A 57,671-nucleotide genomic window follows, 5' to 3' on the forward strand; every position below is an offset into this window, starting at 1 on the left:
TGCCCGAGGTTTGGAGATCGAAGCTCCCGTTGAAGATAAAGATTCATGCGACATTCCATCTGACAAACAATCTTGTCTTTCCCTTTATCGTGTTGGCGGGAATTCTGAACGTTCCGCTCGTGCATATCAAGCATGCCGGGTTGCACGATCAGTATTTTGTATTTATGTCGGTGTTCGTGTTTGCCTTCATCGGGTCGTTTCTGTTCTACCTTTTCTCGCAAAAAGATGTGTACCCCGATTGGCAACGACGGTTGTTCTTGTTCCCGGTGTTTATGGCAGGCAGCATGGGCTTCGCCGTGAACAACAGCCGGGCTGTGATCGAAGGGTTATTCAAAAAGAAAAGCGAGTTTGTTCGCACACCGAAGTACAACATCAAGGACAAGAAGGATTCCTGGACAGACAAAAAGTATGTTCCCGTGAAGATCAGCTCGACGGTTTTGATTGAGATTGTGCTTGCGGTGTACTGCTTGTTTGGCGTGCTTTCTTCGTTGTATTTCCTTGAGCTTGCGGCGGTTCCGTTCCAGTTGTTGTTCTTGCTCGGGTTTTCGTTCACCGCTACACTGTCCATTAAACACGCGGTTGTGGGCCGCCACCTGAGATAAAAACACTCCTATGCCGGGTCCGATCAATATCTCTGCATCCTTTGCGCGTGAAGCGGCAAATCTTCTGCAGAACAACGAAGTGCAGCATGCAATGGAGTTGTGCATGGCCGGCATACGGGTATTCCCGGCCTACGCGACAGGCTACCTTGTTCTTGGCAAGTGTTACGAAGCGATCGGGAAAAAGCGGGATGCCTCCGCTCAGTATCAGGAGGCACTGAAGCGCCTCCCCGACAACCCCACGTTGCTCTCTTTTGTGAAGAAGTTGGATGAGGCGTTGCAGAAAGAACTGCAAAGGCAAATGGAAGAGCAGCGCCGGACCGAAGCAACCGGACCGCAATCGCCGCCTCCACCGCAACCGGAAGAAGTAAACGAAGAAACTGCGTTCGACATTCTCACCAAGAAGCTCCGGAACGTCAAGAGAATTCAATCCGACGCCTCGTCACCACCCCCTCCCCCGCCGACTCCGAACAATGTCACGTTCGCTACGTCGACAATGGCCGAGATTTTTGTCAAGCAGGGAAACTATGCCGAGGCAATCGCGGCATACAAGGAGTTGGCTTCCAGAACACCCGACGAACACTACACTCAACGGATTGCTGAACTGGAAAAGCTGTTGGAACTCAAAAAGAAGGAGTGACACGGAAGCGCCGGAAACACGAGAGCCTCGCAACAGCGGGGCTCTTCTTGTTTGCGGCGTGTTTGTGAGCGTTACTTCTTGGCGCTGACAAATTTGGTCAGTTTTGATTTCTGGTTTGCTGCATTGTTCTTATGGATGACGCCCTTTGCTGCAAGCTGGTCGAGCAGCTTCACGGTCTTCTTCAGTTCGGCGGCGGCTTCCGTCTTGTCCTTCGTTCCGCGCAGTTTTTTTATTGCCGAACGCATTCTGGATTTCGCCGATGCATTACGTTCAGCTCTGCGTTTCGATGAGCGAGCCCGTTTTTCTGCTGATGGATGATTTGCCATTCTGCTTCCTTAGGTGAACTACAACTGGTGAAAAATTGTGAGTCAACTTACGCAAAAAACGCGTGAGAGTCAATTGTCTTTCTTCTCGCCTTTCAGTATATTGAGCATTGCAATATCCGTTCTCCCCGAATTCCATCCCAATTCACCCAACATACCCTGGAGGATTGATGAAGATTGTTGTTTGTGTAAATCATGTTCCCGATACGGAAACGAAAATCAAAGTTGGCGCGGACAGCAGAAGCATCGACAAGACGGGCGTCAATTTCATGCTCAGCCCCTACGATGAGTTCGCTGTTGAAGAAGGATTGCGGCTGAAGGAAAAATTCGGCGGCGAGATTACTGTGATCAGTCTCGGAAGTGACGCACACAAGGAAACTCTTCGCAAAGCGCTTGCTATGGGGGTCGAGAAGGCCATTCTCCTGAAAGATGATGCTGTGCGCGATTCCTTCGGGGTGGCAAAGGGACTCGCGGAAGAGCTCAAAGCCATGTCTCCCGACATTATTCTTTTCGGAAAACAATCCATCGATTATGATGATGCTCAGGTGGGAACAATGGTCGCAGAACTTCTCGGGATCTCGTCCGTCTCCGTTGTTGTCAAACTGACGATCGACAACGGAAAGGTTGTCTGCGAGCGGGAAATCGAAGGCGGACATGAGACTGTGGAAACGTCGCTTCCGTGCGTCATTCAAGCCCAGCGCGGCTTGAACGAACCGCGGTACCCGTCCCTGAAAGGGATAATGTCGGCCAAGACGAAACCCATCCAGGAGAAACCTGCTGCAGCCGGAGAGCTTCGCGTCGAGTCGATTGCACTTCGTAAACCTGAAGCAAAAGCCGCCGGAAAGATCGTCGGCACGGACAAATCCGCAGTTCCCGAACTCGTACGTCTCCTGCACGAGGAAGCAAAAGTCATCTAACCACTCAAATTGGAAACGGAAGAGAAATGAAAATCTTAGCATTTGCCGAACAACGGGATGGTAAGTTCAGAAAATCGACATTTGAAACAGTTCAAACAGCGAAGAAGATTGCAGGCGAGCTGAACGGCGAATTGGTTGCCCTTGTTATCGGAAGCGGTGTTGAGGGTATTGCCGGTGAGTTAGGAAACTATGGCGCGGGAAAAGTGATTGTTGCAGAGGATCCTGCTCTTGCACAACATTCCAACGGTGCCTATGCAAAGGTCATTGCCGATGTCGCAAAAACCATCGGGGCAGATATCGTTTTCTTGGCCGCCAGCCAGATGGGTAAAGATATTGCCCCGCGCATTGCGGTAAAACTCGGGGCAGGGCTTGCCTCCGATTGCGTTGCACTCAAGGTGGAGGGCGCTGATGTTATTGCCACGCGACCTGTGTACGCAGGCAAGGCGTTGCTCGATGTGAAAGTGACTACACCGGTGAAGATGTTCTCACTGCGGCCGAATGTGTTCACGGCAACGCCCTCGCAGGGCTCGGCAACCATTGAGAAAGTCAGTGTGTCGCTGCAGCCCGATGATTTGAAGACTGTGGCAAAAGAAGTGAAAGTTGCAGCAGGCCGCCCCGATGTAACGGAAGCGGATATTATTGTCTCAGGAGGCCGCGGGCTCAAAGGGCCTGAACACTGGCATCTGATAGAAAATCTCGCCGACGTGTTGAACGCCGCTGTGGGAGCGTCGCGTGCAGTAGTCGATGCGGGATGGCGGCCCCACGATGAACAGGTCGGTCAAACAGGAAAGACGGTCGCCCCGTCGTTGTATATTGCCTGCGCCATCTCGGGGGCTGTGCAGCATCTCGCGGGGATGTCGTCATCAAAGTGCATTGTTGCAATCAACAAGGACAAGGATGCCCCGATTTTTCAGATTGCCGACTACGGAATTGTCGGCGATGTGTTCGAGATTCTGCCGGAATTGACCGCCGAGTTCAAGAGAGCATTGGGCGCGTAGGTTACGGTAACGGTTCATCTTGATTGTTACTGGGTTTTTCTCTATATGGAACGTAGAACCTGAACGATTGAATGGAGATTGGTAGTGGACAAGGTGCAAGTTGACATACTCGGTCTTTCGACAAATCCTGCCAGCGGCGGAGCGTACGCCCTCATCCTGAAGGAGGTTCACGGAAACCGGCGGCTGCCGATCATCATCGGCGCGTCGGAGGCGCAATCCATCGCTTTGGAAATGGAGGGCATCAAACCACCGCGCCCCCTGACACATGACTTGATGAAGAACATTATTTCATCCTTCGGCGCGGAGCTTTCCGATGTTGTCATTGATGAATTGCGTGATGGCACCTTCTACGCAAAGCTCAACATCGACAGCCAACTGATCGACTCGCGACCGAGCGATGCGATTGCTCTTGCCGTCCGCTACGGCGTACAAATATTTGTGGCCGCTCCGGTTATGGAGGAGGCCGCGTTTATACCGGAAGAAGAGGAAGAGGAGGGATTGCCGCATGCACGTCAGCCGCGATCAAAATCCGCTTCGCCGCCCACGAAAATGACGAAGCTTGAACAGCTCAACCTGCAGCTCAAAGAAGCCATCGAGAAAGAGAACTACGAGAAGGCGGCAACCCTCCGGGACGAGATACGAAAACTGGAATTGCGTGATTAACGCATGTCGATCCCGGACGTAAAAAAGCTCTCACAGGAGGGCTTTTTGATTTGCACGCAAGACTTTACTGAACCAACCTTCGCATTTCCTGTACTGCCCGCTCAATCCCGACAAAAACGGCGCGGGATATCACTGCATGACCGATGCTTACCTCGTCTATTTCCCCGATTGACCGGAAGGGAATGATATTTGTATAGTTCAGTCCATGCCCCGCATTAACCGCAAGTCCCAACTCCTTGCCGAGTTGGGCCGCCTTTTTCACAACGTCAAGCAACTCGCGCTGTTCCTTCTCCGTTCTGGCGTTTGCAAACTCACCGGTATGAATCTCGATCATATCCGACCCGATTTCATGTGCGGCGCCGATCTGTTCGGCAATCGGATCGACGAACACACTCACTTCGATGTCGTGTTTATGGAATTCTTCGATGACGTCTCTCAGGTAGTTCTTGTTCCCGCGAACGTCCAACCCTCCTTCAGTTGTCAACTCCTGACGCTTCTCCGGAACGAGCGTCACAAGCTCCGGTAACGTTTCAATCGCGATGCCGATGATCTCTTCTGTTGCGGCCATTTCGAGATCGAGTTTTGTCTTTATCGTTTCGCGCAGCACACGAACATCGCGGTCGTTGATGTGTCTTCGATCCTCGCGGAGATGGCAGACGATCCCGTCGGCCCCGGCCAATTCGCAGATTGCCGCGGCCGTTACCGGATCGGGCTCCACTCCGCCTCGTGCTTCCCGAATTGTTGCAACATGATCGATATTGATCGTCAATCTCATGGCATGGGTTCCTTTAGACTCTGGTTATTACTTCTTTCGTACAACATACTTCATACGTTCGGGCGATTTCTTCACTACACGCATATCCGGAGGTAGCGTGACGACCGGGTCGAGAACGCCGCTGGTATCGGCAAGGATTTCGCGATAATCAATGGTCACCCGAATGTTGTTCTGGCGGAGCGCCGCAAGCTGGTCTATTGCCCCTCTCACCACGATATCAATACGGGGAGTTTCGAGAATCACTTCCCTGTTCTGTGGCAGGGACAGCACTTCGACCGGAAGGCCTGGAAACGTCTTCTCCGCAAACTGCCGCACATCAATACGCAGTTGAACGCGATCTGGGTGGAATACGAGCGATGGAATCGAATCGGATATCGGAACGGTTACCTCGATATCCTGCCTGAGTTGATCAAATGTTCTTGAGGCCGTCGGCCATGACCGCATGTGTTGGAGCAAACGCGATGCGCCCGTTATAGTCACACTTTCCGGAGAAACCGCCGTCTGTCCAACCTGTGCAAATCCTTCGCGGAATGTTGCACTATACCGCGCATGAACTGCTACACGGGTCGTTGTAATCGTGTCCAGCGAAACAAGCAAGGTCTCGGGAAACATCGAGATGGGCAACACGCCGAGACGTCCGCTGATTTGGTCGCCAAAATCGCGCAGTGTCAACGCGTGTTGCCTGAGCGGCATGGCATCCAGATCTATGACCCACTCCACTCCCGTTCCCCATGCGACTTTCGCCAGCCGCCATCCGTAGTCGTTGAAGGTCAGCCGGACGGACCGGGGCAACGGATTGCTGATTGCTTTGCCGGCAGGAATGCCCCGAACAACAAGCGGAGCGGTAACCTGAATCTGGTATTGGTCAGTCATGCTGACGGAAAACCAGAGGAGCAGGGCAAACAATGTTGTGGCAAGAATAATATGAACGCTTCGGGATTTCATGGTCAGGAATGGAAAAACTCCACCGGGAGTGTCCGATGGAGTTAGTCAATGCAAGGCGGTACTATGCGCCCTTTCGTTTCTTCATCAACTCAACAATCAGGAGCTTCTTGTTGGCCTTTGAGATTTGCCGTCCCGCGATACCCAGTCCGCCAACCTCACGCGCAAGAGTCCGGAGCTGGTGAACAGTCATTGCGTCCAGTTGTTCTTTGTACTCATCGTCATCGCTGCTTGCCACAAACATGTCGATTGTTTCAACGACGGAACGTTTGGGTTCGGGTGCCGGATTCGTTGCCGGAGCGGTTGCTTTGGGGGACGAGCCTCGCAGGATGGATTCAATCTCCTCGGCCGGACGCGGAATGACATGCGTTGCAATGAGATGGCCAACCCGCTGAGCTGCCGCTGCCGCGGCATCGACAGCCGCCTTTACTGCCGCGACCTCGCCGATACATTTCACGGTTACGAAACCGTTCCGAATGTACTCGGAGTCGAGGATTCGCACGTTGGCCGTCTTCACCATAACATCGGCTGCCTCAATCGATCCGACAAGCCCGCGTGTTTCAACCATGCCTAATGCGTATTCAAGCATCATCATTGCCCATGACTAAGACGCCAGCCCTGATTGCTCAAGACTGGCGCAGAAACATCCACTTCGGGATTACTTTGTTGCGGGCCGCTTCGGGAGAATCATCTCTACGTCAGAATGCGGACGCGGAATCACGTGAACGGAAACGAGCTCGCCCACACGCTGCGCTGCCGCTGCTCCGGCATCGGTGGCCGCCTTCACGGCGCCGACGTCGCCACGCACCATCACGGTAACATACCCGCCCCCGATAACTTCTTTACCGATCAGTGTTACGCGGGCGGCTTTTACCATTGCGTCAGCCGCCTCAATCGAGCCGACGAGACCCTTGGTTTCAACCATCCCAAGCGCGTCTAATGACAGGTCTGACATGTGTGATTCTCTCCTTGTGGTGATGGAAAATCATGTATCCGAAAGACTTCTTCGGAGAAAAGCCAATGCGAAGCACATGCAATATAGAGAAGCGGGAGCATAGAATCAACTTTGAGCTTTTGCCTGCTCCTTATGATCTCTCCCGAAACGGGCACGAATGGAGGGATTTCTCAATAATCCGAAAACAACGCAAAGAACAGCAACACCCCATGCTGCATTTGAGAGCGTCCAGCCAAGCTGGTATACCGTCGGTTCAAACTTGAACACAACCTCGTGCTCCCCGGCCGGCACGATCACGGAGCGCAGAATAGAATTCGTCCGATGGATCTCGGTTTGAACTCCGTCGATGTATGCGTTCCATCCGGCTGGATAGTAAATCTCACTCAATACCATCAATGATTGCGATGCGTTCTTCGTCTTCAGAACAATGTTCCGCGACTTGAAATCAACGATCTGAACACTTGCAGAACTGTCAGGCGGATGAATGTCTTTATTGAGAGGGGCCTGAAGAATGCCCGTCGATGCCGGATTAAATTCTCCCGAGTTCAACAACCGGAAAACTTCGCTGTCATCGTTTGCAACAACAGCGTTCTTCACGAAGAATGCTCGCGGCAGCGCATCACGATTTTCGTAGGTCAACACTCCGCGCCCCGCATCGGTGTGTACAAGAGCAAATCCATCCGGCAACTGTCCTTTTGCAACAAGATATCGGGCACTCAACATGTTCACCACATTCATGTTTACGGGAAAGGCCGGATCCCACCCGTTGTACAAACACGAATCAACAACCGTTTGATAAATTTTCAACTTGGCCGGACTGTAGCCACCGACAGAATGAAGGCCGTGATATTGATATGACGTTTCCTGGTACAATTCACCCAATGGAAATACCCTGAACCATTCGTTCTGCCGTCTCAATCTCTCATTTTCTTGCGAGAGAAACACAACTGTCTGGCTCGGCTGGAAACTTCCTTCAAGATTTGCCTGCGGCTGCGGGTCTATGAACTTCGCATCGATGATAAACAAATCTACCAACAAAATACCGATGATCAATGCCGCAAACAATCCTTCTCTGATTGCTTTGTTGATGTAGAGGATGATGCTCCCGATTGCCGCGCCGGCAAGCAAAACGAATTTTACATAGTCGTTCCACAGCAACTCAAAGCGGATTCTCTTGAACTCTCCGATAATCTGGGCTGTTTGTGCTCCGTAGCTTTCACCCTCCCGCGTGAACGTGAAACCGAACAGTTCAAAGAATGAGGCTTTCATCGTGAGTGCGGCAAGAAACACAACGCCGAGCACACCGAGCGTGTAGTACAATCCCCTTTTGAACTTCTCTCTGTTGAAGTCCTTTGAAATCTCCTCCAACAAATAGTGGAACCCGAACGCGCCGAGAACAGCAAACGTGAACGCGATGAGATGCAAGATCATTGCGGGCGCACGGAATTTGTTGAAGAACGGCAACATATTGAACAGCAACTCATAGAAAATCCCGAAATGTTTCCCGAACGACATGAGTAACACGAGTACTGTCAGGAGAGCAAAAAAGAGAGTCTTTGTATTCCGCTTGTACACCAACGTGATGACAGCGAGAAGAATCGGGACAATGCCGACATACACCGTCGAGGTATTGAATGGCATCGTTCCCCAGTACAGCGGCAGCCCCATTTGCTGTCCTTGCCAGTTGTGCACATACGTGCTGGAAAAGCCGAAGAACGACGGAACAAGAAGTGTCAACAACTCAGCCGGATTGAACGACCAGTTGGTTGCGTACTCCCACGTAAGTCCTCCGGTAGCGCCCTTTGTTCCGCCGCCGCGTATCGAATACTGGGCGTACTCATACACCGAGAGGTAGATGTACGATGAAATGCACAACCCGACAACCATTGCCCCTGCGAAGAGAGCCGTCTTCTTGGGAATCAGCAGCTTGTTCTCTTTGAAATCCCTGATGATGTGATAGAGGAGATAGAATCCCAACACCATCAAAACGTAGTAGACAATCTGCAAGTGATTGGTAAGCAACAACGTTCCGATGCCGACGCACAACAAACCGAAACTGAGAAGATCGCGCCGCTCAAAAACTTGGTGCGTCAACAGAAACACGAGCGGCAGATAACTTAACGCCATCAGTTTCGAGCCGTGACCTTCAGCCGCGAGAGCTATACCGTAGGGGCTGAGCATGAATGCAATTGCCCCGAGCAGGGCTGCAACGCGGGAGAGTTTCCATACGCGCAGCAACATGAACATGAACACGCCGCAGAAGAAGTAGTACACGGCAAACCAACTCCACTTTCTGTTCATGTACAGGAGGTCGAGAATCTCAACAACGATTTTCTGGGCATAGCTGACATCGTGCGGCAGGTAATGCACATTGCCGAACGTTGGCATCCCGCTGAAGAAATGAGGCATCCATAGCGGGTCAACGCCTTCTGTCTCTGCAATCGTGTTCCCGACTTTTTCATACGTCAGGGCATTTGCCGTATCGCCGCCGGTTGAGAACGCGCCATCATCAAACACGATTCCTCTGAACAAGACAAGCGTAATCAGATACAGGAACGCAACACAAAGGAGATCCTGCTTCACGGGTGAGAGCGATGAGAAGATTGAGCGTTGCGGCTGTTCGCGGAGGGGCGAGGTCTTCTTTGCTTTTGCCATGCTATCCTTGCATTCAGTTGGTGCATTTACAGTGAGAGTGGAGCAACGCAGGGCAGATTCTCAACGACGAAGCTACGGTTCCAGAATGGCGAGAAGTTTCCGCACAAACCGGTCTTTTCCGAAGTCTCTAAATCGTTCTCTCACATGGGTTTGCATGGAGGAGAGAAGCGGCTGGTCGGCGATGAGGCTGAGACTATGCTCCACAAGTTCGTCCACACTGCTCCAAAGATAGCCAGTTTTGCCGTGCGAAACAATTTCTTTTTGCCCGCCGCGGTTGACGACGACAGGAACACAACCCGCCGACATGGCCTCAATGGTGGACATGCCGAAATGTTCCGCACGCTCAGGATGCCTCTGCTCGTCAACGCCGAATCCGGCTGCATGCCAGAAAATCGTTGCCTCGTTGTAGTGTCGCTTCAGATCTTCGTATGGAGTATTGACGTGAAAATAGATGGGAAGCCCGTCTGCCGCGGCACGCAATTCGTCAAGATACCTCTGCGACGCTTCATCTGATCCGCAACTGCCGACAAGCCGGTATTGCCAGGTAGTGTTCGGCAATTGCTTGTATAATTGCTTAAATGTTTCGATGAGAATATCGTACCGCTTGTCGTTGTACAAACCGCGGAAGAACCTGCCGACGCTGAGGATGACGCGTTCCTTCGGGGTTCCCTCGACGAGGAAATCATCAATTGCCGGTTCGAGAATTGTTGAGGGAATGTCGTGAATGATGTTGAGCGAGTAACTGACGAACTTTGAATAGACAAGAACAGCTTGTGTTTCGTGCAAGCGTTTCAGAAGATCGCGACGAAGGAAGTCTTTTGCCGCCTCTTTCAAATCCCCCTTCAACATCCTCACTAGAATTGTGACGCGCGAAATGTGTCCGTAAGGGATTTGCAGCACGGCAAACGTCTGATGCGCGCGGGAACGGAAAAAGCGGTAGTTGGTGATATAGAAACAAACATCAAAACCGCCCGACATTTCCTCCGCGTGTTGCCGCAGCATGTTCAAATCGCCATCAACAAGATGGACGCGTGCAGCTTCGATATCGATCTTGAAATAACGGGAAACGGCATCCTTGTCGAAGGATGCCGTTTGCGCGATGAGTGTAACTTCGTAGCCGGCGCGAAGCAGCGTCTCACCAATTGCCAGCATGTACTTCTCGCCGCCGCCACGAGTTGACCAGTATTCTGAATAGATGAGAACGCGCTTCGTGACGGACATGCGGTAATGCTATTTGAGAAAAACGAGTTTCTTGTTCACCGACAATCCGCCGGCCTGCATCCGGTAAACATACATGCCTGATGCAACATGAGCAGCGTTCCATGAGACCTGATGCCGTCCTGCAAGACGCATTTCATCAACGAGAACGGCAACCTCTCTCCCCAACATGTCGTACACCGCAATTCTTACCAACGAAGGCTCCGGAACATCGTACTTGATTGTCGTTGACGGATTGAACGGATTCGGAAAATTTTGATACAATGCAAACTCAGTCGGAAGCGGTTGTCCGCCGCCGGCACCCGTTAATATCACCGAAACCTCACCTGAAGATACACTTTCATTCCCTGAAGAGTCAAATGCCGTGACTCGATAGTACCAGCGATTGCTGCCGGAGACATTCAGGTCTACAAACGCGTTGCCCGTTGCAGTTCCAATTCTGTTTGACGCCGCAGGAATGAAGTTTGCTGCTGCCGAACGATACACCCAATAGCCCATCACATCGGGTTCCGGTGATTGATCCCATCCGACATTCACCTGCCCAACTCCGGCAACTGCAAACGGATTCGCCGGCGGCGCCGGAGAGATGTTATCCACCGAATAGCCGCTGTCAGGATCCGAGAAGAAGACGTGCACATTGTTCACCGAGTGTGCTGATACGCGAAATACCGACCAATGCATTCCTCCAAAGCGAGTCGAATCATACAAGGTTGGTGCAACAAACGAATATTGTTCGAACCTGACCGCGGGAATCGTTGCAACAAAATCCCAAAGACCCGGGCTCCCGGCAACTCTTCTCCATACTCCGTACTGCACCACCTGTATCGAGTCCCCGATGCGATCATGAATGCTCGGATGCCAAATGATCCTGACTTGTTTTCCTTGATCGGCGGGAACGTCACGGATGGTCATGATCACGGGTGCATCGCCGGCAGCAAACGCTTGACCTCTGAGCGCGATTCGAACAACCGGCCGGTTCGGGTCGTTGCTGTGAATCGAAAGCGTTCCAGTGTCTGTCTGTGCTGCAATCGGAGTGTAGGTCACAGGAACGATACGCGAAGTTCCGGGCGGTACCGGGAACGTGACCGGTATAATGGCCTCGAAGACATTGTTGTTTGTTTCTGTTCCAAAATGCAAAGTATCTTGCAGGCCGGTATTTCGGACAACAAGGTTGATCGTTGAGTACGAACCAAGCAGTATTCGACCGAAGTCAATGGAAGTGTGCGATACTTCGATCGTTGGAACGAAGGGATTGGAAGGATGCAAGGCGCCCTTCATGATCCTCACTTCATCGATCACGCCCCGGAAAAATGTCGGCTGAACGAAATTCTCCCAACTACCCATTGTCAATGGCCGTGCATTCGTCAACGGAAACGTCACAGGATCATTCAACGGAGTTGCAGCATGTAACCCGTCAACATACAGGAAGAGTCTCCCGAGAGACCGGTCGCGAATCAATGTTGCCTTGTGCCATTGATTATCGTTAAATGACTCCGTGCTGGTGATGCGCAATAGCGTGTCGGGAAATGGAGTATCATCACGATTGCCGATGATACCTTGAACTTTCCCGTTCAGAATGCGCAAAGCGAATCCCGGAAGCGGAGCCAACCCTCTTCGGATGATCTCACCCGTATCCTGCTGGGTAGTTTTGAACCATGCCTCTACCGTGAAGCTCTGCGAAGTGTCAAAGTTCATTCCTACCGGATTCTGAACGAACACGTAGTTGTATGAACCGCTGAACGACCGCGCATTGCCGCTGACGCCGGCTACGATTGTCGTCCCGTATGCATTGCCGTCGTTGCCGTACGGACCGGAGTCGGCGACGAGAGATCCGGTGAACTCATCATAATGCCAGAGAGCAACCGTGTCGCTTACAACCGGCGGAGCGGAGCGTGCAACATTCGAAATGCGGGCCTCGTCTATCACTCCGTTGAAGTACTGCGGCTGAACGTTGTTTTCCCACTTACCGAATGTTAATGGCCGATCGCTTGATAACGGGAATATTATCGGATCGTTGATGGGTGATGTTGCAAGCACTCCGTCGACATATAGTCGGATTTCTCCCGCTCGATGATCACGTTCCAGAGTCGCGAGATGCCATTGACCATCGTTCACAAGTTGCTGGCTTCGGATTTTGACGAGCGTATCCGGAAAGAAGCTATCCTCCCTGTTGCCGAGCTCGCCCTGCAAATATCCGTCCTTGATAACGAGTCCGTAGCCGGCTGTGGGCGACAACCCTTTCCGGATCAGCCAACCCAATTGCGTTGTGGTTTTAAACCAGACATCAATCGTAAAGCTCTTGTTGGCTCCGAATCCCAACGAACCGTTCGACGGATTGTTCACATGAACAAAATCCGACGTGCCGTTGAACGAACGCGCATTGCCGAAACGTCCGTTCGTAACCGTAGTCCCGTATGCTGTTCCGTGATTTCCAAACAACGAAGTATCCCGCACGAAAGAACCGCCGGTTTCATTGTAATGCCATAACGCCACGGTGTGCTCATCAAGGACAAACGGCGCGGGCGTTTGGGCGATGAGGGCCAATGGAGAGATGAAGAGCATGAGAAAAATGATGATTGATTTCATAGAGCCTCCCTGTGCCAGATTGTCGAGAATTGGAAATAGATGGCGCTACATATCAGAATACAAGGTCTGGATTTCCTGCTGCGACAGAGCCCGACTGTACAATCGAACATCGTCGATTGCTCCGTTGAACATGTGGCTCGGAGGATCGTTGAGTCTACCGAGAATTCCACTGATCGCGGTCCGCGTGTTGGGGGAGCGCGCAATGCTGTTTGCAAAGCCGGTTGCAACTTGCTCTCCGTTCTTGTAAAGGCGCATCGTCAAGCCGTCCCACGTCGCAGCGACATGGATCCAACTGCCTGCTACGGAAAGTGATGCAGCATCAAGAATAGAAACAGCCCCGGCATCTGTGCCATCGCGAGAAATAGTAAAGCGAAGCCTGTTTGTGGGGTGAATCCCGACGGCGTAGGTTCTCCCGTCCACTCCATCAACTACATCCCATCTCGTCACAATGTGCCTATAGTCGAACCCGCCGTTATACTTGATCCAAACAGAGATCGTTAGTGCATTTCGCGGATTCAGGGCTGTATCGCGACCCGCATCAATGTATGCCGAGAAGCCGTTGAACGAGTAGGCCCTGTTCGGATTCCCAAATCGATCGGCGACCAAGGTCGCGTTGTTGACAACTCCGTGATGATTGTTGCCACTCTCATCATTCGCGTTGCCGTTGAACGGATAATACAGCAAAAGGGATGGATCCTGCGTTGGTGTGCCCCACGTGACAACAATAACAATGCGCCCCGTTGTGGGCATCAATTGTAGGGCAATGCTCGACGTTGCTCCCGGGTAAACGTCTACGTCGGTCTCACCGGAGTATCGAACGATCCCCGAGGTATCTTTAGCATCGATGCGAAGATGCCAACGCCCGACAGGAACATCATCAAAACTGCCGGTCGCACTGGAGTCCGATATTGCCATACTCAACGTACGATCAGCATATCCCGCTCTGGAGAGTGTGGCAACCACAGTGGTAATTCCCGGAGGCGGACTGGCAAACCGCAGCACCATATTACCGGCAGGCTGATTCTGATTTGAAAGATCCGGCATCGTGCCGCTGTCATTGCAGGCCAAGGAAAAGAACAACACAAAGAACAGGGAGAACATGACTTCGCGTTTCATGGTTACCTCCTTCGACAGATTCATGAAATGAAGTTGCGCGGTAACTGTTGCGTTGCATGATCAAGCCCCATGAGACGAGATGGAGCGCAAAGAACAGACCACGGGACGCTTAGGTAAGAACGGTGTCTAACATCCATCTTCAAGCCTCCGTTGAGAGGAATGCGGGGAGCAAACTAGACAGGAGACAATGAAATGTAGGGAAAAGCAGATGCCAATGTCAAGTGGAGTTTGTGCGTCTGCAGGGCGGATTGACGATGGTCAAGTAACAAGGGTGGTGCCCGAAGAAGCTGGTGAATAGTGACCTATCTCTCTTTCTGAATCAACGCAACGGCAAGTCCGGAAGCGCCTGCATTTTGATGATCGGAATAGCCGGTGTTGTATAATTCGTCAGGGTTTGCGGGCCTCCACCCGGATTCATCCGAGTACGTGAAATACAATTCGTTAATGTGGGATGAGTTGCGGGCAACGGCAAGCAGTTCTTGCCAATGAAGTGAATCATAATTGCGCAGCCAGCCATGATCCTCGAACTTGCCGAAAGGAACACTTATGTAAATCATTCCGCCGACACGAATTATGCGCATCATTTCCTTTAACGCCGCCTTGTCCATCTCCTTGTCCAAGGTGAAGTCACTTGTGTAGATGGAGTTGTCCATCCCGAAATGCTCGAGGGCGGAGATACACCATATGAGGTCAAATGACTCGTCCTGAAAATCCGTCTTGGCAATGTTTGCAACAACCGAGTTGGTGTAGAGCAGGCGTACCTCATCGCCCGCAGGAACAATGTCAACTCCGGTAATATCTACCGGGCTCGGCAGAGATTTCAACATACGGGCGTGGGCGTTCATGATATTGGCATGACCGACATCCAACACTCTTTTTCCGGCCCGATATGTCAGTTGCGCGACAAGCAATTCAACAACACGCTCCGTCATCCCTCTGCCATAATTCCTCGGAAGAGAAACTGATTGCGGAAAATTCTGTTGAGAAAGGGACAGCGCTCGTTTGATTTCCCGATCGATTTTCGGCGGAATTAACGCATGATAGGCGCTCAATACCAATTCGATCAGACTACTTTTCATTCTATCTCCTTTTGATGAAGTCGCTGTTACTTCTCCAACGTATCATAGACTTTCAAAATAGCATCAACGGCGTTTTCGACCGAGAATCGTTTGGCGCGAGCGAGTCCCTTCAATGCAAGCTCACGACGCAGTTCCTCGTTGCGGTGGAGAAGTTGTATAGCGTTGCCGATCTCAGCGGTACTCTCCGCATCGACAAGTAACGCAGCTCCTTCCCCGATCTCTTTGAGGGAAGAATTGTTGGCCGTGATTACCGGGGTGCCCGATGCCATGGCTTCCACAACCGGATAGCCGTGCCCTTCATAAAGAGAGGGAAAGACAAACATCATCGCCATGCGGTACAGCGCAGCAAGATCCTCGTCGGCAACATAATTCAACAGGTGAATCCTGTCCCGCACGGAAGATGTGTTGACCGCCGCGAGAATATCTTCATACATCCATCCTCGTCTGCCGACGATAACAAGGGACACGGTGTCACTGATTGACTTCTGAAACAGCTCGAATGCTTTCACCAACCGCGGGATGTTCTTCCGCGGTTCAAGTGTCCCGACAAACAATATGAAGGGAGTCGTCAGATGGAACTTCTCACGTACCCGATTTTCATCAAGCGGGGATCGGATATTTGTAAACACCGGATCAGTTGGAGGACGGACGACGTGAACCTTCTCTGCGGGCATGTCCATCATTTCTATCAGATCGGCCCGGGTGTTCCCGGAGAGAACTGTTACCGCGTCTGCTCTCCGAAGTGAGCGGCGGTAGAGATAGTTCCACTTTCTTGCTGTAGCTTTGTTGTAGAAATGGGGGAACTTGTAATACGCGCTATCGTTGAACGAAATGATTGCCTTTCCTTTTCCAATCGGAGGCAACAGCGGCTCGGCACCGTGAAAAACATCAAAGCGACCGAGGAAAGTCTGAATGGGCGGCACGCGCAGGTAATTCCAATACATGCGTTTCACGATTCCCGGAATTTTCGCAATCGAAAGGCGGGCGTTGGGCGTGACGAGTGACTCGATCATCTCCACATCCAAATCCGGAGCCCACCCATGAAGCAGATACGTATGTTGACGATCGGCGGCAAGCAGCCCCTGTAACTGCATCACCGCCAAACGGCCGATGCCGGCACGCTGTTGTCGAAAATGGCTGACGTCGTATGCGATGATCATGCAGGTTACTCAGACGTTAAGCTTTGTTCGGATAAACGCCTTGATATCGCGTGTTCTGCCCCCCACTTCCCTCAATGTCACGGGAACGAATTTGTTCATCTGTACAATTGTCATCCATGCAAGCACAAGAGTTGAGAGCACATACCCAATAGTCGCACCGAGCGGACCGAGCCAGGGAATGAAGACCATGTAAATCACCACCGACGCGACAAGAAGCGCCAACCCGATGTAGAATCCGAGGCGGGCGTGGCCGAGTCCCAACAATGTGTTGGAACCGACAGCGCTCGCCGGGATAATAAACGACAACACAGCGAAAATCTGCAGCATTGGTACTGCCTCAGCATAGCGGCCCTGATACACGATCCCGACAAGCAACGGCGCGAAAAACAGGAACAACACAAACACAGGAACCATGCCCACCGTGGAAAAGTTCAGCGCTTTTTCCACGAACGCTTTGAGCGACTTCGTTTCTCCTTTCGAGGCAAGGAGGGATGTTGCCGGAAGAACAAACATCTGCAATACCTGCGCCACCATGTCGAAGATGCGCGTGAAGATCTTGACCGAATTATATACCGCCACTTGCACCGGCCCGCCGAACGCGGAGAGGATAAATGAATCCGCCTTGGTGTACACCATGTAGCTGATCAAACCGCCGAGCGTGTATTTGCCATAGTCCCACACCTTGACCAGTTCTTCCTTCCCCGGCCGCCACTGCAAGCGAATCAACGAACGGGAGACCCACAACCCCAGCAACGACGACGCGGAAAGCGACAGGATGTTGATCATAATCAGATCAAGGGCCGTATCGAACAGATTCATTTTTGAGTAGGCGTAAATCAAGGCCGGCGCGCCGATGAAATGGATAAAATCCACCCAAAACACCTGTTTGATGAGAAACCGGCTCTGCAATAGGACGAGCGTGAAGTTGCGCACGAACGACGCGGCAAACATCACCGGAAGATACAACATCAGAGGCGCAAGCTTCGGGGATCTGAGCAACTCACTGAATGGATCGGCAACAACCACGATGACAAGCGAGAACGCGAGGATGAACACAATATTTAACAATAGCGCAGCACTCAAGATGCTCTTCTGATCGGCATTCTCCTCGGCGGCGAACTTCAGCAACGGCTGCAATGCGAACGCCATGGCAAGCCCGGTGACAATCAGAAAAATTTCCTGAATCAGGACAAAGTTTCCGAACTCCTCCTCCGGCAGAACGCGGATGACGAGCACAACATACGCCACACCGTACACAACGGGCAGCGCCTTGTCTGCCAACCCCCAAATGCCTTTGCTGAGATGTTTTCCGAGTTCCACTGCTACTGCCGCGCTGTAAGAAGATACCGGACTCCTGCCCAACCGTTCACCAGCAGGTTCATCCACGGGAAGACGAGCTTTTGCGGCAATGTCGAGTAGCGGAGAAAGAACCGGAAGTTGCTGATGAATTTATTCTTCATTTTAAAGAACGAAAGATGGCCGCCGCTGGCAACCGAGAGCTTGTGCCAGACTCTCGCCTTCGGCTCGAAGTAGACGGAATAGCCGGCCCGCCGTGCGCGCGTGCACCAATCCGCATCCTCCCCGTACATGAAATACAATTCGTCCAGCATACCGATCTTCTCAACAACCTCCCGTTTTGTTAGAATACAGCAGCCTGAAGCGTAGTCAATTTCACGCGTTGTATCATACTGTCCGCTGTCAATTTCACGAATGCCGGTATGCTTCATCGTCCCTGTCCACATCGAGATTTCTCCTCCGGCAAACCAGATGCGCGCCGGATCGTCGTGGTAGTATATTTTCGGGGCAACCATTCCGATCTTCGCCTCCGATTGAATGCGAAAGACAAGATGGTTCAGGAAATCCTTGTCAACCGTCGTATCGTTGTTCAGCAGACACACCAGGTCAGCCTGTTGCTCAAGGGCGTACTTGATTCCGACATTATTCCCGCCCGCGAAACGGAGGTTTTCTTTCTGTTCAAGAAGAACAACATGCGGGTGATGCTTCCTGAACTCATCCGCAGAGCCGTCGGTTGACGCGTTATCGACAACAACGATCTCGACATCCGGATACGTGAGTTGCGCAAGCGAATCGAGGCATTCGAGAGTTACGGCTTTGCCGTTCCAGTTAACGAGAATAATCAGCACACGCGCGTACGGAGCGGTAGTCACTTCACGGGCCTCTGTACGTCACAGATCATTTTCACCTCTGCGGCAGAAAGTGCCTTGTTGAAGATCATCACATTCCCGAGGCTTCCGTGAAAGCACCCGCCCCAAGTTTGTGCGTGACCGACATGCAGCTGCACTGCGTTAGTCATATCTCCGACGCTCACGGAGGCATATAATGTGTCCGGATTGCCGTTTTTATACCACCGAACCATACGCTTCTCGGCGTCGTATGTAACTGCCCAATGCTGCATTCTCCCTGCATCCACGTCGGCGTGAGAGTGGAGCATAGTGGCGGAACCCGCATCTCCCTCGATGCGTAAATTCAGTTTACGTGGAAGATACCCGTCGTTGTAAACAACGTAGCCGGGTGTGCGATCGGATTGCTTTTTGCTCACGATGCCATTGCTCTTCCCTGTTCCCCATGACGCCGGACTCATCCAGAAAAGAATCGACATCCCCGCTGGCATGTTCAGACCGGGAGAGTCGGGGGACTCAATGTACCCGTCAGTACCGCTGAACTCGAAGAAGCCGGGAAGATCAGCCCGGGTTATGCCGGAGCCGCGCATGAAGGCGTCGTGTCCGCTGCTGCTTTTGTCGGGGACACGATCGCCGGAAACGCCTTCGAACGAATAATGCGCTACAAGACCTTGATGAATGTTTGCGGGGCTGACTACAATTGATGCAATATGTTCGAACCGGATGGTCAGTTTCCCGAGAATAGTCTCGATGTCAAGTGATCGGGCGGTGAACTCGCCTTGCAGCACATCGCCGTTTGTGAGCCGGACACGTGCAAACTTTCCCGCTGTATCCATCTCAATCTGCTCAAGCATTTCAAGTTCAAGGTCGAACATCGCATACAATGTTTTGAAATGCAATTTCGTCACAATCGCGGTACCGGCAAGTTGTGATCCATCAACAAGGCGTACCGTCAGCGCCACTGCATCTCCCCCTTGAGAGGCACTAACGCGTGAAAGGGAGGCCACTAAAGCAAGAAAGACAATTCCGCCTGCTATCCGGTACAATGTCCGCATAAAATCTACTCCTGTGTCTTGGATAACAAATAGACAACTCCGGTACAGACCACTTCGCCTATCACGGGAATCTCCGCAACTTGACCTGCGGGAATGGGCTTCAACCCGAACCGGATGTGATTCGGGCTGATAAGATACGCCTGCTTGCCGGATACCGTTAATCCGTTGCGTTCAACGATTGCTTCGAACTTCTTCATACCCATCTTGAGTCTGCCGAGTTTCCTGACCTCATCCAGAAAATACTGTTCCTCGCCTTTCAAACGGGGGATAACCTGCGTCATGGCAAACGGAAGAAGATGGAAGAACGGCAACTTCGCCCACGAGGTGTTCAGCAGTTGCTGATGCGCGCCGTACGCCGAATAGTACGGCGGAAACGTGATCATGATGTTGCCCGTCGGTTTTGAGTATGCTGCAAGCTTCTTCATCACCTGATCCTTGTTGTCGAGATGCTCGAACACGTCGTGCAGGATAACAAGGTCGTACTGAAATGTACTGAACGGCAGCTCATCCTCGTACAGGTTACCGATGGCAAGGGGAATGTTGCGATGTTCTTTTAGCTCGTTGGCCGCATCTATACGTCCGACCTCAACATCGAAGCCGCAACAGGGAACGGCGCCAGCGTCGTACATTGCGCAAAGTCCGCCTCCTTCGCCGCAACCAACGTCAATAACGGAGGCCCCCTTCACCGGCGAACCCCAGTGTTCGAGCAGCGGAATCATGTACTTCGCCGCTACATCATATTCGTACTGCCAGTATTTTCGGGTTTGTTCGTGCATGCAAATCTCTCACCGCAGAGACGCGGAGGAAGCAGAAGGTTCTCGCACCAGTTCCTCAATCGCCACCGCCATCGCCTCCCAACTATACTTCTTCTTTTCGATTTCGACGTTTGCTGTGAATTCTTTCTCACGCCCTTCCTTGAAAAAGCGGAGAACGGCATGTGCCAATGCCTCGGGATCCTTCGGCAGAACGACAAAACCTGTCACGCCGTCACGCACTACTTCTCCGAGTCCGCCCACGTTTGACGCGATCACCGGCTTGTTGAAGTTGTATGCGATTTGTGCAATGCCGCTTTGCGTTGCAGACGTGTAAGGAAGCATAGCCACATCGGCAGCGGAAAAATATAACGCTACCGTCTCGTTTGCAACATAGTCCGACACAACGGTAACGTGGTCCCGCAATTCGTAATCCGACATCAGTTGTTCATACGGCTCACGTTTGTCGTAAAACTCGCCGACAACGAGAAGTCGAACATTCATCTCTTTCAGAATCATCGGCATTGCTTCCAACATCGTGAGCAGGCCTTTGTACGCACGAACGTAGCCGAAACACAACAATACCCGTTCATCGGTAATGCCTAATTTCCTGCGGGCGAATTCCTTCTCCACCGGTGATCCGAAAATGTTGTACACCGGATGCGGAATCTTCCTGTACGCAGCTTGCGGAAAGAACTTCTTCAGATCAAGCTCGACGGCATCGGATTGAACAATGAAATGATCTGCCGCTTTCAACGCGTATTTCGTAAACACAACATCGCCAGGCCGTCGTTCGTGCGGCACAATGTTGTGGCAGAGAAAGAGAACCTTCGTATTCGTTCCGCGAGTTGCAACGCGGGCAATGGTCCCGTAGCAAGGCCCGAAGAACGGGAGCGAGTATGTGAAAATGAGAAGATCGGGCTTGCGTTTTCTGATTTCCCGACCCGTACTTATCCACGTCAGCGGATTGACGGAGTCGATGCGCTGTTCTGTCGGGATGCGAATCATCTCATCCACTTCGTTCTGCGTTTTTCCCGGAAACAGGAACGCCGGATACTGACGCTTGAACGTAATCACCTGTACGGTATGTCGCTTGCTCAACTCCTGAAACAGCAGCGCCGTATGATGCGCAATACCACCGCGCCAGGGAGATGCCGCGCCGACGATAATGATGTTCATGATGCGGACTCAACAGTATCGTCACGACGCTTACGGCGAGAGAAAAGAATTCCTGCAATACACAGCAACAGCGTTCCTCCCGAAATCCACGCGCCGTTTGAGAATGTTGACGGCTCAAACCGTATCTCGACAACGTGGTTGCCCGCTTCGACAAACACGCTCCGCAGATGATAATTTGTTCTGTAGATTTCCGTTTCAACGCCGTCAACGTACGCTTTCCAGCCGGGATAGTAAATCTCGCTTAACACTAAAATTCCGGGATGACTTGTCCTGGCGCTGATCGAAATTCTGTTATTCGAGTAATCCGTAATGCGCGCCTCCGACTCCGGCTGGACGTGAAGCTCGCTCAAAGGCCTGCTTGGTTCTTTCTCAAGAACCGCTGTTGTGCGATGGTTGAACTCAGGGCTCTTGATGGAGGCCAGAACGTCTTGATCTGTTCGTGCAACATGAACCTCGTACACGAAGAACGTCCGCGGCAGGCGCGTCGTGTGTTCGACAAGAGTCTGTTGCCCGCTTTGTTCATCGAACACGGTTTTGTATTTCACGTTCAGCAAGTCAAGACTTTGTTCAGCAGAGCCGTATGGTGCATACTTGCGTTCAAGCGCAAGAGGCGTGTAGCCCTCCATCATAAAAATCCGATCCATCATGCCCTGATTGCGATCCCACCCGGGAAGCATTCCTCGCGCATTGCGGGTATTCACGCGGAACAGTTCTTTCTCCCCCTCTTTCTTGAAGAACAGAGCAAGATCACTTCGCCGGTTGAAATACTCGGCAGGATTCATCGCGCCGTTGTTTTGGCTTCCGCCGAAGACAAACATATCAACAAAAAGCAATCCGGTGAGCAACAAAGCCGCAAAGCGCGTCAGGTTTCCTTTCATCACTATTCCAAAAAGTATGCCGGCACTTGTCAGCAGAAGAAGGATCGATGGGGTGACACCTTGTGAAATCAAGGATGCTACTTGCTGATACGACGCGCCGGCGATGGAGCCGGAAAAGCTGCCGGAGGTAATCAGGAAGTAAAGAAGAATCCCGAGCCCGCTCGCGACCAGCAATGCATTGCGAAGAAGTTTCCTCTCCCGGTCGCTTTTTGACTGATAGAGGAGATATTGAAGTGAGAATGCGGAAAGCAATGCCGCCGAAAGGGTCAGCAGAATGCCCATACGGGCGGGAATTCTGAACGTTGAGAAACCCGGAATGAATTCGTGGAAGATCTTGTACAGGAAGAAATTATCGCCGAGTGCGAAGAGAATTGAAAAGACTGAGAGGCCTAACAAGAACGCGACATGTTTGTTTTTTCTCAATATGAATGAGACAACGGCAAGAAGCAGCGGCAGAATACCGAGATAGATGCATGTCTCCCAATAGTAGAAATACTGTCCCGGCCCGAAATACTCGTAGCCCGATGCCCCCGCAACCCCGAACATTTTCGGGAAAAAGAGTGTCGCCAGTTGCGACCACGCAAGCGAGCCTTCGGCTGATTTCTCGAATGTAATTTGCGCCCTGTCTGAAAGATCCGACAATTCAAACGTCGGCAACAGTTGAATCATTGCAATCGCAACGGATATCGCGACAATGCTTGCCGCCTTCGCCGACATGACAAGCGCAGGTCGTGACAACAACTGATTTCCTTTGAATGTTGTCAGCAATTCCAGCAGCAAGTACAATCCAAGAAACATGTAGAGATAGAGTGACAATTGTGGATACCCTGCGAGTATCGAATGGCCCAACACCAATCCACACACAAACACATATAGCCAGCGTTGTTCGCTCAGCGCTTTACGGAATAGAAGAACGACAAGCGGGTACCATGCAACAAGCGTGACGTTCTGCTGATGAATCGCGTGGACAATCATGTAGCCGGAAAGCATATACGCAACAGCGGCAAACAACGCGGGAATGTTGTTCAGTTTGAACGATTTGGCGAGATAAAACATGCCGACTCCCGCCAGCACAAAATGGAGAATGATCATCAACTCCAGCCAGTAGTAATTCAGCGAGCCGTTACTGACAAACAGTGTGAGCAGCAGACAAGGAATATACAGCACAGTCGTTTGAATATCGGCAAGGAAGGGCATGCCGTTGAATGTGTAAGGATTCCACAACGGCAACTCGCCCGATGCGAGAGACGTGGCCGCGAAGGTGCGGAAGGGATAATTCTGATAGATGAAATCCTCCCAGAAGTATGCCTGACCGAGAATGATTTTGTGGAAAAACACGAAGACAAGCGCGGAGAGAATCAACACACACTGCATGTTCGTGGGTTCGAACTGGCGAACCGGAGCCGGAGCGCGTGAAGGCGTGGATTTCTTTTCAGCTTTTGACATGAGGCATTTCGAGGATTCCGATTACTGAGGCAAGGCAGAAGCGCGGAGCCGCTATTTGATATAGTCGCGGATAGCGTACTCGTCGGTTGTGCGCTTCGACTTGCTGATCATCTCTCCCAACAATCCGATGGAGATGAACTGAATCCCGACAATGATAAGCAGAATGCCGCCGAGAAACAGCGGACGATTGCTGAGGGCCGTTCTTCCCAAATACCATTCCACCGCCAGCCACCCATCGATGACAAGCCCCGCACAGACGGCAACCATTCCCCAGAACCCGAAGAGATGCAGCGGACGCCGGAAGTAGCGCGTGGTAAACAATACGGTAAGCAGGTCGAGAAATCCTTTCCAGAATCTGCCGATGCCGAACTTGGTTTTGCCAAATTTGCGCGGGCGGTGCTGCACCACCATCTCGCCCACCTTGAATCCCTCGTTATGCGCCAGCACGGGCACGTACCTGTGCAACTCGCCATACACTTGCACGGACTTCACTACTTCGTTCCGGTACGCCTTCAATCCGCAGTTGAAATCATGAATCTTGATGCCCGACATCACTCTCGTTACGAAGTTGAAGAACCTTGACGGGATTGTTTTGGTGATCGGGTCTTTGCGGACCTTCTTCCAGCCGGAAACAAGATCGTACCCTTCTTCCAACTTTCGAATAAGGCTCGGAATTTCCGCCGGATCGTCTTGCAGGTCGGCATCCATGGTAATCACATATTCGCCCTGCGCCTTCTCAAAACCGACAGCAAGTGCGGCACTCTTTCCGAAGTTGCGCCTGAAGCGAATGATCTTGACGCGCCCGTCAATCCGTTTCAAATCACGCAGTACCTGAAACGACTTGTCGGTGCTGCCGTCATCAACAAAGATCAACTCGTACCGTGAGTTGGCACGTTGCAGCGTTGAGCGAAGTTGGCTGTGCAATTCTCTCAGCGAGCCCTCCTCATTGTAGAGGGGAATCACAACGCTCACGCCAAGGCGGTTCGTGTGCTGGTGAAACTGCGGCCTCCGCTCCTGCTGTGCACGCTGAATCTGTTGGTTTTGTTGAGGGCGGCTTGCTGCCTTTTCGGACTGAACTGTTTCAACGGGTTTCTCGGCTTCCTGCCGCCTTTGCCGGTAATAATTGCGTCCGCGTTGCGGGCGGCTTTGACGTTCGGGCGGTTGACCCTGTTGGCCGGAGGAATCGGTGGTTTGGTCAGGCATGTGGCTGCTCATTGAAAACACTGATCCCGACATCGTCGGGACTGAAACTGTGATTCAAAGTAACCAAAAGGCCACGGAAAATCAACGAAACCTCTAAATCCCGAGCCCTCACCCGAGGATAGCAGATTCGTGGGGCGATTCTGCACTACGGGATTCGACCTTCCCAAATGATAGATTTTCGGACATGGCGTGTAGGGAAGATCGGAGTCCGTTGTCAGGAATTTCGAAGTAATTTTCAGGATTCTCCTGACAGACAATCAGTCTTCCAGGAGTTACATTTCATATGTGTACGTTGATATGTGAGGAACCCATGCTGAATCCGAAACTTGTCGAGAGCCGATTCCAGGACGTTCTGGAAACGATCAATGCCCAATCCAGCAAACGGATTCAGATGTTGAGGATTGTCGAGTTCTTTGAAGTTCTTCTGGAAACAAAGAGCAACCAGTTGATACTTGAGTACGCTCCGGTACTTATCGTTCGACTTTCACGGATTGTCAACAGCATCGAATTCACAGAGGAGAATATCGGAATCGCAGACCGGCTTAGCCCAATCCTCTGGTCATTTGCAGTTGAATACAACCAGGTGGGCAATACAGGGATTTGCCTCGCTATGCTTCGTAAACTGGCCGAAGCGCGCATGCAACTCCAATCCGCCGCCTGATTCAGCACCCGAATCCTCGCACACCAATTCGTCGCTCTTCCTCATTCAGATTCGCAGCACGTCCCTTAAACTCTCTCGCCGACTCCTAAGCGGGCGCGCCGCATGTCCGTCTGAAGTCTTGCCCTGACCCAGTTTAGAGGAAGAGAATAACCCACCATGTGTGTAAACCCTGGCACATGGTGGGTTGACTTTTTTTACTCCCCACTCCGGCCCGCAGCTTACCAGCTTCCGACCCCTCTTCGTTGAAATTCCCTCGCAACATTTATATATTCTTTCACGTCAAAATTGAGAAATCTGTGCTATTTAAGGACACTCGGAGGATGAATGTCGTACGACATCAAGGCAATTAACGAAAAGATTCAGCGCGAAAGCGGATTCATTGACCTTATGCAGATGGAAATCGGGAAGGTTATTGTAGGGCAGAAGTACATGGTCGAGCGGCTCCTCGTCGGCCTGCTGGCAAACGGGCATGTTCTGTTGGAGGGTGTTCCGGGTTTGGCCAAAACGCTTTCCATTCGAACGCTTGCCGATGCCATTGCCGCAAAGTTCCAGCGAATCCAGTTTACCCCTGACCTGCTTCCCGCCGACCTGGTCGGTACGATGATCTACAACCAGAAGGAAAGCACGTTTCAGGTAAAGAAGGGGCCTGTGTTTGCAAACTTCATCCTTGCCGACGAAATCAACCGCTCACCGGCAAAAGTGCAAAGCGCGTTGTTGGAGGCAATGCAGGAACGGCAGGTAACAATCGGCGAGCAAACGTTCAAGCTCCCGGAGCCGTTTCTGGTTCTCGCAACGCAGAATCCCATCGAGCAGGAAGGAACGTACCCCCTTCCCGAAGCACAGGTTGATCGCTTTATGCTCAAGGTGAAGATTGATTATCCTTTGAAGGATGAAGAACTGCAAATCATGCGGGCAAACGTGAACGGCACACAGAAATCCGCCAACAACGTTATTGATCCCGCCAGCATTATTAAGGCACGGAACGTCGTAAACGAGATTTATATGGATGAGAAGATCGAGCGGTACATTCTCGATATCGTGTTCGCAACCCGTTCTCCGAAAGACTACAATCTCGCCAAACTCTCGTCGTTAATCAGCTATGGTGCATCGCCGCGAGCCACCATCAATCTCGCGCTTGGCGCCAAAGCGTACGCGTTTATCAAGCGGCGCGGGTATGTGATTCCGGAGGATGTCCGCGCTATCTCGCTCGATGTTCTGCGCCACAGAGTTGCCGTTACTTACGAGGCCGAGGCGGAGGAAGTAACATCCGAACAGGTTGTACAGGAAGTGTTGAACAAGATAGAAGTGCCGTAAGCCGGACTCGTCAGACGAATGGAAACGCGAGAACTTCTTAAAAAAGTCCGACAGATTGAAATCAAGACCCGCGGCCTGGTGAACCAGGTGTTTTCGGGCGAGTATCATTCCGTCTTCAAAGGCCGGGGAATGGAGTTCTCCGAGGTGCGCGAGTATCAATTCGGCGACGATATTCGATCCATTGATTGGAACGTGTCTGCCCGCTTCAATCATCCCTTTGTGAAGATTTTTGAAGAAGAGCGTGAGCTGACGGTAATGCTGCTTGTTGATTTCAGCAAGTCGGGAAGTTTCGGATCTGTTACACACATGAAGAACGAGATTGCCGCCGAGATTTGCGCCGTGCTTTCCTTTTCGGCAATCAAAAACAACGACAAGGTGGGATTGATTCTCTTCACGGATGCGATTGAAAAGTTCGTGCCGCCGAAGAAAGGGCGGGCTCACATTCTCCGCATCATCAGGGAGTTGATTTCGTTTACGCCAACCGGAACCGGAACAAACATCAAACAAGCGCTCGAATATTTCAATCACGTCAACAAGAAGCGAACGATTGCCTTTCTGATCTCCGACTTCATTGATGAGGGATATGACCAAATCCTTCGTATCGTGAGCAAGAAACACGATGTGATTGCCATCGAACTTTCCGATCCGCGTGAGGAACAGATGCCGGATGCGGGGTTGATCAAGATGCGCGATGCCGAGACAAACACGGAGCGCTGGATCGATACGGGCGACCGGCGGGTACGGGCACACATCGAGCAATTCTGGAAACAACGCAACGAGGCGCGGAAGCAGCTGTTTCTCCGCAGCCGGGTGGATGCCATTCCGGTTCGCATCGACCGGCCGTATATCAAGCCGATTGTGGATTTCTTCAGATTAAGGGAAAAGCGATTGTGATGAGGAAGCGGGCTGTTCTCGTTCTTTCAACGATGGTGATTGTATGTTTGTCCGGATTGCTGCAAGCACAAACGCCGGCTGCGCGGGCGTGGGCCGATTCGACATCGTTTCTGATCGGTGACCCGATTACTATTCATGTCGAGATTACACACCAGGGCAAGGAGGTGTTTACGTCCCTCGTCGGCGACACGTTAGGCGCGTTTCATATTCTCGGCCGCAGCAACGTGAGGAAATCCTCCTCGACTGTTTCACGGACAATATTCACCGTTGCCGCGTACGATTCCGGCACAGCAATTCTGCCGCCTTTGCAGTTCGCTTTCACAGCTCCGCACGACTCTTCCACGCAACTCATCGCTACAAATCCTCTCATCTTCAAGATTCATCTTGTTGAAGTTGACACATCGCAAGATATCAAGGATTTGAAACCGCCGCTCTCTATCCCGATCACTCTGGCGGAACTTTCCCTCATCGCCGGTACGATTGTCGGATTGGCGTTGATTGTCTATTCACTCTACCAATACAGAAAGCGAAAGCAAGGACAGGTTGTTGAAGAAGAATACATACCGCCGCCCAAATTGGCTCATGTGCAGGCATTGGAAGAGCTTGCCGCACTGAAGGAGAAACGACTCTGGCAGCAAGGACTCATCAAGCCGTTCTATTCCGAAGTGACTGAAGTGATGCGCCGGTATTTCGAGCACCGGTTCGGGTTTATGTCATTGGAGCAGACAACGGATGAAACGATGGACAGCCTGCGCCGCTTTGCCGTTGCGCATCCTGTTCTGGAGCAGGCCGATCGAATGCTGCGTAGCGCAGATCTTGTGAAGTTTGCCAAGTACCAGCCGGCAATTCCCGAGCATGAGGAAATGCTTTCGCTCGCATTTGAGATTGTCGACAGAACGAAGGTTCTTGACCTTCCGACGGAACAACAACAGGAAACGCGGGAGGCCGCGCATGTTTGATCCGAACATCACATTCGCCAATCCTCAGTATCTCTACGGACTTGCAATTGTTCCGCTGCTGGTGGCGTGGTACATCATGCGCAACAGCCGTCACACAAGTGACCTTCAGTACTCCAGTCTCCGGCCGTTTGCCGGCATCAAGCCGACAATGAAAGAACGTCTGCGCCATCTTCCGTTCATTCTTCGTATGCTTGTCATTACGATGCTCCTTGTCGGCGTGGCACGTCCCCGGACTACGTCGAGCGGCGAGAATGTGTACACGGAAGGGATCGACATCGTATTGCTGTTCGATATCTCCGGCAGTATGCTCGCCGAGGATCTGCGGCCAAACCGGATTGAAGCTGCACGGCAGGTTATGATGGATTTTGTTGACGGGCGCACGAATGACAGGATCGGGCTTGTGATTTTCGCGGGGGAGAGTTTTACACAATGTCCTATGACGCTTGACTATCGCGTTCTGAAAAATCAGCTCAGGACAGTGAAGCAGGGCGTGATCGAAGACGGAACGGCAATCGGTATGGCAATTGCCCAGGGCGTCAACCGCTTGAAGGAGAGCAAGTCCGCCAGCAAGGTGATTATCCTGCTCACGGACGGGATCAACAACCGCGGCGAAATCGACCCGGTTACCGCTACGCAGATTGCGCAGACGTTCGGCATCAGAATGTACACCATCGGCGTCGGAACGAGCGCCGGACAGGCGCCCTTCCCTGTTCAGACTCCATTCGGCACCCGCTATCAGAATATGACGGTGGATGTGGATGAAAAGACGCTCACGAAGATCGCCGAAATGACGGGCGGGCAATATTTCCGGGCAACCGACAACCGCTCGTTGAAGTGGATCTACCAGGAGATTGATGAAATGGAGAAGACACGCATAGAAGTCCGTTCGTACCGTTCCTACACAGAATTGTTCTACGGCTGGGCCTGGATCGGACTGTTTGCGATGGTGATGGAAATGGGGCTGGGTCTCACGTATTTACGAAAGCTGCCGTAGCTATGATTCGTTTTGCGCATCCCGAACACCTGCAACTGCTGTTTGCGATTCCCGTACTTCTGATTGGATACTGGTACGCCGCGCGCCTTCGGAAAGCGCGGTTTCGCCGGTTTGGAGACATTCCCATTCTTCAGCGGCTGTCTGAATCAGCGAGCGGGAAGAAACGCTTTGCAAAGTTTCTCCTCTTCCTCATCGCGTTTGCAACTCTTGTCGTGGGATTGGCAAATCCTCAAATCGGAACGCGGCTGCAGGAGGTGAAACAAGAGGGCGTTGACATATTCGTAGCGCTCGATGTATCATTGAGCATGAAGGCCGAGGATATCAAACCAAACCGTCTCGAGAAGGCAAAACTCGAAATACGCAATCTCATCGACAGGCTCGGTGGCGACCGTATCGGGCTTGTGGTTTTTGCGGGCGAGGCTTATACACAGTTCCCTCTCACAACAGATTACAGCGGTGCGAAGCTGTTTCTTGATGTTGTTGATGTGGATGCAGTGCCCATACCTGGAACGTCCATCGGCGCGGCGATTCAGCGGGCAGTCGAGTCGTTTGACTTTGAAGAACCGACAACCAAGGTAATCGTCATTATTACTGACGGGGAGAATACCGAAGGAGACGCATTCCCGGCGGCGGAAGAGGCGGCAAAGAAGGGAATTCTTCTCTATACTGTCGGTCTCGGTTCGCCGGGCGGAACGCCGATTCCCATCTACAGCGCGTCGGGCCAGCAGGTTGATTTCAAGCGTGACAGGCAAGGCACTATCGTAATGACAAAACTTGATGAGGTGTCGTTGGAGCGAATCGCAGCCATCGGCAAAGGCGCGTACTATCGCGGCACCAACACGCAGGATGAGTTGAACGAAATCTACAAAGCCATTAATGCCTTACAAAAGCATGAATTCGGCACGAAGCAATTTACCGACTATGAATCACGATTCCAGTTCTTTTTGGCCGCGGGAATTCTTCTCCTGCTCGCGGAGTTATTACTCTCAGAACGGAAGATTGCGTGGCTTGCCAGATGGAACCCCTTGAAACAAGAGATGGAGGTATGAGGATGAGATACGCGTTCATTGTCTGCAGTCTCTGCATCGGTATGTTGTCAGTGCATGCGCAATCGGTTCGCTCGCTCGTCAATGGCGGCAACGACAAGTACTCCGGAAAGAACTATGCCGAAGCCGAAGTGGATTACAGAAAGGCCTTGGAGAAGGATATCACCACGGTTCCCGGCCACTTCAATCTCGGCAACTCGTTGTACAGGCAGGACAAGTACGACGAGTCCATCAAATCCTTCGAGGACGCAATTCAGAAGAGCGAAACAAAATCCGCGAAGGCAAAGGCGTACTACAATCTCGGCGATGCGTACGTGAAATCCGAAAAATACGAGGAGGCGGTAAAGGCATTTACAGAATCCCTCAAGCTCAATCCGACGGATTTTGATGCGAAGTACAATCTCTCATATTCCCTGAACAAACTTCGCGACCAGCAACAACAGCAGCAGAATCAGAAGAACGACAAGAATCAGGAGAAGAACAAAGACAAGCAAGATCAAAACAAGCAGGACCAACAGAATCAGGATCAGAACAAGCAAGACCAGGAGAAGAAGGATCAAGATCAGCAGAATCAAGACAATCAGGATCAACAGCAGCAAAACCGGCAACAACAACAGCCCCAACAACAGGAACGACAGATGTCGAAGGCGGATGCCGAACGCATTTTAGAAGTTCTGAAAAACAATGAGAAGGAAGTCCAGAAGAAATTGCGACCGCGCGCTGCAAGCCGGCCCAGAACGGAGAAGGATTGGTAGGATGATAATGGTCAGGTTGATTTCGTCGTTCCTGCTTTTCTTCAGCGCACTGGTTCTGGTTCCGCGGACATTTGCGCAGGATCCGACATTCGAGGCAAGTGTGGACAAGAATCCGGTTGCCGTTGGCGACCAGTTCACGCTTTCGTTTGTTCTTCGTAACGCCGGAATGGGCGGGGGCAAGAACATCAAGCTGCCGAATCTGGATCGGTTTCACATTATGATGGGGCCGAGTACCTCAACGAGCATGCAAATCATCAACGGCGCGGTCTCATCATCCGCAACGTACAGCTATGTGCTGCAACCGAAGGATGCGGGAACATTCACAATCGGGGCCGCAAGCATAGAAGTCGGGAACAAGACGTACTCGTCCAACAGCTTCACCATCGAAGTCGTCAAAGGCACACCCCAGCAGCAAAAGCAACCGAAGGCACAACAGGGAACATCGGGCGACGTTGATTCGCAGCTTTCGCAAAACATCTTCTTGCGGGCATCTGTCGAGCGTACCCGCGTGTTGCAGGGGGAACAGGTTAACCTCGTGTACAAACTGTACACGCGCGTCCCCGTTCAGAACTACAATCTGACCAAGGCGCCGACAATGACGGGCTTCTGGAGCGAGGATGCTGATATGCCGAAGCAGATTCAGTTGACGACCGAAACAGTAAATGGCATCCAGTATCAGGTGGGCGTCATCAAGAAAACGGCACTTTTCCCGACGCAATCCGGCACACTGGAAATCGGCCCGATGGAAATCACCACCATTGTGACTGTACGCGATAGACGTTCGTGGGACCCGTTTGATTCGTTCTTCAATGATCCGTTTGGAAGGCAGATTGAGTATGTCGTGAAGGGAGAGCCGGTTCGAATCAAAGTTGATCCGTTGCCTCCGGGCGCGCCCGCGAGTTTCAAAGGAGCCGTCGGCAAGTTCACAATGAATGCCAAGATCGACAAACAGGAAACATCGGCCAACGAGCCGATCAGCCTGAAAGTAACAATCAACGGAACCGGGAATATCAAAGTTCTTGAGTCGCCCGCTGTGGAATTTCCCGCCGACTTTGAACAGTACACCCCGAAAGTTTCGGATAATGTGAATCGCCGCGAGGCCAGAATTTCCGGTTCGAAAACATTCGAGTATGTTCTGATTCCGCGCTATCCCGGCAGAAAAATAATCAAACCGGTGGAGTTCAGCTATTTTGACTTAGGGAAGAAAGACTACGTCACACTCAAGTCTTCCGAAATCGAATTGAATGTTGAGAAAGGTACTGCCTCTCCGACACCGTTTATTTCAACGGGGCGCCGTGAGGATGTACAATTACTCAGCGAGGATATCCGCTTCATCAAAGTGTCGCGCCCCTCCTTCACGAAACAGGGGGAGTACCTGCACTCCAGCGGGACCTTCATTGCGTTGATGCTTCTTCCGTTGGCGGGACTCGCCGGTGCGTTCGCCTACACACGACAACGGCAGGCCGTCATGAGCGATCTGGTCACCTACCGGAACAGGCAGGCAATCAAAGTGGCCCGCAAGGGATTGAAGAACGCCGAAGTTCTTCTCAAGGACATTACGGCAGGAAAGGAATCTTCTTCAGAAAAGAAACTGCAGTTCTATTCTGAAATTGCCCGCTCCATCTGGAAATATTTGGGAGACAAATTGAATATCCAGCAAGCAGATCTGTCAATTGACGGGGCGGTGACGGAACTTGAGAAGCGCCCGGTCAACGGCGAGATTTCGAATTCTCTTCGTTCGCTGTTGGAATCGTGTGAGATGGCTCGGTTTGCGCCGACAAGTTTGTCTGATGAGATGATCCGCCATACGTATGACAGCGCCAGCAAGGTGATTGTTGACATTGAACGAACGCTGAGGTCATGACAAAAAGCCGGTTCACAATACTCATCCTTCTGTTCCCGATCGCGTTAGCAGCACAGCAAACGCCGGAGCAGCTGTTCGACGAAGCGAACCGGGCCTACCAACAGGGAAACTTTTCCGAGGCAGCCGCACGCTATGAACTCATTCGCGAAAACGGAGTAGCGGATGCAACCATCTTCTATAACCTCGGCAACGCGTACTACAAATCGGGCAACATTAGCAAAGCCATTCTGAACTATGAACGGGCACTGAAACTGGCTCCGAACGACGACGACCTTCTGCACAATCTGCAACTGGCCAATCTCATGATCGTGAATAAGATTGATCCGGCTCCCCGCTTGTTTATTTGGGATTGGTGGGATGCCGTGAAGAACACGTTTTCGCTGAATGGCATTACTTGGATCGTGTACGGTCTTTTTCTCCTCTTCACGGGCTCAATTATTCTTGTACTGCTTGCGCGCTCGTTCACGATTCGGAATGCAGGGGTCGTGGCGGCATTGGGAAGCTTCCTCTTGCTGGTTGTGAGCAGCATGATCTTTGCCGGGAAGCTAAACGTAGTCCAAAGCTCGGACACGGCAATTGTCACTGCAAACATCGCGACCATAAAGAACTCGCCTGATGAGAAGAGTACAGATGCTTTCGTTCTTCATGAAGGAGTGAAGGTGTTCATAACCGACAAGGTGAATGAGTGGTTGAAGATTCGACTTGCTGATGGAAAAGTGGGATGGATTGATGAAAAAGCTGCCGAAATCATCTGAAATCGTTGAATTACGTTGGGAATCACCGGAAGTAGGAAGCCCCCGTCGTCTGTGCCGGAGGCTCCATTGTTTAAATTATGAGTGCAGCCTTCACTTCTCGTTTAGTAGAGCCTCAACTGCTGAAACAAGTTCGTCGGACAGTGGTTTCACGCGGGAGAGAAACTTGTGGGTTAGATTCCCGTTTCGATCAACCAAATACTTCTGGAAATTCCACTTCACATCCCCGCCGACTGTGGGGTTCGAGGTTATGAGTTTGTAGAGCGGATGTTGATCACTTCCTTTCACCGAAATCTTCGAAAACAAGTCAAATGTCACTCCATAGTTCCGGTCGCAGAAGGCATTGATCTCCTCATCTGCTCCGGGTTCCTGCCCTCCGAAGTTGTTTGCCGGAAACCCCAGAATTATCAATCCCTTATCTTTGTACTTCTGATGCAACGCTTCAAGCTCCTTGTATTGCGGCGTGTAACCACATTCAGATGCCACATTGACCAGAAGCAGAACCTTCCCTTGGTACCTTGAGAAATCAATCTCTCTTCCATCAATATCTTTCATGGAAAAGTTATAAATGGAATTCTGGCTACCCGCTAAGGAACTCACGGTCGATCCCCATAACATTGTAATAATGACAAAGGCACCCGTCGGTGTACGGAGCAAAGCACGGAACAGTGGTTTCATAAGGTCGCCTTTGTTTACAAACAGTAGGTAGATCGTTACCGTTAGAACCTTCCGGCTTGAGTGAAAGTTCCGGCACATCATGCAAAATAAATAACGATTGGTATGTCCGATTGCTCTTGACTTTCCTGAAATCTTTCGTACCTTACGTGTGAAGTCCGATCTTTGTATATCATTTCACGGTGCTTCTTTGAGGCGAGGATCCGGGGGGGTCTTCTAAGAACTATTTGGAAGAAAAGGAGGCGGCAATGAACAAGAGCAAACGGGTAATGCGTCGGGCAATCCTTTCCAAGTTGTTTGAGTCCCTGGAAGAACAAGGAACCGTCTTCCATCCCCGGGAGTCATTTCTCAATGGCGATCTCTCCATTCATGAAATCGACGCATTGCTTGCCTTCAAGAGCAACGCGCAACTCGAGGAATTGCGCCACGCCCTCGACCGGTTGGAGAGCGGCACGTATGGTGTTTGCATCAGTTGCAAATCATCCATCAGCCAGGACGTTCTGGATGTCGACCCTGCCCAGCGCTTTTGCAGCATCTGTGAGCAGCGTTTACTGGACCCGGTGCATCGGCCCGACTACTTCCACATGACAAGCAGGGTATAACGGTACTCCCGAAAACGCCTGCCCTCGGAAACGTTCGTTCTCTGACGAGAGTGATTCTTGGAATTCTGCGCGTAATCCCCTACCTTTCAACAGATTTCAGCCACCTAATACTATTCTTCCAAAGGAATACTGCATGAAGCGCGACCTTGTTTCATTTGCCTCGTGGAATGCGCAAGAACTCTCGGACATGTTCTTGCTCGCTACTAAAATCAAGAGCGGCGATCTGCAACATTTCACTCCGTTGGTGCACAAAAGCGCAGCTCTCATCTTCGAGAAACAATCACTCCGAACCCGGGTATCGTTCGAAGTCGGAATCGCTCAACTCGGGGGACATCCTGTTTTTTTGCAGCAGGAAACCATTGGCATTGCAACCCGTGAATCCGTTCACGATGTGGCATCCGTTCTTTCACATTATAACGAACTGATCATCGCGCGGACGACAAAGCATCAAACCGTAGTCCAACTTGCTGAAAGCGCCACCGTTCCGGTCATTAATGCCATGACGGATCTCGTTCACCCGTGTCAGGTCCTGGCCGACTATTTCACACTCCAGGAGATCGGCAAGAGTTCCGCTTCGACAAAGCTCGTTTTTGTTGGAGATGGGAACAATGTTGTCAACTCATTGCTTGAACTCGCTGAAAAACTCCCGATCCATCTGGTTATCTCATCGCCAACCGGATATGAGCCGCATCCGAATGTTCTTGAACAAGCAGAGGCGTCCGGCATCAGCAAGATACAACTGGTGCCCGATCCCTTCGAAGCAGTCAAGGATGCCGACGTCATCTACACCGACGTGTGGCCGACAGCGCGCGATTCGGGTCGGCGGCAGATTATTTTCAAGCAACATCAAGTGAACGCGCAATTGTTGAAGAATGCAAAGCCCGATTGTGTTGTGATGCATCGGCTTCCAGCCAACCGCGGCGAGGAAATTACGCGGGATGTGCTTGACGGTAAGCACTCTATTGTTCTCCAGCAGGCAGAAAACCGGCTGCATATCCAGAAGGGTGTCATTGCCTATTTGTTGGGGCACCGGCCTTAGGCTTATGTCTTTATTTTGCTCCAATGAACACAATTCTGTACGTTTCAAACACTGCCCCGAAGTCAAAACAAGACGATTTCGGGGCGTTGTTTTTGGCATATTGATTGACCCTTAGGTGATAGAACGGTGATCAATTTCAATTAGTGAGGCGAGCATGAAAACGACGTTGTTAGTCCTGGGATGTTTTCTCGGATTGAATATGCTTTCATCGGCAACAGCTTCAGCGCATCCGCGTCCACAAGGGGGAGCAACGTTCAGAGTCTTCTACGACGGCCTTGCTCCTCACGGAGAGTGGATATCTATCAGCGGCGGAGTGTACGGTTGGCGTCCTTTGCGAATTGAGTCGGGCTGGCGTCCCTACACAGTGGGTCGTTGGTGGTGGACAAATGATGGGTGGTATTGGATGAGTGACGAACCGTGGGGTTGGGCAGTGTACCACTACGGACGCTGGCATTTTGACGACTATTATGGCTGGGTTTGGATTCCTGGGTACGATTGGGCCCCGGCATGGGTTGAATGGCGCTACGGACCCGACTACATCGGGTGGGCTCCGCTCAGTCCGTATGCAGTGTTCAGTGTGAGTTGGGGAATTCATTATCGTACGCGCTGGTATACACCGGTACACTGGTGGTCGTTTGTCGGCTGCGGCTACATGACATCGCCCAACGTGCATCGGCACATCTACCGTCATGAAAACAATACGCGCTATATCGGCGTTACCCGGACAGGCGGCAGTGTGCGACACAGCGGCGGACGCATTGTAACCCGCGGACCGGAGCGTGAATTTGTCGAGCGCAGAGGCAATGTACGCATTGAACCTGTCGGACTACGCGATGTTGATGACCGTCCGGTAGAGCGCTTCTCACAAGATGGAAACCGCGGACAAATAGAAATCTACCGGCCGCGCATACAGGAGCGGAGCGCTGACAACGCAATTGAACGGCCGGAACGCGTTCGTGAAGAAGCAGGTCGTTCTTTGGATATTGATACGCGAAAGATTGATACACGTTCCCGTGAAGTGGCACGCGATGAGGGGAGAGACCTGAAGCGAATTGACGAATTCAGAACGCGCAACGAATCGGGAAGAAGTCTTGAACGGCAACCGGATGCCGGCCGTCGCAGGGATGACGGCATGTTAAAGGGCCCTGTTGATGACGCAACACGCAGCCGTGAAGGAAGAAGCAGGGAACAGAGCGGGCAGGAGTCACCGAAGCGCGATGACGGTCGAACGTATGATCGACCATCCGGAAAAGGCGGGGAGGGGCGGGAACGCCAGCCCGAGGTTCGTCCGTCACAGCGCCCCGACCGGGAACAACAGCCGCGCAGCGATCCCCGACGTGAAAACTCAGTCGAACGTTCACGGGGTGGCGAAGTCCGGTCGGCGGCGCCCGAACGACGGGTCGAAACGCCCCGCAGTGATTCACCCCGCCGGCAAGACAGTGGCGGGCGAAGCGACAGCGGAAGAAGGGGAAGGTAGTACGGACATCTCACCGGAATCACAAACGGCTGCCGGTCTATCGGCGGCCGTTTTCTTTTTGACACGTCTCTTTACCGTAACGCTTGGGCAAAATCCGATTTCAAATCTTCAAGACCTTCAACGCCAACGGAAATGCGAATCATACCCGGGGTGACTCCATGATGGCGCAACTCGTCATTCGTCATGTTGATGTGGGATGAATACACCGGTATGCTTACGAGTGTTTCCACTCCTCCCAGGGACATGGCATTCACCGCAACGCGCAACGAATCGCACACACGAACTGCTTTCTTCACGCCGCCTTTCACTTCTATCGTGACCATTCCACCGTAGCCCTTTCCTCCCGCATCAACCATCTGTCGTTTCGCAATCTTGTGTTGAGGGTGGGAGGAAAGGCCGGGATACAGCACGCGGTTGACGTTCGGGTGTTTTTCGAGAAATCTCGCAAGGCCCATCGCGTTTTCATTTTGACGCTCCACCCGCAACTCGAACGTCTTCAGGCTTCGATACAGCAAATACGACATGAAGGGATCTGCACTGCCGCCGTAGTATTTCAGTTGGGTGTGAACCCCTTTGACAAACTCCTTCGAGCCCGCAACAACTCCCGCAAGCAGGTCGCTGTGCCCGCCGAGGTATTTCGTGCCGCTTTCAACGATCACATCTACCCCAACTGCAAAAGGATTCTGGTTGACACAAGAAGCAAACGTGTTGTCAACCATCGTGACGATCTTTCGGACAAATTTCCGCTCGGCTCGTTGTGTTGCCGCTACCAGTGTTTTGATATCGACAACATTCAATGTCGGGTTTGTCGGTGTTTCGCAATAGATGAGTCGAGTTCTCGGCGATGCGAGATCTATCAGAGACTCCGGCCGTTCGGGGTTCATGTACTTGACTTCCACACCGTGTCGGGGGAGAATATCCCTGAAGAAACGGTACGTTCCTCCATACAGCGCCGGCGTGCTGATAATCTCATCGCCCGTTTTCACAACAGAAAGCACAGCCGAAGTAATCGCAGCCATTCCGGAGGCAAGCAGCAATGCTTTTTCCGCATTCATCATCAACGCAAGACGTTCTTCCACCTCCGCAGTTGTCGGATTGTGGTAGCGCGTATACACCATTACGTTCGGATCGCCTTGGGCGTACCGAACCGCATTATCCGAGCTCTCAAATCGGTACGTCGAGGTCTGATAGATTGGAGTGGACACTGGCCCTTTGTATGCGTACAGCTTTGAGCCATGAATAGCCCTTGTGGCAAGTGAGATGGCGGACGGAGATGTTTTCTTCTTCATCTGATGCCTTTCAAAACAAGCGTTCTATTGTGATAAAGGGGAGTTGACATGTTTAAGATGACACGGCAATAGCGCGGAATAGATTGCGCGGTGAACAGGCGTCTCGATGCCCAATTCACCGCCGTATCGGACAATCGTCCCGGAAAAGGCCTCAATTTCCAACCGCCGGTTGTTAATGAGATCATGATAGAGAGAGGAGCGGGAGCTGTTGTCATAGTGCTTGAGAATCTCAAAAATCTTGCTGACATATTCCGGCGGAAGATGGATACCTTTTGCCCGCGCAATGGTATCGGTTTCGCGCATAGCATCGGCCAGCATTTCTTTTGATGCATCAACAGCGAGAATCTCACCGAGCGTCAGCCTGGTCAGGGCGGTCATTCCGCCTACTGCGGCAATGAACACGTACTTCTTCCAGAGTTCGGAGAGAATGTCATCCGACTGGGTTGCGTTGATTTCCGCCTTCTTCATTGTGTCAAGAATCTGGCTTGCCTTGCGTGTTGTTGATTCGCTTTGCCTTTCCAACTCGCCGAAAAGGATCTTTGTCGGACCGACGGTATGCGTTACGACTCCGGGCGATGTGATCGTAGAGTAGATATACGAAACACCCCCGAAAACAACCCCGTGCGGAACAATCCGTTGAATCTTCTCTTCGTTGTCAACCCCGTTTTGCAGACTCACAATGATTGTTGATTCGGAAACCAGCGGCGCAATTTGAGTCGCTGCCGACTCTGTATCATATGACTTCACACAGAAGAGAACGACATCAACAAGGCCAATATCGTCAGGGCTCCCGGTCATTTTTCCGGGTGGAACAATCCAATCTCCCTCGAACGATCTGATGAGAAGTCCGTTGTTACGCATTGCTTCGAGATGTTTTCCGCGGGCCATGAACCACACGTCTTCGCCGTTCTTCGCAAGCTTCCCGCCAAAATACCCGCCGACTCCGCCGGTACCGATAACTGCAAATTTCATTGTTCTGATAGTTCTGAATTGTTATCGATGTTTCTCCGGCGGCAATGCCGGCTCGGCAAAGATGACCTTCTCCCGTTCCACGGTTACTGAACCCGGTGCCGCGCCTTTGGGTTTGCGAACGTATTTCTTTTCGGCCATCGCAACAGGCACCATCTTCGCATTCTTCATCTTGCTGTAATATGCCGCTATGCCCGCAGCTTGTTCTTTCGCTTTCTTGCCCGGCTCGCCTTTTCCCGATTGCACCTTCAACACAACATGTGAACCGGCCGCGCCTCGGGCGTGGAACCAGAGGTCATCGGGCTTCGCATACTTGAGCGTAAGCTGGTCGTTGTTCTTGCTGCTTTTTCCGGCCCAAACCTCAAAGCCGCCATCGACGGTGAAGATTCTGAAAGGAAGCTGCTCGCGTTCCTCGCTCTTCCCGCCAATCCCGAAGTGTTCCAATTCGCTTGTGTATTCAGACATGAACTGTTTTAGATCCTCCTTCGTTTGCACAGGCTCGATTGCGGCCAGCAGTTCTTCGCCGGGAGCTATTGTAGTTTGAAGTTCTGTCAATCGTTTCAAGGCGGCTTGCCGTGCTGTGCGTGAACGCTTTGCCTTCTCAAAGTACCGTTGCGCATTCTGAACCGGACTCATATTCTTTGAAAGCGGAATGAGGATCTCATCGTTTTCGTCCTTCACCAAATAGCCGGGTTCACCTTTGTTGATGTCCGCCAGATGCAGCATCAATAATTCACCTGCCCGTTGATACTCGTCTGCACGAGCATTTGTTTTCAGGTCGGCTTCGACGGCGTCCACTGTGCGGCGGGCCTTTGCAAGCTTCTGGTTCAGCTTTCCAATGATGCTTCGTTTTTGTTCATCAACGGATTCACGCGAGCGGAGACGGGAGACATAGAACCGAATCGCTTCATGAACATCATCAAACAGCTCTTCCTTCGTGCCGATCAGATGCAAAAGAGGAATGATGGAAAACGCTGCCGGAGTGCCCGCCTTCACTCCTTCAGTATACAAATACACACGGGCTTTGGGGCGCGAGAGATCGTTCAGCACGGCGCCGAGTGCACCCTGAATAGCGTGCGTGTGCATCTGCTTGATACTCATCGCCCCGACATTGTACGGCACATTTGCCCGATGCAGCACTTCTCTGATCACCGTGGAGCCGAGAGTCGGGAACTCTTCTTTCATTACTGTTGCCACTGTTGCTAACTGCGGAGTCTGGAGCCGTGCAAGGAACGCATCCATGTCGTACAGAAGTTCGCCGCTTCTGTATTCGGCTCTTTTCCCCTTCAGCTCTTTTGCGTCTCTGAACGCATCAACAATAGTCTCGTTCTCATCTACCAAAACCACATTCGCTTTCGCACCGAAAAACCTCGCGTCAATCCGCTTGCCGGAGTCGAGGATGAACATGACCACACGATCCACCGGATGGATCTGGACGCTTTTTATCGTTTGACCAACACACGCAGTCAGTACATCCGCCGAGTTCAACCGGGCTCGGGCAAACTGCGGACGGAGATAGAGAGTGTTGAGAATTCTGTCACAAGAAAGAATGAGGACGGGTTCGGTGTGGCTCAGTCGGAGCACAAGTTGGTCTCTTTCTTGCGAGAAGGACTCAACAATGGCGTTCCCGCATACATGCTGTTCTAATGTTGATACGACGTATGATAATGTGTGATAATTAGTTAGCATGATGTTATCAACAATATAGTCAAAAACGGCGGATTTGCCCACCATTTGCGGATTCCGTGTTGATAACCTGTGGATTTTGCCCCGCCAAATTGCGTTGGTGACCGCAAAAATGGCACTGAAGTTTTGATTGCAGACGGTTCGATTTTTCCGTAATTTTTGAGTCCTGAATCATTTCAAGAGGTGTTCATGATAGCCAGCATGACCGGCTACGGCAGGGGTGAAGCCGCCGCAAAGGGCATCACCGTTGCCGTGGAGCTGAGAAGTGTCAACAGCCGGTTTTTGGAAGTCTCAACCCGCTTACCGAGATCGCTCTCCAACCGGGAGAATGAAATCAAGGAGATTATCCGCAAGAAAATTTCTCGCGGCAAAATCAACATGCTTGCTGTAGTCGAGCACGAGAACGACGGTGATATTCCTGTGCGTGTGAATGTCTCGGCCGCAAAGGGATACTACAAACTGCTGAACACTATGCGCAAAGCGGTGAAGATCCGCGAAAGCGTCAAGTTGGAACACTTGTTGCAGTTTTCTGAAGTTCTTGAGCCTCTCGAAATCGAAAATACCGACGACAAGGAGTGGGCCTTGGTTTCGAAGGCTCTTGAACAAGCCATTGACAGCCTGTTGATGATGAAACGCAATGAAGGGGCCGAGTTGGGCAAGGATTTCCGCCATCGCATCGGCATTCTGGAAGAGAAGCTGACACAAATTGAGAAGATATCGGTTCAGCAGATTCCGAACGAACGCATCCGGCTGCGCGAGCGCATTCAGATGCTTCTCGAGAAAGAGACGATCGACGAAGGACGATTGGAGATGGAACTTGCCATGATGGCAGACCGGCTGGACGTAACAGAAGAATGTGTCCGCTTCCGGAGCCACAACAAGTTCTTTCTCGAAGCGCTCGCCAACGATGAAGCCGCCGGGCGAAAGTTGAATTTCCTGATTCAGGAAATGAACCGCGAAGCAAATACCATCGGTTCGAAATCGAGTGCGGCAGAAATTGCACATCTCGTCGTAAATATCAAGGAAGAAATCGAACGTATCCGCGAGCAGTTGCAGAATATCGAATAACCATGCAGCGCGGAAAACTCATTGTCATATCGGCTCCGAGCGGTTCGGGAAAGACGACTATCGCAAAAGAAATCATGCGCCTCAACCCGTCGCTCGGCTTCTCCGTTTCAGCAACAACGCGGCAAAAACGGGACGGGGAGACGGACGGAAAAGACTATTTCTTCCTTTCGGAAGAAGAATTCACGCGGCGCATCAACAGCGGCGAATTTGTTGAATGGGAAGAAGTCTATCCGGGAAAGCTGTACGGAACCCTGAAGAGTGAAGTCGAACGCTTGCTGGCGGCAGGGCAGGATCTCCTCTTCGATGTGGATGTAAAAGGCGGACTTTCCATTCACCAACAATATCCCGAAGCGTGTTTGATTTTCATCAGACCGCCGAGTTTCGATAAGCTGAAGGAACGGCTTGCTGGCCGAAAGACGGAAAGCGATGAGACCATTTTGCGACGGCTTGAACGCGCGCCGTTGGAACTTGAACTCGGCAAGCAGTATGAGTATCAGGTTGTGAACGATGTGCTGCAGACAGCCATCGATGATGTACAGAAGATTGTCACTGAACATTTACACACCAAAGAAGGAGTATCGTAATGCCAATCAAACCGGTTGACATTGAAGAGCTGACCTCGAAAGCGAAGAACGTGCACGAGGCAATCGTTGCCATGTCGAAACGTGCGCGACAGATCAACGAGGAAACGAAGATCGAATTCAACCAGCGTATCGAAATGTTCGCCCCGAAAACCGAGTCCGAGAACGAGGAGAACGACATCAATCCCGACCAGCTCAAAGTGAGTCTTGAATTCGAAAAGCGCCCGAAACCAACAGACACGGCGTTGGATGAACTTCTTCACGAAAAACTCCAATGGCGCTACAAAGAGCCCGAGGAAGTCAAAAAAGTGGAAAAGGAAGAGGATGTTGCCGATACATCTGAAGATGAGTAGCTTCCCGGTATGTGAAATCGTGATCCCGTCGCTATAAATGTATTCCCGCATGTTGAACGGCAAGCGTATACTTCTCGGCGTTACAGGCGGAATCGCAGCTTACAAATCGCCGTTGCTGGTGCGGGAGTTCATCAAGGCGGGTGCTGAGGTGCAGGTGGTGATGACCCGTTCAGCCGCACAGTTTGTCACACCATTGGCTCTGGCAACAGTTTCCAAGCGGGATGTCGTAAGCGAAATGTTCCCGCCACCCGACGACCCGAACGCCACAAGCTGGACGAAACACATCGATCTCGGACTGTGGGCCGATATCATGCTGGTGGCTCCTGCAACAGCACACACGCTCGCGCGCATTGCCCACGGGTTTGCCGACGATATGCTGACAACTCTCGCTCTTGCGCTTCGCTGTCCGCTGGCGCTTGCTCCGGCGATGGATGTCGATATGTTCTTGAACAAAACCACCCAACAGAATATCGACATTCTGAAGGAATCGGGATGTTTTGTAATTGACCCGGAAGAAGGTGAGCTTGCCAGCGGGTTGGTCGGGCCCGGCCGGCTTCCGGAAATTGACAGACTTGTTGCCTTCGTTAACGGAATACTCGACAAGATTCATCTGGATTTAACGGGCAAGAAAATCCTCGTAACTGCCGGACCGACACAAGAGCCGATTGATCCGGTCCGGTACATCGGCAACCGGTCATCGGGCAAGATGGGTTTTGCGATTGCGAATGTCGCGGCGTTACGCGGCGCCGAGGTTACTCTGGTTTCCGGTCCCGTGCATTTGCGAACGCCGCGCTCAGTCAGGCGCATAGACGTAAGGACTGCCGAGGAAATGAAAACTGCCGTTGATCGCGAGTTTGAGCATGCCGATGCCGTGATCATGTCTGCCGCGGTTGCAGATTATACTGTTGTGAATCCGAACAGCAAAAAAATCAAGCGCGAGAATATGCAGGCAGATGAGCTGACGCTTTCATTGAAACAAAATCCCGATATCCTCAAGTCTCTCGGAGAGAAGAAACAGAACCGGATACTCGTTGGTTTTGCGCTCGAAACGCATGACGGAATTGAGAATGCAAGAAAGAAGTTGAACCGGAAGAATCTCGACTTGATTGTCCTGAACAATCCGAATGAGCCGGGCGCCGGTTTCAACTCCGACACAAACGTTGTCACGTTCCTCACGCCCGACGGACAGGCCGAGAATCTTCCCCTGATGTCAAAATTTGATGTTGCAAACCGAATCCTCGATCGTGTGAAGTCAAAACTGACCTGGTCGGTGTGATGCACCTTGTTCACTCAACCGTATTCTTCAAGAAGAACAATGTCTGACGAGCGGAACGCATCCCGTCTCCTGGATGATCTGAGAAGCGTTATTGAAGACGAGCGCCGGCTATTCGGCGAAACGTTACTCTTCGAGCAAACGCCGTCGACGCAACCGGCAAACGTCGAGCGACTGGCTCCGTCGGAGGCCGCCAACACACCTGTCGTTCAACCCACTCGCCACATTGAGTATTCCATGCCGCCCAGAAAGCCTATTGCAGTGGAAGAACCTGTCTTGTTCGAAATGCCGGCTTCGGCAAAACCCGCGATAACAACGGAAGCATGGGGAAGCAGCACCACGCTTGACGAGCTCAATGCCCGCATCTGCACTTGCACGAAATGCGCATTGGGGGCAACGCGCACGAAATTCGTGTTTGGCGTCGGAAATCCGAAGGCAACTCTGATGCTCATCGGCGAGGCACCCGGTGCGGACGAAGACGCTCAGGGCGAGCCGTTTGTCGGCAGGGCGGGACAACTGCTGAACAAGATTCTTGAAGCAATTCACTTCAAGCGTTCTGAAGTGTATATCTGCAACATTCTCAAGTGCCGGCCGCCGAACAACCGCAAGCCGACTCCGGAAGAATCGGAATTGTGCAAGCCGTATCTCAAAAAGCAAATTGAACTCGTGAAGCCGAAAGTCATATTGTGTTTGGGTCTGACGGCTGCCGAGAATCTCCTCGGCACGAAGGAATCAATGGGAAAGCTGCGCGGACGCGTCATGCAGTATGAAGGAGTTCCTGTCATGATCACATATCATCCTGCTGCTCTGCTGCGCAACCCGAACTGGAAACGCCCCGCATGGGAAGATGTACAAGCCGTCCGGAAGCTGCATGATGAGTTGGTGGCCAACTCCACGGCTGCCGTCTGAATCGATTCCGTGAGCGAGCTATCCACATCTGTTGATAACTCAGATGCGTTGAATGTGGAAAAGTGACGTGGAACTCTTACCAAATTGCTGTTTATCCTCGTTTCCTTCCTCTCTTCACAACCTTTCCTCACGCCTTGCAAATACCGAATGCTTGATGTACCTTAGAGTCATAGGTCAACACTATTCGTGAACAAGTCTGTACTAAACGTTGAATCATGGCGGAACCGCTCAGAAGTCTCATTCCATCGACAACAACGGAAGGCCGCGTACCACCGCAGGCAGTTGAACTCGAGCAACAGATTATCGGCGCGATGTTGCTCGAGCGCGAGGCCATTGCGCGTGTCATAGAAGTGCTGGACGAAGACGCCTTTCATGCGGACTACCACCGGAAAATCTTTCAGGCGATTCAGGCGATGTTCGACCGTAGCGAGCCCGTCGACATCATCACGCTTGCTGAAGAACTCCGCAGGCGCGGGCATCTTGAAATCATCGGCGGCGAGACATACCTTGCGGAATCGACCATGAAGGTGACCTCGGCAGCCAACGTCGAGTATCACGCCAAGATTGTTCTCGAAAAATCGTTGCTGCGTAACTTGATAACAGCTTCGTCAGCCATCGCCGCACGGGGTTTCAGTCCGACTGAAGATGCGTTTGATCTGTTGGACGAGGCCGAGCAGGCAATCTTTCAGATTTCAGAGAAGCGGCTAAAGAAGACGTTCACCGACATGCACAGAGCCGTCCATGATACGCTGGAGATGCTCGAGTCGATCCACGGAAAACACAGCGGCGTGAATGGTGTGCCAACAGGATTCCGGGATCTTGATACGCTTACCGGAGGATGGCAGAACTCCGACTTGATCATTATCGCCGGCCGGCCGAGTTCAGGCAAAACGGCGTTCTCTCTTTCACTGGCACGCAATGCGGCAATGCACTTCGAGAAGCCTACGGGTGTCTGCATCTTCTCGCTCGAAATGTCGACCCAGCAGCTTGTTATGCGATTGTTGTGTGCCGAAGCAAAGGTGGATGCCCACGCCGTCAGAACGGGGAGACTTCCTGAAGATGACTGGAAGCGGCTCAGCATCGCGGCGGGGAAACTTGCCAACGCGAACATCTTTATTGACGACTCGGCAAGTCTCGGTATTCTTGAGTTGCGAGCAAAAGCCCGCCGATTGAAGGCTGAACGCAATATCGGACTCGTGGTTGTTGACTATCTCCAACTCATGCAGGGCCCGAAAAGCGCCGAGAACCGCGAGAAGGAAATCTCAGCAATCTCGCGCTCGCTCAAAGCCCTGGCAAAGGAACTGAGTGTTCCTGTTATCGCGCTGTCGCAATTGAGCCGCGCAGTGGAAAGCAGAACAGACAAACGGCCGATTTTGTCCGATTTGCGCGAATCCGGCGCGATTGAACAGGATGCAGACGTCGTTGCGTTTGTGCATCGTCCCGAAATGTACATGGATGCCGAATCACGGGACTCATCGGAAATGGCAGGGACGGCGGAAATTATCGTCGGCAAGCAACGCAACGGCCCGATTGACGATATCAAGCTGGCGTTTGTTCATCGGTATGCGCGGTTCGAAAATCTGGCTCCGTCGGGCTTCAGCAACGTTCCTCCTCCTCCCGATGTTGATGATGTCTCGTTCTGAGAATCGTTCTCATGTGCACGGCATGAACGCATCCCGAAGAGATTTTCTGAAATACTCATCTGCTGCAGCGATTTCCTCGCTGGCGTTCCCGTCCTTCCTCTTCGCCCAATCGCGTACAGATGTCCACGAGGAAATCTGCCTGGAAAAATTCGCCCTCGGAACATCAAAAGGACTTGCAGAAAAAAGCATGCCTGAGGTAATCACTGCCATCGGCTTGTCGTTCCTCAAATCTCCGTACAAAGGCCGCACGCTTGAATCCGGCGACGACGAGCAACTCATCGTCAATCTGAAAGAGTTCGATTGCGTCACGTTTGTTGAAACGACACTTGCCCTTTCCCGTTGCACCAGACTTGGAACAACGACATTCGATGATTTCAAGAACCAATTGCAATTGATCCGGTATCGCGGAGGCGTGATCAACGGGTATCCGAGCCGATTGCATTACTTCTCCGATTGGATTGACGACAACGGGAAGAAACAGATTGTCAGGAATATCACGCACGAGTTGGGAGGGATTCCGTATGAAAAACCAATCTCGTTCATGTCAACCCACCGGTCTGTATATAACCAACTCGGGAATGATGATTTTTTTGCTGCCATCAAGCAAACAGAGGACGAGCTGAACGCGCGCCAGCGATACTATCTTCCGAAGAATACAATCAGAAGCGCGCATATTCGGATTGCCGATGGAGATATACTTGCCATCACCACATCCATCAACGGACTTGATATTCTTCACACCGGCATAGCCCTGCGCCACCGCGGCACGTTGCGGATGCTGCATGCGCCGCTGTCAGGCGGATCAATTCAGATTACACAACAAGGGCTGGCCGATCATCTTTCTTCCAGAAAAAATCACACCGGCATCATGGTCGCACGGCCAGTGGATCCGGATAGATAAATTCACAGACAAGGAGTACGCATGAAAAGAGCCGCTATTCTTCTCACTTTCCTCTGCATCACTGCTTCAGCGCTTGCGCAGGGGCTTTATTGGCAAACAAAAACCGAAGGCTCCGTTGCCGAAGGCACAACGGAGAACTACGCAATGCCGAAGATGCTCAAGACTGTTTCATCAGGCGGCGCGAACGACGGCACGGTAATGGTTCTACGGCTTGACAAAAAGGTATTCTGGTCGATTGACCCGAAAAAGAAAACCTACTCCGAAGTGACGTTTGACGAAATGGAAGCCATGTTGCAAAAGGCGGGCGGCAAGATGGATGCCGCCATGGAAAAAATGAAGAAAGAAATGGAGGGAATGCCGAAAGAGCAGCGCGAAATGATGATGAAAATGATGGGGGGAACAATGCCGGGAGCCGACGCAGAAGCGGCTATTGATGTGAAGCGAACTGCCGAGAAAAAACGTATCAACGGATATGATTGCGCGAAATATGTTGTTCGACGTGACGGCAACGAATTCATGTCATTGTGGGTAACAAAGGACGTGAAGGGATTTGACATGATGATGGGGGATTGGAAGGAATTTGCAAAACGCATGAGTTCAATGTCGGCCCGCTTCGGAAAGGGAATCACCGATGCGTACAAGGATATCGACGGCTTCCCGATGCAGACAACCATGACGATGATGAACAATACCGTGACAAACACGGTGACCAGGATCGAGCAGCGGGCAACGCCGGCCAAGGAGTTCGAGGTTCCCGCGGGATACACGAAAGTGAAAAGTGATCTCGAGGATGCGATGAAGCAGATGGATAGTGACGAGGACTGAACTTTGACTGAAGGGGGCGAATTCTCATTCGCCCCTTGTTGTTTCCGCGTCTCCTGTTTTCCCGGCCAAGCCTATTGCGCATCGCGGCTCTTTGGATTTCTTGATCATTTCAAATCTGTCCCAACACGCTTGCGATGCCGGTGTTCGAGGATGCCAGATATGATATTGTATGGCGAGATTCCTCATGGACTTGCCCGTTACACCAATCAAACCGAGACGATACTGAATGTCCGAATCTTCACCGCAACCGGGGCCGTTGTACAATTCGTCGAATCCGTTGATTGCCTGAAGGTGTTTCTTCGCAACGGAAAAATTGCTGCCGAGCATTCCTTTCACATTGCGCAGCAACAGCGCTCTCATGATCCTGCTCGGAATTCTGATTCCGTCTTCTACACGAAGGGAATGCCCTTTCAGTCCGTCAACCCATTCTCTCCACCCGTAGCGCTCAAACTCGCCGCTTCGGACTTTGTCAATTGTCAGGGCCTTCGACCACCGCTCGCTGGTTTCGACTCTTCTTCCCATCAGCATTTTGTTCTCTTCTCTCTCATTCCAGTGATCAAAAAGAAAATCCTTGCCGGGCAGACAATCACCGTCGATGAAGACGAGATACTCTGTTGATGAAGCGCGAATAGCGTTGTTCAGCATGGTGTTCTTGCGCCAGCCGTTGTCATCATGCCAGAGGTGAGTGATGGGGATGGTGTAGAGGCTCCGCGCCTCCGCTACAACATCCTTTACTGCGGGGCCCGAACCATCATCGGCGATAATCACTTCACACTCTACAAATGACTGACGCCCACATGCCGCAAGCACGAGACGGAGGTTTTCGGGCTTGTTGTACACCGCAACGATGAGGGATATTTTGGGGGAGAATTTCACTGAAGGTAAGTTTGCGCAGAATGCCTAATGCCAGACTCCCGGAATGATGTGCCTGCATTTCGGGCATTCGCCATCTACCAGCCCATTCTTCACGACGGTAAAGCCATGCCGTTCAATCAGCACTTCGCGGCACGACGGGCACCGGGTGTTCTCGTACTTGCCGAGCATGCCCGGCAAGTTTCCGGCGTATACAAAATGCAACCCCGCGTTATATCCGATGTCCGCGGCACGGATGAGTGTCCCTGCGGGCGTATTATCAGGGTCAGTCATCCTGTAGTCTTGATGAAATGCGGTTACATGCCAGGGAATCTCGGGAGATACGGACGCGAGGAATCGTGCAATGTCGTTCAACTCGTCATCCGAGTCATTGAAGCCGGGAATCACCAGCGTAACAACTTCGAGCCAGATGCCGAGTTCATTCAGGCGTTGGATGGTGAATAGAACGTTCTCCAGTTTCCCGCCTAACTGCCGGTAGTTCTTCTGCCGGAAACTCTTGAGATCTATCTTGTACAGGTCGACATGCGGCCGGATGTAATCCAGCACTTCGGGCGTTCCGTTGCCGTTTGAAACATACGAACACTTAATGTTGTACTTTTTCGCAAGCTTGAATATCTCAACCGCCCACTCGCTGGTTATCAACGGCTCGTTGTATGTGCTGGTCAGTACGGGAATGTGCCTGTCGAGGGCAATTGCCACGATTTGTTCTGCCGACATAATGTCGGGCGGTGTACCGGCAAGGGGATCTCGAAGAGCTTGCGATGTCAGCCAATTCTGGCAATAGGCACAGTGATAGTCACATCCCAACATACCGAAACTGAGTGCTTTTGCTCCGGGAAGAGCATGAAAGAAGGGCTTCTTCTCTATCGGATCGATTTGGAGTCCAGCAACGTATCCACGCGGCACGTACAACTCGCCCCCCTTGTTGAAGCGAACCTTGCAGATGCCTTCATGATCGGGGGCTATTTTGCAGCGGTGGCCGCACGCAACGCATCGGACCCATGTGTTGGGCATCTTCTCATACAAATCGCCTTTTGCCGCCTGACCGGCAAGCAACTCGTTCAGCGTTTGTGCCTGCTGCATTTGATCCTCTGTCACCGTATGGTACGCCGAAAAGCCGGTGTTGTCAAGACGGTACAACGAGCCCCGACGGGAGCCGCGGAGACGAAATGAGCCTCGTGAACTCTTCCCATCGCTTTCCTGCATTCTCCGGCGTGCCACCTCTTGACTCAATGTATTTCTTCACCATGTCCTGGCCGAGATTGTAGTTGATAACGTAGCTTCTGTAGGCATCGAAAAACTTGATACGCTGCACGGCCCGTTCATGCGAGAAGAGGGCGTACTCCATCAACCATTGGATTGCTTCATCCTTGGTCATTTTTTCATCAAGATATCCCCGCGCCGCTTCGTTGCCGGCGTAGGCAAGCTTCATGAATAGCGCGTGAATGTTGTAGTAGAGTTCCGCTTTTGACGAATCAAGACCCGCAAGTGGAAAAAGCACTTCACGTTCAAACTCGATTCGTTCTTTCGGGCTGAACACAACATCAATTCCGAAGTTCGCAGTCCCTTCCGCGATCAGCGATTGTGGACTAAAGAGAGCATAGACACTGAATTCGAGCCAACCGTTCTTCTTCAGAAGATTTTGCTCAAGCAACGCATTGTACACATGATGACCCGGATATCCTTCGTGGGCGGCAAGGTCAACGGCCCGGTCGATGTAAATTGGCAGGTCGGTGTTCATTTGAATAAGGCTGTAAGCATTCCCTTTGAACCAGTTGTAGCCGCTCCAAGCCTTGTCGGTAACGTATTCCACAACAAAGCTTTCGTGTTCAGGAAGATCGATGTGTTGCTTTGTTCGTTTCCGGCATTCCTCGATGGCGGCCTTGAAAACGGAATCGAGTTTTTCTTTGGGAATGATGAACTGACTCTTGAACGCGTCATAACGCTGCTGCACACTTCCCGAACCGGGGAGTTGCGCGGCCATCTCCTGTAAAATGGTCCTGAAATGGGTTTCCGGGTAGGTCGGCGCAACGGCGTCATACAGCGCCTTCGACTCTTGGTCAAAGGAGAATTTCTTGCCCTGCAGTATTTCGACTCGTGCCAATAGTGATTCGAGTTGCCCGGCAAGATAATGAAACCGCAGCTTCTCAGATTCGTTTGACAGGCTTTGCTTCATCGCATGAATCTCCTTGACTGCTCCAGCTGCTTCGACTTGAATCCGTTCAAGCGGTTTTGGGGTCGCTCTTGCTTCATCCATCCATCCCGAAGGGCCGTGGTACGCGTCGACATAATCCGCATCGTGTTGGCCGACGGCAAGAACGAGTTTGACGTAATTTTCTGCAATGGAATTCATGGGTTCCTTTCGGAAATGAAAAAACCGCAGGATGTCATGCCACCCTGCGGTTTGTAAGATAACAAAAAGAACCGACTACTTCACCGAAAGCAGCTCGACCTCAAAGATCAGTGTTGCACCGGCTTGTATCGTCGGTCCGGCTCCGCGATCGCCATAAGCAAGATTGGAAGGAATGTAGAGTTCCCACTTCGAGCCTTCCGGCATCAACTGCAACGCCTCTGTCCATCCGCCGATGACTTGCCCCACGCCGAACGTCGCAGGCTCGCCGCGTTTGTACGAACTGTCGAATTCCGTTCCGTCAATCAGCGTGCCGCGGTAATGAACCGTAACCGTCTGGTCGGCTTTCGGCTTCGGGCCTGTACCCATTTTAAGAATTTTGTACTGCAAGCCGCTTGCCGTTACTTTTACGCCTTCCTTGTTCTTGTTTGCTGCAAGAAAGGCTTCACCATCGATTCTGTTCTTTTCGCCCGCGGCAGATGCTTCTTCCTGGTGCTTCGCCATCATACGCTGCTGGAATGCCGTCATCACTTGCTGAGCTTGCTCCTCAGTGAGCATCACCTGGGCGCTGTCAACAACATGCTGAATGCCTGCTGCAAGCGCGGCAACGTTGACTTCGACTTTTTGTTGCTTCAAGTTTGTGCCGATGTTGGTGCCGATGGCATAACTCACGCTATCCTGTGTCGTTTTCAGCTCAACCTTGTTCTGTGTGTTCCCCTGGCAGGCAAGCAGAATCATGCTCATGGCAACAACGAGTGCGTATTTCATTAGAGATTGTTCCTTGAAAGTGTATTATGGTGAATGGCGCCGGCCATTCGTGATTTTTAGATTGTTCAAAATACGGGTTTCTCGCTGCGAATACAATCCGCACGACGGTTCTTCACACTTCCAAATGTGAAGAAAATGAACCAAACCAATTAAATTCGGTTCATATTGCAGCACTTACCGGTACTTCCAGCAATCTTTCGTGTGATCATTCGCCATTCCAGTTGCCTGCATGAACGCGTAACAGATTGTCGAGCCCACGAATTTGAATCCGCGTTTCTTCAAGTCCCTACTCATCGCATCGGATTCGGGGGTTGTTGCAGGAATTTCCTTTAGAGATTTCCGCCTGTTTCGAATCGGTTTGCCTCCGACAAATTGCCAGATGTATGTGTCGAAGCTGCCGAACTCCTTCTGCACATTCAGATATGCCTGTGCATTCAAGACGGCGGCGTTAATCTTCAGCCTGTTCCGGACAATGCCTTCGTTCTTCAGCAACGCGTCTGTTTTCCTCTTGTTGTATGCTGCGATCTTTCGTGCATTGAAGTTGTCGAATGCCTTTCGGTAGTTCTCGCGCTTGCGCAGAATGGTTATCCAGCTCAGTCCGGCTTGCGCGCCTTCAAGAATCAACATCTCAAACAACTTCCTGTCATCATGCTGGGGAACTCCCCACTCCTCGTCGTGATACTTGATGTACAGCGGGTCGGTGCCGCTCCAGGCACAACGGATTTTCTCGCGTTTCTTGTTCATTGACTTATAGATGGGTAATGGAGTCTTGTTGTACTTCTTCCAGCCGAACACGTTCAGGTCAATTCTTCCCTTCACGAAAATTACCCCCTCTTTCTCCAACAGATTTTTCTGTCGTTTGAATGCGTCCGAATTCGCAGGAAATGATATCATGCCTTTTGAATTGATCACCCGGTGCCATGGAATCTGTATGCCGTGCGGAAGCGCGTGAAGAGCATATCCAACAAGCCGTGCTTGTTGGGACAGCTTGCTTAGGCGGGCAACTTGTCCATACGTTGCGACTTTTCCCCGCGGCACCTTCTCAACTGTCGACCAGATCTGCTGGTGTCTTCCTGACTTTCCTTTCAGCATCGCAACCCGACTATTGTTTCGAAGCGCGGGAGCCGAGCTTCTTCAGGTCGGCAGGCATAGGAAAGAGTTTTTTTAATGATGTCAGTTTGACATCTCCCTGTGAAGATGTAAGGATCACTTCGATGTCAGGGGCAAATTCCGAAAGGACTTGCCTGCACGCGCCGCACGGTGGGAGTAGGCCAGTGTCATCTGAAGCGATTGCTATCGAGATGAAGTCCGTCGAACCTTCGCTGACGGCCTTGAAGAGCGCATTCCGCTCGGCGCAAGTTGTCAGCGAATAGGAACTATTCTCCACGTTGCAACCGGAAAATATACGCCCATTGCCGGCAAGCAACGCTGCACCAACCCGGAACTTAGAGTATGGTGAGTAAGAGTTTTCCTTCGCCAACTTAGCTATCCTGATAAGATGCTTTTGCTTGGTTGCTGACAGTTTTGGTTTTCTCATTTGCACTAAGTTGTTTCGTGTAAACGGGTTCAATCCATGCAGGTCAAAGCGGAAGAATCTACCGATAGATGTTCTCGAATTCAAGAAGCACGGCAATCCTGAGTTCCAAGCGGAACTGGCAGTCGCTGTAAGTTGTGTTCAGGCTTGTACTTTGGGCAATCCATAAAAAAAATTAATCGCAGATTGTCGAAAATGGCCTGTTTTTCAAGCTGCATTCCCAAAAATAGGACAAATTCTGAACCTTTTTCTCTGAAAATTAGTTATATTGTGCGAGGAGAAAACACCTATGAACTACAAAGGCGATGCAAGAATGAAGAAACGCGGTTCAACTATCTGCCGGGACTGCGGTAACGAATTCCGGGGTCAGGTAGGGGCCTATCGCTGCCCAAGCTGCAAAAAGAAAGAGATGGCATACCGTGCAAAGCGCGAGCGCATGCGTCAGCAGCTTCCTTTCTACCTGAAGACAGATAGCTAATCTGGATTTTTTTGTCAGATTGAAGAACGCCTTCCCTACGGAAGGCGTTCTTGTTTCCGGTACCGCTAACTCATTTCACAACACTCGACTACAACATCCTCGCCGATGGAAATCAGTCCGTAGAACCCGCTCCCGACCGGACCGCAATTGATGATCTCGGCAGATCCAATTCTATCGACGCCTCTCGCTTCATGAATATGTCCACAAATGACGACATGCGGTTGATGTTTTTCGATGAATGATCGCACCGCGGAACTGCCAACATGTCTGCCGGTATGAACCCTGTCGAGCTTTGTGTTCAACGGCGGGGAATGTGGAACGAAGAGGTTTATCTCCGCGCCGGAAACTTGCATCAAGCCAAGTTCGGCTCGTGCGGAAATTTCTTCCTCAGATATTTCGTTCGGTGTTCTCAGCGGCGAGATGGGCGATGCCGAGACTCCGGAGAATCCGACACCACTAATCACAACCCCGCGTCCGTTTAATGAGACACCAAGTCTGACGAACACATCATCAAGCAGCGGGGGGTCCATGTTCCCGGCAACAACCAGCAACGGTTTCCGAAAGCGTTGCAGCTGATCGATCGCCTCTTCTGCTTCCTCGGGTGAACCGTTGGTTGTCAGGTCGCCGGCAACGACGATAACGTCAACAGAAGAGTGGAAGTTGACGATGTCCAGCATTCTCCGGTACGCACCGTGAATATCTGATAACGCCAGAATCTTCACAGCGCTTCTCTTTCCTTCTTCGTCAGATCGAATATCGTTTTCATAAGTTTCTCGTCTGCTTCAGTCATTTCGATTGCCCGGCGGGCCATGACACGACGGCAGACGTCAATGGCGCTGTCGATACGATACTCCATCAAACCTTCTGCACCGCCCCAGGAAAAAGAGGGAATAGTCTTGGGTGGAAATCCTGCCCCGTACACATTGCTCGAAACTCCGACAACCGTCCCGGTATTGAACATCGTGTTAATCCCGCTTTTGGAATGATCGCCCATCGTCAAGCCGACAAACTGCGAACCGCTATCCACCTCTCTGCCGTTGATCGTCACACGGACATTTCCGTAATTGTTCTTCAGGTCGCTCGTATTCGTATCGGCACCGAGGTTGCACCACATACCGAGATACGAGTGGCCGAGAAACCCATCATGCTGTTTGTTGGAGTAGGAGTGAATGATGCTTGCTTCCACCTCCCCGCCAACTTTGCACATCTCGCCGATACTGGTTCTCTCATAGATCTTCGCCCCGATCTTGATCCGTGTCCCCATTCCAATACTTGCCGGGCCTTCAATGACTGCGTTCGGCAGAATCTCGGCATTCTTGCCGACATAGATCGGCCCGTTCGATGCATCAAGTACGGCTCCTGCCTTAACCTGTGCCCCGGTATCAATAAATATCCTCCGTTTGTTGATGAAATGAACACCCGGGAGGATTATCCCCCGACTCTTCTTTCCCAAAGTGATGGACTTGTAATCGGCAGCTATCTGCTCGCCATTGTGTTGAACAAGGTCCCACGGGTATCTGATAAGATTCACGTCAACCTGTACCTTTTCAAGTTCGGAGAAGTGTTCTGCATCGAACACCTCCGAAAAATCGTGCTTCAGCGATCTGTGACGGCCTGCGTTGATACGAACGGCAACGACCGTGTTGCCGGACAGATACACGGCGTCATCTCCCCGAATGGGAATCTGCTTCGCGAGCCCGGTTCCCGCCAACAATCGTCCATTGATCAAAAGGCAACCCGACTCGTGCACCTCGTTCACCTCAACGCCTGGATTCTGCCGGCGAACGACCTCCGCTAAATACGGACGGCACAACAACGCCAGTTGTGTTTTAGGATATGCGCGAAGGATCTTTTCGCGC

56 protein-coding genes (1 of these 56 running past the window's edge) are annotated in these 57,671 nt (G+C 51.7%); 26 read left to right on the plus strand and 30 right to left on the minus strand.

Going from position 1 to position 57,671, the window contains the following annotated elements:
* Together KF749_11370 and KF749_11375 are read left to right on the plus strand one after the other, a co-directional pair.
* A partial coding sequence (locus tag KF749_11370) for a glycosyl transferase family 2 (protein ID MBX2991750.1) occupies positions 1–602 on the plus strand: 602 nt, incomplete at its 5' end.
* 10 nt (positions 603–612) lie between these two features.
* Positions 613–1,239: a tetratricopeptide repeat protein gene (locus KF749_11375; protein MBX2991751.1), complete on the plus strand. Its 627-nt coding sequence runs from the start codon at positions 613–615 to the stop codon at positions 1,237–1,239.
* Positions 1,240–1,310: 71 nt separating this feature from the next.
* On the opposite strand, the gene rpsT is transcribed toward KF749_11375, so the two are convergent.
* Entirely contained in the window at positions 1,311–1,565 is a 255-nt protein-coding gene (gene rpsT, locus KF749_11380; GenBank protein ID MBX2991752.1) for a 30S ribosomal protein S20, read from the minus strand.
* Between the two features lie 167 nt (positions 1,566–1,732).
* Here rpsT and KF749_11385 point away from each other — a divergent pair, with 167 nt between their 5' ends.
* The 3 genes from KF749_11385 (at position 1,733) to KF749_11395 (ending at position 4,140) form a co-directional block, all read left to right on the plus strand.
* Positions 1,733–2,479 (plus strand): electron transfer flavoprotein subunit beta/FixA family protein, encoded by a 747-nt coding sequence (locus KF749_11385; GenBank protein MBX2991753.1) that lies wholly within the window; start codon positions 1,733–1,735, stop codon positions 2,477–2,479.
* A 26-nt stretch (positions 2,480–2,505) separates the two neighbouring features.
* Positions 2,506–3,477 carry an electron transfer flavoprotein subunit alpha/FixB family protein gene (locus tag KF749_11390; protein ID MBX2991754.1) on the plus strand — a complete coding sequence of 324 codons (972 nt, stop codon included), beginning with the start codon at positions 2,506–2,508 and terminating at the stop codon, positions 3,475–3,477.
* 84 nt (positions 3,478–3,561) lie between these two features.
* On the plus strand, positions 3,562–4,140 hold the full coding sequence (locus KF749_11395) for a bifunctional nuclease family protein (protein ID MBX2991755.1): 579 nt from the start codon (positions 3,562–3,564) through the stop codon (positions 4,138–4,140).
* 64 nt (positions 4,141–4,204) lie between these two features.
* On the opposite strand, the gene KF749_11400 is transcribed toward KF749_11395, so the two are convergent.
* From KF749_11400 to KF749_11480, 17 genes are all read right to left on the minus strand, one after another.
* On the minus strand, positions 4,205–4,915 hold the full coding sequence (locus tag KF749_11400; protein ID MBX2991756.1) for a pyridoxine 5'-phosphate synthase: 711 nt from the start codon (positions 4,913–4,915) through the stop codon (positions 4,205–4,207).
* Positions 4,916–4,942: 27 nt separating this feature from the next.
* Positions 4,943–5,860, minus strand: a complete 918-nt coding sequence (locus KF749_11405) for a hypothetical protein (GenBank protein MBX2991757.1) — start codon at positions 5,858–5,860, stop codon at positions 4,943–4,945.
* 61 nt (positions 5,861–5,921) lie between these two features.
* A complete protein-coding gene (locus tag KF749_11410; protein MBX2991758.1) occupies positions 5,922–6,446 on the minus strand; it encodes a BMC domain-containing protein in 525 nt (174 codons plus the stop codon).
* Positions 6,447–6,515: 69 nt separating this feature from the next.
* Positions 6,516–6,803: an ethanolamine utilization microcompartment protein EutM gene (gene eutM / locus KF749_11415; protein ID MBX2991759.1), complete on the minus strand. Its 288-nt coding sequence runs from the start codon at positions 6,801–6,803 to the stop codon at positions 6,516–6,518.
* A gap of 114 nt (positions 6,804–6,917) precedes the next feature.
* Positions 6,918–9,467 carry a YfhO family protein gene (locus tag KF749_11420; protein MBX2991760.1) on the minus strand — a complete coding sequence of 850 codons (2,550 nt, stop codon included), beginning with the start codon at positions 9,465–9,467 and terminating at the stop codon, positions 6,918–6,920.
* Positions 9,468–9,539: 72 nt separating this feature from the next.
* Positions 9,540–10,688 carry a glycosyltransferase family 4 protein gene (locus KF749_11425; protein MBX2991761.1) on the minus strand — a complete coding sequence of 383 codons (1,149 nt, stop codon included), beginning with the start codon at positions 10,686–10,688 and terminating at the stop codon, positions 9,540–9,542.
* Between the two features lie 9 nt (positions 10,689–10,697).
* On the minus strand, positions 10,698–13,271 hold the full coding sequence (locus KF749_11430; protein MBX2991762.1) for a T9SS type A sorting domain-containing protein: 2,574 nt from the start codon (positions 13,269–13,271) through the stop codon (positions 10,698–10,700).
* Positions 13,272–13,316: 45 nt separating this feature from the next.
* Positions 13,317–14,387 carry a LamG domain-containing protein gene (locus KF749_11435; protein ID MBX2991763.1) on the minus strand — a complete coding sequence of 357 codons (1,071 nt, stop codon included), beginning with the start codon at positions 14,385–14,387 and terminating at the stop codon, positions 13,317–13,319.
* A gap of 302 nt (positions 14,388–14,689) precedes the next feature.
* Positions 14,690–15,466 (minus strand): methyltransferase domain-containing protein, encoded by a 777-nt coding sequence (locus tag KF749_11440; GenBank protein ID MBX2991764.1) that lies wholly within the window; start codon positions 15,464–15,466, stop codon positions 14,690–14,692.
* Between the two features lie 26 nt (positions 15,467–15,492).
* Positions 15,493–16,626: a glycosyltransferase family 4 protein gene (locus KF749_11445; GenBank protein MBX2991765.1), complete on the minus strand. Its 1,134-nt coding sequence runs from the start codon at positions 16,624–16,626 to the stop codon at positions 15,493–15,495.
* A 9-nt stretch (positions 16,627–16,635) separates the two neighbouring features.
* Positions 16,636–17,946, minus strand: coding sequence for an oligosaccharide flippase family protein (locus KF749_11450; protein MBX2991766.1), 1,311 nt, complete (start codon positions 17,944–17,946; stop codon positions 16,636–16,638).
* A 2-nt stretch (positions 17,947–17,948) separates the two neighbouring features.
* Positions 17,949–18,794 (minus strand): glycosyltransferase family 2 protein, encoded by an 846-nt coding sequence (locus KF749_11455; GenBank protein MBX2991767.1) that lies wholly within the window; start codon positions 18,792–18,794, stop codon positions 17,949–17,951.
* Positions 18,791–19,822 (minus strand): LamG domain-containing protein, encoded by a 1,032-nt coding sequence (locus KF749_11460; protein MBX2991768.1) that lies wholly within the window; start codon positions 19,820–19,822, stop codon positions 18,791–18,793. Before KF749_11460 ends, KF749_11455 begins: the two co-directional genes overlap by 4 nt.
* A 5-nt stretch (positions 19,823–19,827) precedes the next feature.
* Positions 19,828–20,598, minus strand: coding sequence for a class I SAM-dependent methyltransferase (locus KF749_11465; GenBank protein MBX2991769.1), 771 nt, complete (start codon positions 20,596–20,598; stop codon positions 19,828–19,830).
* Positions 20,599–20,607: 9 nt separating this feature from the next.
* Positions 20,608–21,753, minus strand: coding sequence for a glycosyltransferase (locus tag KF749_11470; GenBank protein ID MBX2991770.1), 1,146 nt, complete (start codon positions 21,751–21,753; stop codon positions 20,608–20,610).
* Positions 21,750–24,077 (minus strand): YfhO family protein, encoded by a 2,328-nt coding sequence (locus KF749_11475; GenBank protein ID MBX2991771.1) that lies wholly within the window; start codon positions 24,075–24,077, stop codon positions 21,750–21,752. The genes KF749_11470 and KF749_11475 overlap by 4 nt, the downstream gene beginning before the upstream one ends.
* 51 nt (positions 24,078–24,128) lie before the next feature.
* Positions 24,129–25,280 carry a glycosyltransferase family 2 protein gene (locus tag KF749_11480; protein ID MBX2991772.1) on the minus strand — a complete coding sequence of 384 codons (1,152 nt, stop codon included), beginning with the start codon at positions 25,278–25,280 and terminating at the stop codon, positions 24,129–24,131.
* Positions 25,281–25,590: 310 nt separating this feature from the next.
* Here KF749_11480 and KF749_11485 point away from each other — a divergent pair, with 310 nt between their 5' ends.
* The 9 genes from KF749_11485 (at position 25,591) to KF749_11525 (ending at position 34,522) form a co-directional block, all read left to right on the plus strand.
* Positions 25,591–25,941, plus strand: coding sequence for a hypothetical protein (locus tag KF749_11485; GenBank protein ID MBX2991773.1), 351 nt, complete (start codon positions 25,591–25,593; stop codon positions 25,939–25,941).
* A 324-nt stretch (positions 25,942–26,265) separates the two neighbouring features.
* Positions 26,266–27,255: an AAA family ATPase gene (locus KF749_11490; GenBank protein MBX2991774.1), complete on the plus strand. Its 990-nt coding sequence runs from the start codon at positions 26,266–26,268 to the stop codon at positions 27,253–27,255.
* 18 nt (positions 27,256–27,273) lie between these two features.
* On the plus strand, positions 27,274–28,149 hold the full coding sequence (locus KF749_11495; GenBank protein ID MBX2991775.1) for a DUF58 domain-containing protein: 876 nt from the start codon (positions 27,274–27,276) through the stop codon (positions 28,147–28,149).
* The gene (locus KF749_11500) at positions 28,149–29,108 is read left to right on the plus strand and encodes a hypothetical protein (protein ID MBX2991776.1); all 960 of its coding nucleotides are present in this window, start codon (positions 28,149–28,151) and stop codon (positions 29,106–29,108) included. The genes KF749_11495 and KF749_11500 overlap by 1 nt, the downstream gene beginning before the upstream one ends.
* A gap of 7 nt (positions 29,109–29,115) precedes the next feature.
* Entirely contained in the window at positions 29,116–30,102 is a 987-nt protein-coding gene (locus tag KF749_11505) for a VWA domain-containing protein (GenBank protein ID MBX2991777.1), read from the plus strand.
* Positions 30,103–30,104: 2 nt separating this feature from the next.
* Positions 30,105–31,151, plus strand: a complete 1,047-nt coding sequence (locus tag KF749_11510) for a VWA domain-containing protein (GenBank protein MBX2991778.1) — start codon at positions 30,105–30,107, stop codon at positions 31,149–31,151.
* Complete coding sequence (locus KF749_11515) at positions 31,148–31,903, plus strand: tetratricopeptide repeat protein (GenBank protein ID MBX2991779.1); 756 nt, start codon at positions 31,148–31,150, stop codon at positions 31,901–31,903. Before KF749_11510 ends, KF749_11515 begins: the two co-directional genes overlap by 4 nt.
* Positions 31,904–31,910: 7 nt before the next feature.
* On the plus strand, positions 31,911–33,767 hold the full coding sequence (locus KF749_11520; protein MBX2991780.1) for a protein BatD: 1,857 nt from the start codon (positions 31,911–31,913) through the stop codon (positions 33,765–33,767).
* Complete coding sequence (locus tag KF749_11525) at positions 33,764–34,522, plus strand: tetratricopeptide repeat protein (GenBank protein ID MBX2991781.1); 759 nt, start codon at positions 33,764–33,766, stop codon at positions 34,520–34,522. Before KF749_11520 ends, KF749_11525 begins: the two co-directional genes overlap by 4 nt.
* Positions 34,523–34,612: 90 nt before the next feature.
* Here the strand turns inward: KF749_11525 and KF749_11530 are convergent, their stop codons facing one another.
* Positions 34,613–35,197, minus strand: a complete 585-nt coding sequence (locus KF749_11530; GenBank protein ID MBX2991782.1) for a glutathione peroxidase — start codon at positions 35,195–35,197, stop codon at positions 34,613–34,615.
* A 245-nt stretch (positions 35,198–35,442) separates the two neighbouring features.
* Between KF749_11530 and KF749_11535 the strand changes: the two genes are divergently transcribed.
* The 3 genes from KF749_11535 (at position 35,443) to KF749_11545 (ending at position 38,312) form a co-directional block, all read left to right on the plus strand.
* The gene (locus KF749_11535; GenBank protein ID MBX2991783.1) at positions 35,443–35,796 is read left to right on the plus strand and encodes a hypothetical protein; all 354 of its coding nucleotides are present in this window, start codon (positions 35,443–35,445) and stop codon (positions 35,794–35,796) included.
* Between the two features lie 133 nt (positions 35,797–35,929).
* Entirely contained in the window at positions 35,930–36,835 is a 906-nt protein-coding gene (argF, locus tag KF749_11540; GenBank protein ID MBX2991784.1) for an ornithine carbamoyltransferase, read from the plus strand.
* Between the two features lie 154 nt (positions 36,836–36,989).
* Entirely contained in the window at positions 36,990–38,312 is a 1,323-nt protein-coding gene (locus KF749_11545; protein ID MBX2991785.1) for a hypothetical protein, read from the plus strand.
* 71 nt (positions 38,313–38,383) lie between these two features.
* Here KF749_11545 and KF749_11550 read toward each other — a convergent pair whose 3' ends face one another.
* The 3 genes from KF749_11550 to KF749_11560 are packed head-to-tail and all read right to left on the minus strand — an operon-like array spanning position 38,384 to position 42,304.
* A complete protein-coding gene (locus tag KF749_11550) occupies positions 38,384–39,601 on the minus strand; it encodes an aminotransferase class I/II-fold pyridoxal phosphate-dependent enzyme (GenBank protein ID MBX2991786.1) in 1,218 nt (405 codons plus the stop codon).
* Positions 39,602–39,625: 24 nt separating this feature from the next.
* Positions 39,626–40,573, minus strand: a complete 948-nt coding sequence (locus KF749_11555) for a 2-dehydropantoate 2-reductase (GenBank protein MBX2991787.1) — start codon at positions 40,571–40,573, stop codon at positions 39,626–39,628.
* A gap of 21 nt (positions 40,574–40,594) precedes the next feature.
* Positions 40,595–42,304, minus strand: a complete 1,710-nt coding sequence (locus KF749_11560; GenBank protein MBX2991788.1) for a DUF814 domain-containing protein — start codon at positions 42,302–42,304, stop codon at positions 40,595–40,597.
* A gap of 141 nt (positions 42,305–42,445) precedes the next feature.
* Between KF749_11560 and KF749_11565 the strand changes: the two genes are divergently transcribed.
* The 8 genes from KF749_11565 (at position 42,446) to KF749_11600 (ending at position 49,809) form a co-directional block, all read left to right on the plus strand.
* Positions 42,446–43,324: a YicC family protein gene (locus tag KF749_11565; GenBank protein MBX2991789.1), complete on the plus strand. Its 879-nt coding sequence runs from the start codon at positions 42,446–42,448 to the stop codon at positions 43,322–43,324.
* 2 nt (positions 43,325–43,326) lie between these two features.
* Positions 43,327–43,908 (plus strand): guanylate kinase, encoded by a 582-nt coding sequence (gmk, locus tag KF749_11570; GenBank protein ID MBX2991790.1) that lies wholly within the window; start codon positions 43,327–43,329, stop codon positions 43,906–43,908.
* A complete protein-coding gene (locus tag KF749_11575) occupies positions 43,908–44,258 on the plus strand; it encodes a DNA-directed RNA polymerase subunit omega (GenBank protein ID MBX2991791.1) in 351 nt (116 codons plus the stop codon). Before gmk ends, KF749_11575 begins: the two co-directional genes overlap by 1 nt.
* 37 nt (positions 44,259–44,295) lie before the next feature.
* Complete coding sequence (gene coaBC, locus KF749_11580; protein MBX2991792.1) at positions 44,296–45,534, plus strand: bifunctional phosphopantothenoylcysteine decarboxylase/phosphopantothenate--cysteine ligase CoaBC; 1,239 nt, start codon at positions 44,296–44,298, stop codon at positions 45,532–45,534.
* Positions 45,535–45,768: 234 nt separating this feature from the next.
* Entirely contained in the window at positions 45,769–46,440 is a 672-nt protein-coding gene (locus KF749_11585) for a uracil-DNA glycosylase (GenBank protein ID MBX2991793.1), read from the plus strand.
* Between the two features lie 215 nt (positions 46,441–46,655).
* Complete coding sequence (gene dnaB / locus KF749_11590; protein ID MBX2991794.1) at positions 46,656–48,083, plus strand: replicative DNA helicase; 1,428 nt, start codon at positions 46,656–46,658, stop codon at positions 48,081–48,083.
* 22 nt (positions 48,084–48,105) lie between these two features.
* The gene (locus KF749_11595) at positions 48,106–48,984 is read left to right on the plus strand and encodes a DUF1460 domain-containing protein (protein MBX2991795.1); all 879 of its coding nucleotides are present in this window, start codon (positions 48,106–48,108) and stop codon (positions 48,982–48,984) included.
* Between the two features lie 21 nt (positions 48,985–49,005).
* Positions 49,006–49,809, plus strand: coding sequence for a DUF4412 domain-containing protein (locus KF749_11600; protein MBX2991796.1), 804 nt, complete (start codon positions 49,006–49,008; stop codon positions 49,807–49,809).
* A 24-nt stretch (positions 49,810–49,833) separates the two neighbouring features.
* Here the strand turns inward: KF749_11600 and KF749_11605 are convergent, their stop codons facing one another.
* From KF749_11605 to cdd, 6 genes are all read right to left on the minus strand, one after another.
* Positions 49,834–50,685, minus strand: a complete 852-nt coding sequence (locus KF749_11605; GenBank protein MBX2991797.1) for a glycosyltransferase — start codon at positions 50,683–50,685, stop codon at positions 49,834–49,836.
* A 24-nt stretch (positions 50,686–50,709) separates the two neighbouring features.
* A complete protein-coding gene (gene amrS / locus KF749_11610; GenBank protein ID MBX2991798.1) occupies positions 50,710–51,765 on the minus strand; it encodes an AmmeMemoRadiSam system radical SAM enzyme in 1,056 nt (351 codons plus the stop codon).
* Positions 51,766–51,808: 43 nt separating this feature from the next.
* Complete coding sequence (locus tag KF749_11615) at positions 51,809–53,035, minus strand: hypothetical protein (protein MBX2991799.1); 1,227 nt, start codon at positions 53,033–53,035, stop codon at positions 51,809–51,811.
* Between the two features lie 75 nt (positions 53,036–53,110).
* Positions 53,111–53,800, minus strand: coding sequence for an FKBP-type peptidyl-prolyl cis-trans isomerase (locus KF749_11620; GenBank protein MBX2991800.1), 690 nt, complete (start codon positions 53,798–53,800; stop codon positions 53,111–53,113).
* Between the two features lie 174 nt (positions 53,801–53,974).
* Entirely contained in the window at positions 53,975–54,892 is a 918-nt protein-coding gene (tag, locus tag KF749_11625) for a DNA-3-methyladenine glycosylase I (GenBank protein MBX2991801.1), read from the minus strand.
* Between the two features lie 10 nt (positions 54,893–54,902).
* Positions 54,903–55,337, minus strand: coding sequence for a cytidine deaminase (cdd, locus tag KF749_11630; protein MBX2991802.1), 435 nt, complete (start codon positions 55,335–55,337; stop codon positions 54,903–54,905).
* 286 nt (positions 55,338–55,623) lie between these two features.
* Between cdd and KF749_11635 the strand changes: the two genes are divergently transcribed.
* Positions 55,624–55,812: a hypothetical protein gene (locus tag KF749_11635; GenBank protein MBX2991803.1), complete on the plus strand. Its 189-nt coding sequence runs from the start codon at positions 55,624–55,626 to the stop codon at positions 55,810–55,812.
* A gap of 65 nt (positions 55,813–55,877) precedes the next feature.
* On the opposite strand, the gene KF749_11640 is transcribed toward KF749_11635, so the two are convergent.
* Together KF749_11640 and KF749_11645 are read right to left on the minus strand one after the other, a co-directional pair.
* Positions 55,878–56,534, minus strand: coding sequence for a metallophosphoesterase family protein (locus KF749_11640; GenBank protein MBX2991804.1), 657 nt, complete (start codon positions 56,532–56,534; stop codon positions 55,878–55,880).
* Positions 56,531–57,671 carry the 3' portion of a GlmU family protein gene (locus tag KF749_11645; GenBank protein ID MBX2991805.1) on the minus strand. The gene runs 104 nt beyond the window's last position, so the window shows 1,141 of its 1,245 coding nt (coding positions 105–1,245); its start codon lies off the right edge, out of view; its stop codon occupies positions 56,531–56,533. Before KF749_11645 ends, KF749_11640 begins: the two co-directional genes overlap by 4 nt.

The organism is Bacteroidota bacterium, assembly GCA_019637975.1.
Lineage (GTDB): Bacteria > Bacteroidota > Ignavibacteria > UBA10030 > UBA6906 > CAADGV01.

Excerpts from the sequence above, each read along its gene's own strand:
- KF749_11375 (MBX2991751.1), top strand. The coding sequence starts at position 613 with ATGCCGGGTCCGATCAATATCTCTGCATCCTTTGCGCGTGAAGCGGCA.
- rpsT (MBX2991752.1), bottom strand. The coding sequence starts at position 1,565 with ATGGCAAATCATCCATCAGCAGAAAAACGGGCTCGCTCATCGAAACGC.
- KF749_11385 (MBX2991753.1), top strand. The coding sequence starts at position 1,733 with ATGAAGATTGTTGTTTGTGTAAATCATGTTCCCGATACGGAAACGAAA.
- KF749_11390 (MBX2991754.1), top strand. The coding sequence starts at position 2,506 with ATGAAAATCTTAGCATTTGCCGAACAACGGGATGGTAAGTTCAGAAAA.
- KF749_11400 (MBX2991756.1), bottom strand. The coding sequence starts at position 4,915 with ATGAGATTGACGATCAATATCGATCATGTTGCAACAATTCGGGAAGCA.
- KF749_11405 (MBX2991757.1), bottom strand. The coding sequence starts at position 5,860 with ATGAAATCCCGAAGCGTTCATATTATTCTTGCCACAACATTGTTTGCC.
- KF749_11410 (MBX2991758.1), bottom strand. The coding sequence starts at position 6,446 with ATGCTTGAATACGCATTAGGCATGGTTGAAACACGCGGGCTTGTCGGA.
- KF749_11420 (MBX2991760.1), bottom strand. The coding sequence starts at position 9,467 with ATGGCAAAAGCAAAGAAGACCTCGCCCCTCCGCGAACAGCCGCAACGC.
- KF749_11425 (MBX2991761.1), bottom strand. The coding sequence starts at position 10,688 with ATGTCCGTCACGAAGCGCGTTCTCATCTATTCAGAATACTGGTCAACT.
- KF749_11430 (MBX2991762.1), bottom strand. The coding sequence starts at position 13,271 with ATGAAATCAATCATCATTTTTCTCATGCTCTTCATCTCTCCATTGGCC.
- KF749_11435 (MBX2991763.1), bottom strand. The coding sequence starts at position 14,387 with ATGAAACGCGAAGTCATGTTCTCCCTGTTCTTTGTGTTGTTCTTTTCC.
- KF749_11440 (MBX2991764.1), bottom strand. The coding sequence starts at position 15,466 with ATGAAAAGTAGTCTGATCGAATTGGTATTGAGCGCCTATCATGCGTTA.
- KF749_11445 (MBX2991765.1), bottom strand. The coding sequence starts at position 16,626 with ATGATCATCGCATACGACGTCAGCCATTTTCGACAACAGCGTGCCGGC.
- KF749_11460 (MBX2991768.1), bottom strand. The coding sequence starts at position 19,822 with ATGCGGACATTGTACCGGATAGCAGGCGGAATTGTCTTTCTTGCTTTA.
- KF749_11465 (MBX2991769.1), bottom strand. The coding sequence starts at position 20,598 with ATGCACGAACAAACCCGAAAATACTGGCAGTACGAATATGATGTAGCG.
- KF749_11470 (MBX2991770.1), bottom strand. The coding sequence starts at position 21,753 with ATGAACATCATTATCGTCGGCGCGGCATCTCCCTGGCGCGGTGGTATT.
- KF749_11475 (MBX2991771.1), bottom strand. The coding sequence starts at position 24,077 with ATGTCAAAAGCTGAAAAGAAATCCACGCCTTCACGCGCTCCGGCTCCG.
- KF749_11480 (MBX2991772.1), bottom strand. The coding sequence starts at position 25,280 with ATGCCTGACCAAACCACCGATTCCTCCGGCCAACAGGGTCAACCGCCC.
- KF749_11485 (MBX2991773.1), top strand. The coding sequence starts at position 25,591 with ATGCTGAATCCGAAACTTGTCGAGAGCCGATTCCAGGACGTTCTGGAA.
- KF749_11490 (MBX2991774.1), top strand. The coding sequence starts at position 26,266 with ATGTCGTACGACATCAAGGCAATTAACGAAAAGATTCAGCGCGAAAGC.
- KF749_11495 (MBX2991775.1), top strand. The coding sequence starts at position 27,274 with ATGGAAACGCGAGAACTTCTTAAAAAAGTCCGACAGATTGAAATCAAG.
- KF749_11500 (MBX2991776.1), top strand. The coding sequence starts at position 28,149 with ATGAGGAAGCGGGCTGTTCTCGTTCTTTCAACGATGGTGATTGTATGT.
- KF749_11510 (MBX2991778.1), top strand. The coding sequence starts at position 30,105 with ATGATTCGTTTTGCGCATCCCGAACACCTGCAACTGCTGTTTGCGATT.
- KF749_11515 (MBX2991779.1), top strand. The coding sequence starts at position 31,148 with ATGAGGATGAGATACGCGTTCATTGTCTGCAGTCTCTGCATCGGTATG.
- KF749_11520 (MBX2991780.1), top strand. The coding sequence starts at position 31,911 with ATGGTCAGGTTGATTTCGTCGTTCCTGCTTTTCTTCAGCGCACTGGTT.
- KF749_11525 (MBX2991781.1), top strand. The coding sequence starts at position 33,764 with ATGACAAAAAGCCGGTTCACAATACTCATCCTTCTGTTCCCGATCGCG.
- KF749_11530 (MBX2991782.1), bottom strand. The coding sequence starts at position 35,197 with ATGAAACCACTGTTCCGTGCTTTGCTCCGTACACCGACGGGTGCCTTT.
- KF749_11535 (MBX2991783.1), top strand. The coding sequence starts at position 35,443 with ATGAACAAGAGCAAACGGGTAATGCGTCGGGCAATCCTTTCCAAGTTG.
- argF (MBX2991784.1), top strand. The coding sequence starts at position 35,930 with ATGAAGCGCGACCTTGTTTCATTTGCCTCGTGGAATGCGCAAGAACTC.
- KF749_11545 (MBX2991785.1), top strand. The coding sequence starts at position 36,990 with ATGAAAACGACGTTGTTAGTCCTGGGATGTTTTCTCGGATTGAATATG.
- KF749_11550 (MBX2991786.1), bottom strand. The coding sequence starts at position 39,601 with ATGAAGAAGAAAACATCTCCGTCCGCCATCTCACTTGCCACAAGGGCT.
- KF749_11555 (MBX2991787.1), bottom strand. The coding sequence starts at position 40,573 with ATGAAATTTGCAGTTATCGGTACCGGCGGAGTCGGCGGGTATTTTGGC.
- KF749_11560 (MBX2991788.1), bottom strand. The coding sequence starts at position 42,304 with ATGGTGGGCAAATCCGCCGTTTTTGACTATATTGTTGATAACATCATG.
- KF749_11565 (MBX2991789.1), top strand. The coding sequence starts at position 42,446 with ATGATAGCCAGCATGACCGGCTACGGCAGGGGTGAAGCCGCCGCAAAG.
- gmk (MBX2991790.1), top strand. The coding sequence starts at position 43,327 with ATGCAGCGCGGAAAACTCATTGTCATATCGGCTCCGAGCGGTTCGGGA.
- KF749_11575 (MBX2991791.1), top strand. The coding sequence starts at position 43,908 with ATGCCAATCAAACCGGTTGACATTGAAGAGCTGACCTCGAAAGCGAAG.
- coaBC (MBX2991792.1), top strand. The coding sequence starts at position 44,296 with ATGTATTCCCGCATGTTGAACGGCAAGCGTATACTTCTCGGCGTTACA.
- KF749_11585 (MBX2991793.1), top strand. The coding sequence starts at position 45,769 with ATGCCGCCCAGAAAGCCTATTGCAGTGGAAGAACCTGTCTTGTTCGAA.
- dnaB (MBX2991794.1), top strand. The coding sequence starts at position 46,656 with ATGGCGGAACCGCTCAGAAGTCTCATTCCATCGACAACAACGGAAGGC.
- KF749_11595 (MBX2991795.1), top strand. The coding sequence starts at position 48,106 with ATGAACGCATCCCGAAGAGATTTTCTGAAATACTCATCTGCTGCAGCG.
- KF749_11600 (MBX2991796.1), top strand. The coding sequence starts at position 49,006 with ATGAAAAGAGCCGCTATTCTTCTCACTTTCCTCTGCATCACTGCTTCA.
- amrS (MBX2991798.1), bottom strand. The coding sequence starts at position 51,765 with ATGCAGCAGGCACAAACGCTGAACGAGTTGCTTGCCGGTCAGGCGGCA.
- KF749_11615 (MBX2991799.1), bottom strand. The coding sequence starts at position 53,035 with ATGAATTCCATTGCAGAAAATTACGTCAAACTCGTTCTTGCCGTCGGC.
- KF749_11620 (MBX2991800.1), bottom strand. The coding sequence starts at position 53,800 with ATGAAATACGCACTCGTTGTTGCCATGAGCATGATTCTGCTTGCCTGC.
- tag (MBX2991801.1), bottom strand. The coding sequence starts at position 54,892 with ATGCTGAAAGGAAAGTCAGGAAGACACCAGCAGATCTGGTCGACAGTT.
- cdd (MBX2991802.1), bottom strand. The coding sequence starts at position 55,337 with ATGAGAAAACCAAAACTGTCAGCAACCAAGCAAAAGCATCTTATCAGG.
- KF749_11635 (MBX2991803.1), top strand. The coding sequence starts at position 55,624 with ATGAACTACAAAGGCGATGCAAGAATGAAGAAACGCGGTTCAACTATC.